Source organism: Actinomadura fulvescens, assembly GCF_039533225.1.
GTDB lineage: Bacteria > Actinomycetota > Actinomycetes > Streptosporangiales > Streptosporangiaceae > Spirillospora > Spirillospora fulvescens.
The window spans coordinates 1-53,837 of record NZ_BAAATD010000017.1 but is presented as its reverse complement, the minus strand read 5'-3'; the positions used below and the strand labels follow the sequence as shown (position 1 = coordinate 53,837).

The 53,837-nt window shown below is 72.1% G+C and carries 56 protein-coding genes, 1 rRNA gene and 1 pseudogene (1 of these 58 running past the window's edge); 16 read left to right on the top strand and 42 right to left on the bottom strand.

Annotated features, from left to right (window positions below):
• The 5 genes in view from ABD333_RS41320 to ABD333_RS41300 are tightly spaced (at most 31 nt apart) and all read right to left on the bottom strand, a layout consistent with a single transcriptional unit that may run on beyond the window.
• Positions 1–683 carry the 5' portion of an asparaginase gene (locus tag ABD333_RS41320; RefSeq protein ID WP_344548099.1) on the bottom strand. The gene continues 265 nt to the left of window position 1, outside the view, so only the first 683 of its 948 coding nucleotides appear in the window; the start codon lies at positions 681–683; its stop codon lies beyond the left edge, outside the window.
• Positions 601–1,470, bottom strand: coding sequence for an amino acid ABC transporter permease (locus tag ABD333_RS41315; RefSeq protein WP_344548098.1), 870 nt, complete (start codon positions 1,468–1,470; stop codon positions 601–603). The genes ABD333_RS41320 and ABD333_RS41315 overlap by 83 nt, the downstream gene beginning before the upstream one ends.
• The gene (locus tag ABD333_RS41310) at positions 1,467–2,111 is read right to left on the bottom strand and encodes an amino acid ABC transporter permease (protein WP_344548096.1); all 645 of its coding nucleotides are present in this window, start codon (positions 2,109–2,111) and stop codon (positions 1,467–1,469) included. The genes ABD333_RS41315 and ABD333_RS41310 overlap by 4 nt, the downstream gene beginning before the upstream one ends.
• Before the next feature lie 9 nt (positions 2,112–2,120).
• Positions 2,121–3,071, bottom strand: coding sequence for a glutamate ABC transporter substrate-binding protein (locus tag ABD333_RS41305; protein ID WP_344548095.1), 951 nt, complete (start codon positions 3,069–3,071; stop codon positions 2,121–2,123).
• A gap of 31 nt (positions 3,072–3,102) precedes the next feature.
• A complete protein-coding gene (locus tag ABD333_RS41300; RefSeq protein ID WP_344548094.1) occupies positions 3,103–3,831 on the bottom strand; it encodes an amino acid ABC transporter ATP-binding protein in 729 nt (242 codons plus the stop codon).
• Positions 3,832–3,947: 116 nt separating this feature from the next.
• On the opposite strand from ABD333_RS41300, the gene ABD333_RS41295 reads away from it, so the two are divergent.
• A complete protein-coding gene (locus tag ABD333_RS41295) occupies positions 3,948–5,108 on the top strand; it encodes an ROK family protein (protein WP_344548093.1) in 1,161 nt (386 codons plus the stop codon).
• Between the two features lie 3 nt (positions 5,109–5,111).
• Here the strand turns inward: ABD333_RS41295 and ABD333_RS41290 are convergent, their stop codons facing one another.
• The 5 genes from ABD333_RS41290 to ABD333_RS41270 are packed head-to-tail and all read right to left on the bottom strand — an operon-like array spanning position 5,112 to position 10,572.
• Positions 5,112–6,131, bottom strand: a complete 1,020-nt coding sequence (locus ABD333_RS41290; protein ID WP_344548092.1) for an ABC transporter ATP-binding protein — start codon at positions 6,129–6,131, stop codon at positions 5,112–5,114.
• Positions 6,106–7,122 (bottom strand): ABC transporter ATP-binding protein, encoded by a 1,017-nt coding sequence (locus ABD333_RS41285; protein WP_344548091.1) that lies wholly within the window; start codon positions 7,120–7,122, stop codon positions 6,106–6,108. Before ABD333_RS41285 ends, ABD333_RS41290 begins: the two co-directional genes overlap by 26 nt.
• Positions 7,123–7,124: 2 nt before the next feature.
• Positions 7,125–8,045 carry an ABC transporter permease gene (locus ABD333_RS41280; RefSeq protein ID WP_344548090.1) on the bottom strand — a complete coding sequence of 307 codons (921 nt, stop codon included), beginning with the start codon at positions 8,043–8,045 and terminating at the stop codon, positions 7,125–7,127.
• Complete coding sequence (locus ABD333_RS41275) at positions 8,038–8,964, bottom strand: ABC transporter permease (protein ID WP_344548089.1); 927 nt, start codon at positions 8,962–8,964, stop codon at positions 8,038–8,040. Before ABD333_RS41275 ends, ABD333_RS41280 begins: the two co-directional genes overlap by 8 nt.
• Before the next feature lie 6 nt (positions 8,965–8,970).
• A complete protein-coding gene (locus ABD333_RS41270; RefSeq protein ID WP_344548088.1) occupies positions 8,971–10,572 on the bottom strand; it encodes a peptide ABC transporter substrate-binding protein in 1,602 nt (533 codons plus the stop codon).
• Between the two features lie 182 nt (positions 10,573–10,754).
• Here ABD333_RS41270 and ABD333_RS41265 point away from each other — a divergent pair, with 182 nt between their 5' ends.
• Entirely contained in the window at positions 10,755–12,080 is a 1,326-nt protein-coding gene (locus tag ABD333_RS41265; protein ID WP_344548087.1) for a M20/M25/M40 family metallo-hydrolase, read from the top strand.
• Between the two features lie 9 nt (positions 12,081–12,089).
• Here the strand turns inward: ABD333_RS41265 and ABD333_RS41260 are convergent, their stop codons facing one another.
• From ABD333_RS41260 to ABD333_RS41240, 5 genes are all read right to left on the bottom strand, one after another.
• Positions 12,090–12,293, bottom strand: coding sequence for a DUF5988 family protein (locus ABD333_RS41260; protein ID WP_344548086.1), 204 nt, complete (start codon positions 12,291–12,293; stop codon positions 12,090–12,092).
• 27 nt (positions 12,294–12,320) lie between these two features.
• Positions 12,321–12,842, bottom strand: coding sequence for a hypothetical protein (locus ABD333_RS41255; protein ID WP_344548085.1), 522 nt, complete (start codon positions 12,840–12,842; stop codon positions 12,321–12,323).
• Positions 12,843–12,911: 69 nt separating this feature from the next.
• Positions 12,912–15,452 carry an ABC transporter permease gene (locus ABD333_RS41250; protein ID WP_344548084.1) on the bottom strand — a complete coding sequence of 847 codons (2,541 nt, stop codon included), beginning with the start codon at positions 15,450–15,452 and terminating at the stop codon, positions 12,912–12,914.
• An 11-nt stretch (positions 15,453–15,463) separates the two neighbouring features.
• Entirely contained in the window at positions 15,464–16,231 is a 768-nt protein-coding gene (locus ABD333_RS41245) for an ABC transporter ATP-binding protein (protein ID WP_344548083.1), read from the bottom strand.
• An 81-nt stretch (positions 16,232–16,312) separates the two neighbouring features.
• Entirely contained in the window at positions 16,313–18,208 is a 1,896-nt protein-coding gene (locus tag ABD333_RS41240; RefSeq protein ID WP_344548082.1) for a S41 family peptidase, read from the bottom strand.
• A 179-nt stretch (positions 18,209–18,387) separates the two neighbouring features.
• Between ABD333_RS41240 and ABD333_RS41235 the strand changes: the two genes are divergently transcribed.
• Positions 18,388–19,248, top strand: coding sequence for a hypothetical protein (locus ABD333_RS41235; protein WP_344548081.1), 861 nt, complete (start codon positions 18,388–18,390; stop codon positions 19,246–19,248).
• Positions 19,249–19,501: 253 nt separating this feature from the next.
• Positions 19,502–20,533 (top strand): MBL fold metallo-hydrolase, encoded by a 1,032-nt coding sequence (locus ABD333_RS41230; RefSeq protein WP_344548080.1) that lies wholly within the window; start codon positions 19,502–19,504, stop codon positions 20,531–20,533.
• On the opposite strand, the gene ABD333_RS41225 is transcribed toward ABD333_RS41230, so the two are convergent.
• On the bottom strand, positions 20,521–21,114 hold the full coding sequence (locus tag ABD333_RS41225) for a TIGR03086 family metal-binding protein (protein WP_344548079.1): 594 nt from the start codon (positions 21,112–21,114) through the stop codon (positions 20,521–20,523). The two genes, ABD333_RS41230 and ABD333_RS41225, sit on opposite strands and share 13 nt — an antisense overlap.
• Positions 21,115–21,252: 138 nt before the next feature.
• On the opposite strand from ABD333_RS41225, the gene ABD333_RS41220 reads away from it, so the two are divergent.
• From ABD333_RS41220 to ABD333_RS41210, 3 genes are all read left to right on the top strand, one after another.
• Positions 21,253–22,116, top strand: a complete 864-nt coding sequence (locus ABD333_RS41220) for a tetratricopeptide repeat protein (RefSeq protein ID WP_344548077.1) — start codon at positions 21,253–21,255, stop codon at positions 22,114–22,116.
• Positions 22,117–22,198: 82 nt separating this feature from the next.
• On the top strand, positions 22,199–23,296 hold the full coding sequence (locus ABD333_RS41215) for an isoaspartyl peptidase/L-asparaginase family protein (protein WP_344548076.1): 1,098 nt from the start codon (positions 22,199–22,201) through the stop codon (positions 23,294–23,296).
• 56 nt (positions 23,297–23,352) lie between these two features.
• Positions 23,353–23,991, top strand: a complete 639-nt coding sequence (locus ABD333_RS41210) for a pyridoxamine 5'-phosphate oxidase family protein (RefSeq protein WP_344548075.1) — start codon at positions 23,353–23,355, stop codon at positions 23,989–23,991.
• A gap of 128 nt (positions 23,992–24,119) precedes the next feature.
• On the opposite strand, the gene ABD333_RS41205 is transcribed toward ABD333_RS41210, so the two are convergent.
• Positions 24,120–24,317, bottom strand: coding sequence for a DUF5302 domain-containing protein (locus ABD333_RS41205; RefSeq protein ID WP_344548074.1), 198 nt, complete (start codon positions 24,315–24,317; stop codon positions 24,120–24,122).
• 34 nt (positions 24,318–24,351) lie between these two features.
• The gene (locus tag ABD333_RS41200; RefSeq protein WP_344548073.1) at positions 24,352–25,821 is read right to left on the bottom strand and encodes an aminotransferase class I/II-fold pyridoxal phosphate-dependent enzyme; all 1,470 of its coding nucleotides are present in this window, start codon (positions 25,819–25,821) and stop codon (positions 24,352–24,354) included.
• 160 nt (positions 25,822–25,981) lie between these two features.
• Between ABD333_RS41200 and ABD333_RS41195 the strand changes: the two genes are divergently transcribed.
• Both ABD333_RS41195 and ABD333_RS41190 read left to right on the top strand, forming a co-directional pair.
• On the top strand, positions 25,982–26,386 hold the full coding sequence (locus ABD333_RS41195; RefSeq protein ID WP_344548072.1) for a DUF2795 domain-containing protein: 405 nt from the start codon (positions 25,982–25,984) through the stop codon (positions 26,384–26,386).
• Positions 26,387–26,467: 81 nt separating this feature from the next.
• Complete coding sequence (locus ABD333_RS41190; RefSeq protein ID WP_344548071.1) at positions 26,468–26,950, top strand: hypothetical protein; 483 nt, start codon at positions 26,468–26,470, stop codon at positions 26,948–26,950.
• Here ABD333_RS41190 and ABD333_RS41185 read toward each other — a convergent pair.
• From ABD333_RS41185 to ABD333_RS41120, 14 genes are all read right to left on the bottom strand, one after another.
• Positions 26,930–28,459, bottom strand: a complete 1,530-nt coding sequence (locus ABD333_RS41185; protein WP_344548070.1) for an FAD-dependent monooxygenase — start codon at positions 28,457–28,459, stop codon at positions 26,930–26,932. The two genes, ABD333_RS41190 and ABD333_RS41185, sit on opposite strands and share 21 nt — an antisense overlap.
• Positions 28,460–28,549: 90 nt before the next feature.
• Positions 28,550–30,166, bottom strand: coding sequence for an acyl--CoA ligase family protein (locus ABD333_RS41180; RefSeq protein WP_344548069.1), 1,617 nt, complete (start codon positions 30,164–30,166; stop codon positions 28,550–28,552).
• A 61-nt stretch (positions 30,167–30,227) separates the two neighbouring features.
• Positions 30,228–31,604, bottom strand: a complete 1,377-nt coding sequence (locus tag ABD333_RS41175; protein ID WP_344548068.1) for an MFS transporter — start codon at positions 31,602–31,604, stop codon at positions 30,228–30,230.
• A 148-nt stretch (positions 31,605–31,752) separates the two neighbouring features.
• On the bottom strand, positions 31,753–32,478 hold the full coding sequence (locus ABD333_RS41170) for a dienelactone hydrolase family protein (protein WP_344548067.1): 726 nt from the start codon (positions 32,476–32,478) through the stop codon (positions 31,753–31,755).
• A complete protein-coding gene (locus ABD333_RS41165; RefSeq protein ID WP_344548066.1) occupies positions 32,478–34,112 on the bottom strand; it encodes a thiamine pyrophosphate-binding protein in 1,635 nt (544 codons plus the stop codon). The genes ABD333_RS41170 and ABD333_RS41165 overlap by 1 nt, the downstream gene beginning before the upstream one ends.
• Positions 34,105–34,887 carry an SDR family oxidoreductase gene (locus tag ABD333_RS41160; RefSeq protein ID WP_344548065.1) on the bottom strand — a complete coding sequence of 261 codons (783 nt, stop codon included), beginning with the start codon at positions 34,885–34,887 and terminating at the stop codon, positions 34,105–34,107. The genes ABD333_RS41165 and ABD333_RS41160 overlap by 8 nt, the downstream gene beginning before the upstream one ends.
• A gap of 11 nt (positions 34,888–34,898) precedes the next feature.
• Positions 34,899–35,636, bottom strand: a complete 738-nt coding sequence (locus tag ABD333_RS41155; RefSeq protein ID WP_344548064.1) for an SDR family oxidoreductase — start codon at positions 35,634–35,636, stop codon at positions 34,899–34,901.
• Positions 35,633–36,364: an alpha/beta fold hydrolase gene (locus tag ABD333_RS41150; protein WP_344548063.1), complete on the bottom strand. Its 732-nt coding sequence runs from the start codon at positions 36,362–36,364 to the stop codon at positions 35,633–35,635. The genes ABD333_RS41155 and ABD333_RS41150 overlap by 4 nt, the downstream gene beginning before the upstream one ends.
• A complete protein-coding gene (locus ABD333_RS41145; protein WP_344548062.1) occupies positions 36,361–37,149 on the bottom strand; it encodes an aspartate dehydrogenase domain-containing protein in 789 nt (262 codons plus the stop codon). Before ABD333_RS41145 ends, ABD333_RS41150 begins: the two co-directional genes overlap by 4 nt.
• On the bottom strand, positions 37,137–38,063 hold the full coding sequence (locus tag ABD333_RS41140; protein WP_344548061.1) for a VOC family protein: 927 nt from the start codon (positions 38,061–38,063) through the stop codon (positions 37,137–37,139). Before ABD333_RS41140 ends, ABD333_RS41145 begins: the two co-directional genes overlap by 13 nt.
• A complete protein-coding gene (locus tag ABD333_RS41135; protein ID WP_344548060.1) occupies positions 38,060–39,118 on the bottom strand; it encodes a Rieske 2Fe-2S domain-containing protein in 1,059 nt (352 codons plus the stop codon). Before ABD333_RS41135 ends, ABD333_RS41140 begins: the two co-directional genes overlap by 4 nt.
• Positions 39,119–39,124: 6 nt before the next feature.
• Positions 39,125–39,346 (bottom strand): recombinase-like helix-turn-helix domain-containing protein, encoded by a 222-nt coding sequence (locus ABD333_RS41130; RefSeq protein WP_344548059.1) that lies wholly within the window; start codon positions 39,344–39,346, stop codon positions 39,125–39,127.
• A 10-nt stretch (positions 39,347–39,356) separates the two neighbouring features.
• A complete protein-coding gene (locus ABD333_RS41125; protein WP_344548058.1) occupies positions 39,357–40,286 on the bottom strand; it encodes a PDR/VanB family oxidoreductase in 930 nt (309 codons plus the stop codon).
• Positions 40,287–40,292: 6 nt separating this feature from the next.
• A complete protein-coding gene (locus ABD333_RS41120) occupies positions 40,293–40,790 on the bottom strand; it encodes a cupin domain-containing protein (RefSeq protein WP_344548057.1) in 498 nt (165 codons plus the stop codon).
• Positions 40,791–40,902: 112 nt separating this feature from the next.
• Between ABD333_RS41120 and ABD333_RS41115 the strand changes: the two genes are divergently transcribed.
• Entirely contained in the window at positions 40,903–41,493 is a 591-nt protein-coding gene (locus tag ABD333_RS41115) for a MarR family winged helix-turn-helix transcriptional regulator (protein WP_344548056.1), read from the top strand.
• 1 nt (position 41,494) lies between these two features.
• On the opposite strand, the gene ABD333_RS41110 is transcribed toward ABD333_RS41115, so the two are convergent.
• Genes ABD333_RS41110 through ABD333_RS41100 form a run of 3 tightly spaced genes read right to left on the bottom strand, consistent with a single transcriptional unit; the run spans position 41,495 to position 44,741 of the window.
• Positions 41,495–42,970, bottom strand: coding sequence for an aldehyde dehydrogenase (locus ABD333_RS41110; RefSeq protein ID WP_344548055.1), 1,476 nt, complete (start codon positions 42,968–42,970; stop codon positions 41,495–41,497).
• Between the two features lie 34 nt (positions 42,971–43,004).
• On the bottom strand, positions 43,005–43,751 hold the full coding sequence (locus ABD333_RS41105) for a GntR family transcriptional regulator (RefSeq protein WP_344548054.1): 747 nt from the start codon (positions 43,749–43,751) through the stop codon (positions 43,005–43,007).
• A 54-nt stretch (positions 43,752–43,805) separates the two neighbouring features.
• Positions 43,806–44,741: an aldo/keto reductase gene (locus tag ABD333_RS41100; RefSeq protein WP_344548053.1), complete on the bottom strand. Its 936-nt coding sequence runs from the start codon at positions 44,739–44,741 to the stop codon at positions 43,806–43,808.
• Positions 44,742–44,824: 83 nt separating this feature from the next.
• Between ABD333_RS41100 and ABD333_RS41095 the strand changes: the two genes are divergently transcribed.
• A complete protein-coding gene (locus tag ABD333_RS41095; protein ID WP_344548052.1) occupies positions 44,825–45,991 on the top strand; it encodes a pyridoxal phosphate-dependent aminotransferase in 1,167 nt (388 codons plus the stop codon).
• A 54-nt stretch (positions 45,992–46,045) separates the two neighbouring features.
• Here ABD333_RS41095 and murA read toward each other — a convergent pair whose 3' ends face one another.
• Positions 46,046–47,353: a UDP-N-acetylglucosamine 1-carboxyvinyltransferase gene (murA, locus tag ABD333_RS41090; RefSeq protein WP_344548051.1), complete on the bottom strand. Its 1,308-nt coding sequence runs from the start codon at positions 47,351–47,353 to the stop codon at positions 46,046–46,048.
• 79 nt (positions 47,354–47,432) lie between these two features.
• Here murA and ABD333_RS41085 point away from each other — a divergent pair, with 79 nt between their 5' ends.
• On the top strand, positions 47,433–48,077 hold the full coding sequence (locus ABD333_RS41085; RefSeq protein ID WP_344548050.1) for a GOLPH3/VPS74 family protein: 645 nt from the start codon (positions 47,433–47,435) through the stop codon (positions 48,075–48,077).
• Here ABD333_RS41085 and ABD333_RS41080 read toward each other — a convergent pair.
• The 3 genes from ABD333_RS41080 to ABD333_RS41070 all read right to left on the bottom strand — a co-directional run bounded on the left by ABD333_RS41080 (position 48,074) and on the right by ABD333_RS41070 (position 50,489).
• The gene (locus ABD333_RS41080) at positions 48,074–48,460 is read right to left on the bottom strand and encodes an ATP-binding protein (protein WP_344548049.1); all 387 of its coding nucleotides are present in this window, start codon (positions 48,458–48,460) and stop codon (positions 48,074–48,076) included. The genes ABD333_RS41085 and ABD333_RS41080 overlap by 4 nt on opposite strands.
• A gap of 81 nt (positions 48,461–48,541) precedes the next feature.
• Entirely contained in the window at positions 48,542–49,363 is an 822-nt protein-coding gene (locus ABD333_RS41075; protein WP_344548048.1) for a class I SAM-dependent methyltransferase, read from the bottom strand.
• A gap of 19 nt (positions 49,364–49,382) precedes the next feature.
• Positions 49,383–50,489 (bottom strand): winged helix DNA-binding domain-containing protein, encoded by a 1,107-nt coding sequence (locus tag ABD333_RS41070; protein WP_344548047.1) that lies wholly within the window; start codon positions 50,487–50,489, stop codon positions 49,383–49,385.
• Positions 50,490–50,643: 154 nt separating this feature from the next.
• On the opposite strand from ABD333_RS41070, the gene ABD333_RS41065 reads away from it, so the two are divergent.
• Entirely contained in the window at positions 50,644–51,426 is a 783-nt protein-coding gene (locus ABD333_RS41065; protein WP_344548046.1) for an endonuclease/exonuclease/phosphatase family protein, read from the top strand.
• Between the two features lie 60 nt (positions 51,427–51,486).
• On the opposite strand, the pseudogene ABD333_RS41060 reads toward ABD333_RS41065, so the two are convergent.
• A pseudogene (locus ABD333_RS41060) lies at positions 51,487–51,684 on the bottom strand (oxidoreductase); the annotation flags it as partial.
• Here ABD333_RS41060 and ABD333_RS41055 point away from each other — a divergent pair.
• Both ABD333_RS41055 and ABD333_RS41050 read left to right on the top strand, forming a co-directional pair.
• On the top strand, positions 51,616–51,936 hold the full coding sequence (locus ABD333_RS41055; protein ID WP_344548045.1) for a hypothetical protein: 321 nt from the start codon (positions 51,616–51,618) through the stop codon (positions 51,934–51,936). The pseudogene ABD333_RS41060 and the gene ABD333_RS41055 overlap by 69 nt on opposite strands.
• A 98-nt stretch (positions 51,937–52,034) precedes the next feature.
• Positions 52,035–52,544 (top strand): hemerythrin domain-containing protein, encoded by a 510-nt coding sequence (locus ABD333_RS41050; RefSeq protein ID WP_344548044.1) that lies wholly within the window; start codon positions 52,035–52,037, stop codon positions 52,542–52,544.
• Here the strand turns inward: ABD333_RS41050 and ABD333_RS41045 are convergent.
• Positions 52,512–53,294, bottom strand: coding sequence for a helix-turn-helix transcriptional regulator (locus ABD333_RS41045; RefSeq protein WP_344548208.1), 783 nt, complete (start codon positions 53,292–53,294; stop codon positions 52,512–52,514). The genes ABD333_RS41050 and ABD333_RS41045 overlap by 33 nt on opposite strands.
• Between ABD333_RS41045 and ABD333_RS41040 the strand changes: the two genes are divergently transcribed.
• Positions 53,207–53,716, top strand: coding sequence for a saccharopine dehydrogenase family protein (locus ABD333_RS41040; RefSeq protein WP_344548043.1), 510 nt, complete (start codon positions 53,207–53,209; stop codon positions 53,714–53,716). The genes ABD333_RS41045 and ABD333_RS41040 overlap by 88 nt on opposite strands.
• Before the next feature lie 43 nt (positions 53,717–53,759).
• Here ABD333_RS41040 and rrf read toward each other — a convergent pair.
• Positions 53,760–53,837, bottom strand: a 5S ribosomal RNA gene (gene rrf / locus ABD333_RS41035); the annotation flags it as partial.

Below are 53,837 nucleotides of genomic sequence, written 5' to 3'. Positions count from 1 at the left end.
TGGCCTGTGCCGCCGACGTACTCGGGGTGCTCGCGCATCGCGTCGGCCACCGCGCGGGACGGGCCGTGCTTGGCGAGGACGAGGGACCGCGCGGCGCGGGCCAGCCCGGTCAGCGTGAGCCCGAAGAGCGGGGCGCCGCAGCCGTCCACGGCCACGGGCGCGGGCCGTTCGCCCGCGGCGTCGGCCATCGTGGTGCGGACGCCCTGCTGGAACGGGTGGTTCGGATCGAGGTAGGTCTCCACCGGCCAGTCGTTGGCGACGCAGGCGGCGAGCATGGCGGCGTGCTTGCCCGAGCAGTTCATGCGCTCGCGCGACTCGTCCGGCTCACCGCCCCGGATGAGCGCCGCTCGCGTGCGCCCGTCCTCGGGCGGGGTCGCCGGGCACTGGAGCGCCTCGAAGCCGAGCCCGGCGTCGGCGAGGATCGCGGCGACGGTCTTCACGTGGAAGTCCTCGCCGGTGTGGCTGCCCGCCGCGATCGCGAGCCGTTCGCCGGTGAGCGGCGCGCCCGCCGTCAGGCACGCGAGCGCCTGGAACGGCTTGGTCGTGGAACGCGGCAGCACGGTGGCGTGCACGTCGCCGCGCGCGTACGCGAGAGCGCCGTCAGGCGCCAGCCCCGAGACGCTGCCGTAGTGCACGCTCTCCACGAAGCCGTTGCGCACGACCTCGGCGAGAACCTCGTACATTCCGTTCCTCCAAAGTGCGCGCGACCTTGGACAAAGTCGCGTTGATGACCAGGTAGACCAGCGCGATGACCAGGTAGGTCTGGATGAGCAGGTGGTTGTAGTTGGCCAGCACCTTGCCGCTGTAGAGCAGCTCGGCGTAGCTGACGACGAAGCCGAGCGAGGTGTCCTTGACCAGGCCCACGGACTGGCTGATGAGCGACGGCAGCACCCGCCGCGCCGCCTGGGGCAGCACGATCATCCGCATGGCCCGGCCGCGGGTGAGCCCGAGCGCGAGCCCGGCCTCCAGCTGGCCGCGTTCGACCGACTGGATGCCCGCCCGGAATACCTCGGCGAACGCGGCGGCGTTGGACACCGACAACGGCACGACGAGCTTCCAGAACAGCGGCATGTCGAGGCCGTACTTCGGCAGCGCGAACAGCACCACGTACACCAGCAGCAGCGCCGGGATGGTCCGTACGAGCTCGACGTACGCGGCGGACGGCAGGCGGATCCACCGGCTGGGCGACAGGCGGCCGAGCGCGAGCACGATGCCCGCCGCCATCGACAGCGCGATCGCCACGACCGCCGCGAGCGCCGTCGCCTTCAGCCCGTCCAGCAGGTAGCGCCACATCGGCCAGGTGCCGTACGGGCGCCAGCGTTCGGCCGCGAGCTGCCCGTTGTCGGCGAACTGCCGCAGCGCCAGCCCGAGCAGCGCGAGCACGGCCAGGACCGCGAGCACGGTCGCGATCCGGATCCGGCGGCGGGCGCGCGGGCCGGGCTCGTCGAACAACACCCTCGCGACGCTCATCGCAGGATCGCCAGCTTCCGTTCCAGGGCGCCGGTGGTCAGCCCGGCGCACGCCGACAACGCCATGTAGAGCAGGCCCGCCGTCACGAAGATCCAGATCGGCTGCGCCTCGGCCAGGTTGACCCGGTTGGCCGCGGCGGTCAGCTCGACCACGCCGACCGCCGCCGCCAGCGCGGTGTTCATGATCGTCATGATCGCGATGTTGCCGAGCGGCTGGATCACCGTGCGCAGCGCCTGCGGCAGGATCACCATGCGCAGCGACTGGGTGAAGGTGAGGCCGAGCGCGCGGGCCGCCTCCCCCTGGCCCACCGGCACGGCGTTGATCCCCGACCGCACCGCCTCGGCCATGTACGCGCCCTGGTAGAGCGAGATCACGATCGCGGCGGTGGTGAAGAGGCCCGCCATCACCCCGATCTCGGGCAGGCCGAAGACGGCCAGCACGAGCCACACCAGGAGCGGGATGTTCTGCAAGGTCTCCACGTAGGCGGTGCCCGCGGCGCGCAGCACCGCCACCGGGCTGACGCGCATCGCGGCCACGATGACACCGGCCACGAGCGCGCCCGCCAGTGACAGCAGGGTGAGCTCCACGGTGACCAGCAGCCCGTCGCCGAACTCGCCGAGATGCCGGGTGATGACGTCCATCCAGTGCCCCTACTCGGAGCCGGGCGCCGAGCCGATGGCGGGCGGCTGCGGCGCCTCGCCCTGCACGACCGTGCCGATGGAGTTCTTCCAGACCTTCGCCCACAGGCCCGACGCCTGGATGCTCTTCAGCCACTCGTTGACGAACTGCTTCATCTGCGCGTCGCCGTGCTTGAGGCCGATGCCGTACGGGTCGCTGGTGAACGGCTTGCCCTGGATCTGGATGGACGGGTCCTGCTTCGCGCTCGCCAGCAGCACCGCCTCGTCCTGCACGTAGGCCTGACCCCGCCCCTGCTTGAGCGCCTGCACGCACTCGGGGTCACTGCCGAACGTGACGATCTTGGCGTCCGGCGCGGCCTTCTTGATGGCCGGGATCGCCGGGGTGTTGGCGCCCGCGATGACGGTCTTGCCCTTCAGGTCCTCGGGCCTGGTGATGCCGGTCTCGCCCTTCTTGGTGGCGATGACCAGGCCGGAGCTGTAGTACGGCCCGGCGAAGGCGACCTGCTTCGCGCGTTCCGGGGTGATGCTGTAGGTCTGGAAGACGACGTCGACGGTGCCGTTGGACAGCAGCGCCTCGCGCGTCTCGGACGCCGAGTTGACGATCTTCACCTCGGGCTTGCCGATGATGTACTTGGCCAGCAGCCGGCCGAAGTCGGCGTCCAGGCCCTCGACCTTCTTGGTCGCCGGGTTCTGCTGGGACAGCAGCGGCGCGTCCAGCGAGCCGCCGACGATCAGCTGCCCGCGCTTCTTGATCTTGTCCATCGTGGAGCCGGCCGGGATGTTCGCGGCGACCGGGGCGGAGGCCGTGAGGTCGGCCTTGTCGCCGCCGCCGGGGGCGCCGGGCACCGCGGAGGAGGAGGAGGAGGAGTCGTCGTCGCTCGAACAGGCGGCCAGGCCCGCCAGCGACAGCGCGGCGAGCGCGGTGACCGCCGTACGCCGCAGACCCGGGAGGGTGCGCACCATGATCATCAACCTTTCTCGGAACAGCCGTGGATCAGTGGCTGAGAACCTTGGCCAGGAAGTCCCGGGCCCGGTCGGTGGCGGGTGAGTCGAAGAAGGCCTCGGGCGCGCCGGTCTCGACGATCTCGCCGTCGGCCATGAACACGACCCGGTCGGCGACCTTGCGGGCGAACCCCATCTCGTGGGTGACGACCACCATGGTCATGCCGTCGCGGGCGAGTGCGGTCATGACGTCCAGCACCTCGCCGACCATCTCGGGATCGAGTGCCGAGGTCGGCTCGTCGAAGAGCATCGCCTTGGGCCGCATGGCGAGGGCCCGGGCGATCGCCGCGCGCTGCTGCTGTCCGCCGGACAGCTGCGCGGGGAGCTTGGCGGCGTGCCCGCCGATGCCGACGCGGTCGAGGAGCTCCCGCGCGGTGCGTTCGGCCTCCGCGCGGCCCACGCCGCGCACCTTCATCGGCGCGAGCGTCAGATTGTCCAGCACGGTCTTGTGCTGGAAGAGGTTGAACGACTGGAAGACCATGCCGACGTCGGCGCGCAGCCGGGCCAGCTCGCGGCCCTCGGCCGGAAGTGGCCGCCCGTCGATGCGGACCTGCCCCGACGTCGGGCTCTCCAGCCGGTTGAGGCAGCGGCAGAGGGTCGACTTGCCGGACCCGGACGGGCCGATCACGACCACGACCTCGCCCTTCGCCACGTCGAGGTCGACGTCGCGCAGCGCGTAGGTGTCGCCGAACCTCTTGTTCAGACCACGAACCTCGATCATTCGGTCTCCATCGCCCTAACTTTCTTCGATATCGAAGGTAGTGAGGACCATAGAGCCCAAAATCGGATCAGGTCAACACATTGCTGGGCAAAGTCGGTTCGTGCTATTCATCTGGGATGCGAACCAGAGACGACGGACCGGCCGCGCTCGTGCGGCTCGTGGCCTCCGGCCACGCCGAGTCACGAGCCGACCTCGCCCGGTTGTCCGGGCTGGCGCCGTCCAGCGTCTCGCTGCGGGTCGAGCAGCTCATCGACGCGGGCCTGTTCGCCGAGGAGGGCGCGGGCGCGTCACGCGGCGGCCGGCGCCCCCGGCGGCTGCGGCTCGGGCGCGAGGCGGGCGTCTTCCTCGCGGCCGACCTCGGCGCGCACCACGCGCGCCTGGCGATCGTCGACCTCGCCGGCACGCCGCTGGCGCTCTCGGAGCTGGCGTGCGAGATCGCGGTCGGCCCGGAGGGCACGCTCGACTCGGTGATCGGCCACCTGCGCCTGCTGGCACGCGACCAGGGGCTGGCCGGCCTGCCGGTGCGCGGCATCGGCGTGGGCCTGCCCGGGCCCGTCGACCCGGCCACCGGCCAGGTCGTGTCGCCGTCGCGCATGCCCGGCTGGAACGACTTCCCCGCGCGCGACTACCTGACCGAACGCGCGGGCCTGCCCGCCCTCGTGGAGAACGACGCCAACCTCATGGCGGTCGGCGAGCACCGGCACTCCTGGCCCGGGCTCGACAACCTCATGGTGCTCAAGCTCGGCAGCGGCATCGGCTGCGGCGTCATCGCCGAGGGGCGCCTGCACCGGGGCCGGGGCGCGGCGGGCGACATCAGCCACGTGCGCATCCTGTCCGAGGCGACCGTCGACTGCTCCTGCGGCCACCCCGACTGCCTGGAGGCGCACGCCAGCGGCGCGGCCCTGGCGGCGGCGCTGGCGGAGCAGGGCATCACGGTCGACCACCCCGCCGACATCGTCGACCTGGTGACCAACGGCGTCCCGCAGGCGACCAGCGCCGTGCGCAACGCCGGACGCCTCATCGGCGACGTGCTCACCGCGCTCGTCAACTTCTTCAACCCCGACGCGCTCGTCATCGGCGGCAGCATGTCCAACGCCGAGCCGCTCATCTCGACCATCCGCGGCGTCATCTACGAGCGCTGCCTGCCGCTGGCCACGCGCAACCTGGAGATCTCCACCTCCCGCACCGGGCGGGACGCGAGCATCCTCGGCGCCGGGCACCTGCTGCTCGACTCGCCGCTGTCGAACGAGTGGATCGAGGCGGCCGTCAAGCAGTAGTCCTCAGGCCCGGGCGGTCTCCTCGGCGAAGTGACAGGCGCTCGGATGGCCCGATCCGTCCCGTTCGACCAGGGCGGGTTCCTCCTCGGCGCACACGTCCCGGGCCTTCCAGCAGCGGGTCCGGAACCGGCAGCCGGACGGCGGGTCGATCGGCGACGGCGGCTCGCCCTCCAGCGTGAGCTGCTCGGTCCAGCCCTGCGCGTCGGGGTCCGGGACGGGCACCGCCGCCAGCAGGGCCTGAGTGTACGGGTGGGTCGGGTGCTCGTAGATCTGCGTCTGGTCGCCGGTCTCCACGACCTTGCCGAGGTACATCACGGCGACGCGGTCCGAGATGTGCCGGACGGCGGCCAGGTCGTGGGCGATGAACACGTACGACAGGCCGAGTTCGCGCTGGAGGTCGTCCAGCAGGTTCATGACCTGGGCCTGCACCGACACGTCGAGGGCCGAGACCGGCTCGTCGCACACGATGACGTCGGGGCGCAGCGCCAGGGCCCGGGCGATGCCGACGCGCTGGCGCTGGCCGCCGGAGAACTGGTGCGGGTAGCGGCTGACGTGGTCCGGATCGAGCCCGACCAGCTCCAGCAGCTCGTTGACGCGGGCCCGCCGTTCCTTCTTGGGCGCCACGTCCGGGTGGATGTCGAACGGCTCGCCCACGATGTCGCCGACCGTCATGCGGGGGTTGAGCGAGGAGTAGGGGTCCTGGAGCACCATCTGGATGCGGCGCCGCAACGTGCGCAGGTCACGGCGCGACAGCGAGAAGATGTCGCGGCCCTCGAACCGTACGCTGCCCGCCGTGGGCCTCTCCGCCGCCAGCAGGAGGCGGGCCAGGGTCGACTTGCCGCAGCCCGACTCCCCCACGATGCCCAGCGTCTCGCCGCGGCGCAGCTCCAGGTTCACGCCGTCCACGGCCTTGACGCGGCCGACCTCGCGCCTGAAGAGCACGCCCTGGTTCACCGGGTAGTGCTTCACCAGTCCCTCGACTTCGAGGATCGGCCGCTCAGCCTTCGTCGCCGGATCCGGCACCGTACACCTCCTCGGCGAAATGGCAGGCCGCCTCGTGCCCGCCGGTGCCGACCGCGACCAGCGGCGGCCGCTCCGCCGAGCAGATCGCCTCCGCGCGCGGGCAGCGCGGCTGGAACGGGCATCCCGGCGGCAGGGCCGCGGGATTCGGCGGCGCCCCCTTGATGGGGACGAGCCGCTCACCGGCGCGGTCGAGCCGCGGCACCGACGCCAGCAGCCCGGCGGTATAGGGGTGGGCGGGACGCGCGTACAACTCGCGCGCCGGCGCCTGCTCGGCGACCGTGCCCGCGTACATGACCACGATCCGGTCCGCGACGCCCGCGACGACGCCGAGGTCGTGCGTGATGAGCACCAGGCCCATCCGCAGCTCGTCCTGCAGGTCGGCGAGCAGCCGCATGATCTGCGCCTGCACGGTCACGTCGAGCGCGGTGGTCGGCTCGTCGGCGATGAGCACGTCGGGCTCCAGCGCCAGCGCCATGGCGATCATGATGCGCTGCCGCATGCCGCCGGAGAACTGGTGCGGATGGTCACCGAGGCGCCGGCGCGCCGACGGGATCCGCACCCGCTCCATCAGCTCGGCGGTCTTCTCCCTAGCCTCCTTGCGCCGCATCCCGCGGTGCACCTGGTACATCTCGCAGATCTGGTCGCCGACCGTGAAGACCGGGTTCAGCGCGCTCAGCGCGTCCTGGAAGATCATGGAGATGCGGTCGCCGCGGTAGGTCCGGCGGCGGCGTTCGGGCAGGCCGAGCAGTTCCTCGCCGCGCAGCCGCACCGCGCCCTTGGTGATCTCGGCGGGCGGGGTGTCGAGGATGCCCATCACCGCCTGCGCGGCCACGCTCTTGCCCGAGCCCGACTCGCCCAGGATGGCGACCGTCTCGCCCTCCGCGAGCGTGTAGGACAGCCCGTTCACCGCCAGGACGTCCTGGCCGCGGACCTTGAAGCGGACGTGGAGGTCGTCCACCTCCAGCAGCGGCGCGTCCTTCGTCATGCTCATGGTCACCGCAGTTTCGGGTCGAGGGCGTCGCGGACGGCGTCGCCGAGCATCAGGAAGCTCAGCACGGTCGCCGACAGGAACAGCGCCGGGAACACCAGCAGATGCGGATGGTCGACGAAGTAGGACTGCGCCTGGTTGAGCTGCAGGCCCCACGACACCTCCGGGTACTGCAGCCCGACGCCGAGGAAGTCCAGCGTCGCCTCCCCCGCGATCACGTTGCCCACGTTCAGCGTCGCCACCACGATGACGGGGGCGATCGCGTTCGGCAGGATGTGCCGGCGCATGATCCGCAGGTCGGACGCGCCGAGCAGGCGCGCCGCCTGCACGTAGTCGGCGTCCTTCACCGCGATCACCTGGCCGCGCATGATCCGGATCATGGTCGTCCAGCCGAGCAGCACCAGCACCAGCGTCATCGCGCCGATCCCGTGGTCGGGGAAGGCGACCAGGATGACCGTCGCGCCCAGCACGAACGGCAGCCCGAAGAAGACGTCGGTGATCCGCGCGATCAGCCCGTCCCACACGCCGCCGTAGTAGCCCCCGAGCATGCCGAAGACCACCGCGATGAGCAGGGCGAACACCGTGACCGACACCCCGATGAGCAGGGTCGGCCAGGCGCCGTGCACGACGTGCGCGTAGTAGTCGCAGCCCGCCAGGTCGGTGCCGAAACGGTGGTCGCCGCCCGGAGACAGCTTGGACAGGTTGGGGTCGCAGTCCTCGTTCTCGCCGACGCCGGTGAACAGGCTCGGCACGACCGCGAGCGCGCTGACCACGACCAGGATCGTCACGGAGATCCAGAAGATCCAGCGGCGCCGCAGGTCACGCCAGGCGTCCCCCCACAGCGAGGCCGACTGCCCGGAGACCAGCCCGCCCGCCTCCGCGACGGCCGCCGTCGTCGCCGGTTCGGCCGTCGTCGGCTCAGTCATGGCGGATCCTCGGGTCGAGCACGCCGTAGAGCAGGTCGACGGCGAGGTTCACCACCAGGAAGACCAGCACCAGGAGCGTGGACGCCCCCACCACCACCGGCCCCTCCTTCAGCTGGATCGACTGGAACACCTGCTGGCCGATGCCCGGCAGGTTGAAGATGCCCTCGGTGACCACGGCCCCGCCCATCAGCGTGCCGAAGTCCACGCCGAGATAGGTGACCACCGGGATGAGCGAGTTGCGCAGCGTGTGCCTGCCCACGACGCGCACCTTGCTCAGCCCCTTGGCGTAGGCGGTGCGCACGTAGTCGGCCCGCAGGTTCTCCGCGATGCTCGTACGGGTCAGCCGCGCCACGTACGACAGGCCCAGCGATCCGAGCACCATGCCGGGCAGCAGGTAGCTCATGGGCCAGCCGTCCTCGGTGCCGGCGGTCGGGAACAGCCCCAGATTCAGGCCGAGCACGATCTGGGCGGTGTAGCCGAGGACGAACACCGGGACCGCGATGACGAGCGTCGTGCCGCCGAGGACCAGGGTGTCGGCGAGGCTGCCGCGCCGCAGCCCCGCCCACACCCCGAGCCCGATACCGATCACCAGCTCGAACAGCCAGGCCGTGAGCGCGAGCTGCGCCGTCACCGTCCAGCGCCCGCTGAGCACGTCGGACACGGCCTGGCCGTCGAACGTCTCGCCCAGGTCGCCCTGGAAGAGGCCGCCGAGGTACTTCACGTACTGCAGGAGCAGCGGGTCGTTCAGGTTGTAGTGCTCACGCAGGGCGTTGACCACCGACGGGGGCAGCGGCTTCTCCCCCGCCAGCGCCTGGATCGGGTCGCCCGGCAGCGCGAACACCATGGCGTAGATCAGGAACGTCGTGCCCAGGAAGACCGGGATCGCCTGGAGCAGCCGCCGTGCGATGAAGCGCCACATGCCCGGCTACTTCACCGTCACTTCGTGGGCCAGCAGACCGTTGGCGTACGGCGTGATGGTGACGTTGTCGATCTTGTCCGACTTGCCGCCGAAGCCCTTCCAGATCCACAGCGGCACGAGCGGCGCCTCACGGATCGCGACGTCCTCGGCCTGGTTGTAGAACCTGACCGCCTCGTCGTCGGTGGACGCGCCGTTGCCCTTGGCGATGAGGCCGTCGAACTCCTTGCTCACCCAGGCCATGCGGTTCTTGGCGGAGTGCCACTGCGGCTCCAGGTAGTTCTGGGCGCTCGGGTAGTCGGCCTCCCAGTTCTGCCGGTACGGCCCCTTCTCCTTCCTGTCGGTCAGCATCGACAGGTAGTCGGAGACGGGGATCTTGCGGAACTGGATGTCGGTGATGCCGAGGTTCTGCTTGAGCGAGTTGGCGACGATCTGCATCCACTGCTCGTAACTCGGCTGCGCGTTGGAGAAGTACAGCTCCAGCGTGCCCTTGAACCCGCCGGCCTTGTCGTACAGCTCCCTGGCCTTCGTCGGGTTGTAGGAGCACAGGTCACCGCAGGCGCCGGCCCGATGCCCCTTGATCATCGGCGGCAGCAGCGAGTCGGCGACGACGTACTCACCGTTGTAGACGGCCTTGTTGATGCCGTTGCGGTCGATGGCCATCGAGATCGCCCTGCGCAGGTCGGCGTTGCCGAACCGCTTGTCGAACAGCGGGAAGCCGAGGTAGTCGAACGTGCCCGTGTCGCGCGGCAGCACGTTCTTGCCGAGCAGCCGCTTGGCCTCGGGCACCTTCGCCGCCGGGATCGACTGCATGAGGTCGATGCGCTTGGCCCGCAGGTCGGTGTAGGTGGTGTCCTGGCCGGCGTAGCTGCGCCAGGTGAAGCCCTTGTTCTTGGGTTTGCGCGTCCCGGTGTAGCCGGGGAAGACCTTGAGCTTGATCTGCTTGTTGCGTTCCCAGGCGCCGTCCATCATGTACGGCCCGTTGCCGATCGGCTTGTCGTCGAAGCCCTTGATGTCGCTGTAGGCGGCCTTGGGCAGCGGAGCGAAGGCCGGGTGCGTGAGGAGCAGCTTGAACTGGCTGAACGGCGCGTCCAGCGTCACTTCGAGCGTGGACTCGTCGACGACCTTCAGACCCGACAGCCTGTCGGTCTTGGGCTTGGCCTTCTCGTCCTCGGGGTTGAGGTCGGCGTAGCCCTTGATCTGCGAGAAGTAGTCGTTGCCCTCGAAGGCGTTCGGGCCGTACGCCGCGTGGTTCCAGGCGTCGGCGAAGCTCGCGGCGGTGACCGGCTCGTCGTTGTGGAACTTCTGGCCCGGCCGGATCTTGATCGTCCAGACCTTCTGGTCCGGCGACTCGACCGAGGCGGCGGCCGCGTTGACCACGTTCCCCGTCTTGTCGAGTTCGACGAGGTTCTCGAAGAGCTCGCTGGTGACGTCCCACGAGTAGCTGCTGGTGGTGTTGCCGGGGATCAGATGGTCGGGCTCGGGGTGACCCGCGACGAACGTGCCGTCGCCCGACTCGCCGCCGCCGCCTCCGCAGCCGGCCGCCGCGGCGCCCACCGAAAGCGCCAGCGCGACGGCCCCGGCGCTCCTGCTCAGGCCTCGTCCGAACATGATCCTCCCTTGCCGACACAGAGCAGCGACCCCGAATGCACGGAAGCGTGGACCCCGCGCGCGGCCCTTCGGTACGGCCCTGCGAATTTGTCATCTGATCGAGACCATCACCCAGAACGGATCTTTATTGGCTATGGTCAACGGCCAGGCAAATCGCAAGGTCCCTTCGAAAGGCGGCACGGGTGACCGAACCGCAGGTAGTGCGCGAACGGCGGACCGCGGCCGACGAGGTCGCGGCGATCTGCGCCGATCTCCTCCGAATCGACACCACCAACGAGGGCGAGGGCCGCGGCCGCGGCGAGCGTCCCGCGGCCGAGCACGTCGCGGCGCTGCTCGCCGAGGTGGGCGCCGAGCCGTCCGTCGTCGAGTCCGCGCCGGGCCGCGCCAGCGTGCTCGCCCGCGTGCCCGGCACCGACCCGGCGGCGCCCGCGTTCCTGATCCACGGGCATCTGGACGTCGTCCCCGCCGATCCGGCCGAGTGGAGCGTCCACCCGTTCTCCGGCGAGGTCCGCGACGGCTGCGTGTGGGGCCGCGGCGCCGTCGACATGAAGGGCACGCTCGCGATGACCCTCGCGGTCGTCCGCCAGCGCCTGCGCGAGGACCGGCGGACGCGCGGCGACCTCGTGCTGGCCTTCCTCGCCGACGAGGAGTGCACCGGCGACTACGGCTCGCGCCACGTCGTCGAGCACCACCGCGACCTCTTCACCGGCTGCACGGAGGCGATCAGCGAGTCCGGCGGCTTCAGCGTGGCCGCCGGCGGCAAACGCGTCTATCCCATCGCCACCGGAGAGCGCGGCACCACCTGGATGCGGCTCACCGTCCAGGGCACGGCCGGGCACGGCTCCAAGCCGAACCGCGACAACGCGGTCGCCGAGCTGTGCCACGCCGTCTCCCGCCTCGCCGCCCACGAGTGGCCGGTCCGCCTGACCCCGGGCGTCCGTGCCCTGCTCGACGGCCTGGCGGACGCGCTCGGCACCACCATCGACCACGACCGGCTCGACGATGAGGCACGGCGGCTCGGCCGGGTCGGCACCCTCTTCGAGGGAACGATCCGCAACTCCGCCAACCCGACGCGCCTCGACGCCGGATACAAGGTCAACGTCATCCCGGGCACGGCGACCGCCCAGGTGGACGGGCGCTACCTGCCCGGCACGGGCGAGGAGTTCCTCGCCACGATCGACCGTCTCCTCGGGCCGAAGGTGACGCGCGAGTTCATCAACTACGAGGAGGCGCCCGCCGCCGATCCCGCGGGCCCGACGTTCGCGGCGCTGGCCGGGTCGCTCAGGGCCGAGGACCCGCAGGCCCATCCCGTCCCGTATGTGATGTCCGGCGGCACCGACGCGAAGTCGTTCCACCGAATCGGCATCAAGAGCTTCGGGTTCGCGCCGCTGCTCCTCACCCCTGACCTGGACTATTTCGGCATGTTCCACGGGGTGGACGAACGGGTGCCGGTCGAGGGCCTGCGCTTCGGCACCCGTGTCCTCGACCGGTTCCTCGACACCCGCTGATCGGAAGGGTCACTCGGCGACGGCCGTGCGCTCGGTCCACTCGAAGACCGGGAGCCGTCCCTCCTCGGTGTCGTGATGGCGCGGCGTCACCTTGAAGTGCTCGTAGCCGCCGCGGAACGGGAGCTTCACCTCCACACCGGGGGGAGTGATCCTTACGATGCGCTCCGGCAGGTCCGCCGGGCCGCCTTCCAGGAAAGCCTTCGGTGTGTCCATGCCCGGATGGTCACACAGCCCGGAGGCTCAGCCAATCTCCGCCAGAGAGGTATCAGTGGCACCCGTGAGCCCGAGCCGGTTGAGGAGCTCCTCGAAGATGGCCTCGGCGCTGGGCTCGACGGGTCCCTGGAGCACCTCCAGGATCGGGTCCGGCGGGACCGGGTGGGCCGCGGCCTCGGCCCATCTGGCGGCGCCGGCGGCGGCCTCCTCGGCGCTGAAGGCGGGCGATTCGAAGGCCGGGCAGCCGGGGGCGTGCGCGGTGCCGAGGACGGCCTGCCAGTAGCCGTACGGCCTGCTGAACCCTTCGACGGCCGCGCAGCCGCCGTCGAAGAACGAGGCGAGCATGGCGGCCGTGTGGGTCTCGGCGGCGATCTCGACCAGAAGCGAGACCGAGTCACCGAGTCCGGCGTCACAGCCGAGCGAGCAGACTTGCCAGTTGTCGTCGCGCGCCTGGTTTCCCGCCACGAAACCGACGTAGGGCCGCAGAGCGTAGAGCTCGGGCAACGGCCGGTCGTCTCTGGCGACGAGAAGGTGTCTCCGGTAACTCATACCCGATCCCCTCGACGGTGCTCTTGTTTGAACAGCGCCGAAGAGGGGCGGTTTTGTCACACCGGGATGTCATTCGGTTGTCACTGCACGCAGAACATCGATCCGGGCGGCGCGGCGACCGGGCAGGATCGCGGACACGACGCCCACCACACCGGCCGCCACGACCAGGCCGATCAGGGTGCCGACGGGCAGGGCGAACTCGGTGATGCCCTCCTCGTCCAGCGCGCTGACCAGCGTCCAGCCGAAGAAGACGCCCACCGCGAGACCCAGCACGGCGCCGAGCACCGAGATGATGACCGCCTCCCACCGGATCATGGCGCGCAGCTGGCCGCGGGTCATGCCCACGGCGCGCAGCAGGCCGAGCTCGCGCACCCGTTCCAGGACCGACAGGGCGAGGGTGTTGATGATGCCGATGAACGCGATGACCACCGCGAGCGCCAGCAGCACGTAGAACAGGATCAGGATCTGGTTGATCTGGTTCTCCTGCTCCTGCTTGAACTCGGCCTGGTCGCGCACCTGGACGCTGGGGAACCGCTCGATCACCCGGTCGATGGCGGCCCGCGACTCGGCGGGCGCGACGCCCTGCCTGGCCTTGACGAAGCCGAACACGTCCAGCTGGTCCTGGTAATGCCGCTGGTAGTCGCGCAGGGCGAGCATGTACTCGCCGTTGAGCTCGTTGTCCTCGTAGACCGCCCGCAGCGGGATCCGGTCGACGCCGCCCACCGGGAACTGCATCGTGACGGTGTCGCCGACCTTCCAGCCCTTCTGCTCGGCCACGTCCTCCCGCACGGCCAGACCGCCCTGGGCCAGGTCGGCGAGGCTGCCGGACGTGGTCTCGGTGCGGACGGTGCGGCCGTAGGAGACCGGGTCGATGCCGGTCAGGCTCTTCCCCTGGCCGTCGATCTTGAACGAGCCGCTCCGGAGGCCGGTGGCCGCCTCGATCTGGGGCTGCTGGGACAGCTGCCGGACGACCTCCGGGCTGAACCCGGTGAAGCCGCCGGACGGGCCGGTGAGGATGTAGTCCGCGGCGACCGCCCGGTCGAGGATCTTGGCGCTGGAGGCCTTGAGGGACGCGGCGAAGATGGTCACCAGGCTCACCAGCGCCAGGCCGATCATCAGCGCGGCGGCGGTGGAGGCGGTCCGGCGCGGGATCCGCATCGCGTTCTCGCGCGCCAGCTTGCCCGGCTGCCCCGCCCAGTGCGCGAAGGGCCAGCCCAGCACGCGCGACATCGGCCGGGCGACCAGCGGGCTCAGCACCGCGACGCCCAGGAAGATCACGACCGCGCCGGTGGCGACGGTGACCAGCCGGTTGCCCGCCTCGTCGGCGAAGAGCCCCACCAGCAGCGCCGCGAGGCCGGCGACGCTGAGCAGCGCGCCGGTGATGATCCGCAGCGGGCCGACCCGGGCCGGGGCGGCCATGGTCGCCTCCTGCACCGCGGCGACCGGCGCCACCCGGGTGGCGCGCAGCGCGGGCGCCAGCGAGGCGAGCACCGTGACGCCGACCCCGACGACCAGCCCGACCACGATCGTGCGCGGCCTGATCTCCAGCGAGGTGGCCGGCAGGTCGGCGCCGAGCGCCTCGAACAGGCCCTGCAGCCCGATCGCGATCACGATGCCCGCGCCGAGCCCGATCACCGACGCCACCAGCCCGACGAGGGTCGCCTCGGCCAGCACCGAGCGCATGAGCTGGCGCCGGGACCCGCCCAGGCAGCGCAGCAGCGCCAGCTCGCGGGTGCGCTGCGCCAGGATGATCGAGAACGTGTTGACGATGATGAACGAGCCGACGAACAGCGCCACGAACGCGAACGACAGCAGCGCGATGTTGATGATGTTGGTGAACTGCCCGACGGCCTTGGCGTTCTCCTCGGCGTACTGCTCGCCGGTCAGCGCCTCGTAGCCGCCGCCGACCCGGGCCTGGATGCGGTCGCGCAGCGTCTCGGGGGACACGCCGTCCGCCGCCACGACGTCGATCTCGTCGTACACGCCGCGCCGGTTGAGCACCTCCTGCGCGGTGCGCAGGTCGAACGCCGCCAGCGTCGCGCCGGCCAGGTTGTCGGCCTCGCCGAAGCCCACGATGGCGGTGACGGTGAACTCGCGGGCGGGCCCCTGGAAGATCAGCTTCACCCTGCTGCCGACCGTGAAGCCCTGCTTGCCGGCGGTGCGCGCGTCCACGGCGACCTGGCCGGGCTCCTTCGGCAGGGTGCCGCTCCGCACCGAGATGCCCTCGCTGAGCTCGGGCGTGGTGTAGACCGAGACGCCCAGCGTGGGGGCGCCCCCGGTGGTGACGGGCTTGCCGTTCTTGCCGATGAACTGGGCGTACCCGGTCACGCTGCCCTCGGCGGCCCGCACGCCCTCCACCTGGGCGATCTGGTCGCGCGTCGCGGCGGGCAGGGGCTGGCGCTGCTCGGCGCTCTCCTGGCCGCCGAACGACTCCTTGCCGCGCACCGCGACGTCGATGCCCTTGGTGGTCTCGGTGAACAGCTCGTTGAACGTCTTGTTGATGGTGTCGGTGAGGACGTAGGTCCCGGCCACGAAGCCGACGCCGAGGACGATGGACAGCGCGGTGAGGGCCAGCCGGAGCTTGTGCGCGAGCAGGCCTTTGAGCGTCACCCGCCACATGGTCAGTCTCCGAGCCGCTTGAGGAACTCCAGCACCTTCTCGGCGGTGGGTTCCGCCATCTCGTCGACGATGTGCCCGTCGCTCAGGAACACCGCCCGGTCGGCGTACCCGGCCGCAGTCGGATCGTGCGTCACCATCACGATCGTCTGCCCGAACTCGTCCACCGACCGCCGCATGAAGCCCAGCAGCTCGCCGCTCGTCCGAGAGTCGAGGTTGCCGGTCGGCTCGTCCGCGAACACGATCGTCGGCCGTGACAGCAGCGCCCGCGCGACCGCGACCCGCTGCTGCTCTCCCCCGGACAGCTCCGCCGGCCGGTGCTTCAGCCGCTTGGCGATCCCGAACTCGCCCGTCACCCGCTCGAACCACGACCGTTCGGCGCGGTCACCGGCGATCGCCAGGGGGAGCTCGACGTTCTCGGCGGCGGTCAGCGTCGGGACCAGGTTGAACGCCTGGAAGACGAACCCGACCTCCTTGCGCCGCAACATCGTGAGCCGCCGGTCGCTGAGCTTGGTCAGCTCGGTGTCGCCGATCCACACCTCGCCGTCGCTGACCCGGTCGAGGCCCGCCATGCAGTGCAGCAACGTGGACTTGCCCGACCCGCTCGGGCCCATCACCGCGGTGAACCGTCCCGACGGGAACTCGATGCTCACCCCGTCCAGCGCCCGGACGGCGGTCTCCCCGTGGCCGTAGACCTTGCTGATGCCCACCGCGCGCGAGGCCACCTCACGCGTCGCGACAGCTCCTTCGGTGTCGCCGGTCTCCTCAGCCATCGTCCTCCGCTCCTTACCCGCCCACTTGCGACTGTCCGCCGGAACGGGTGAGGAGACAAGGCCCTATCGCCCGCCGCTCGGTCAGAGCGTGGTGCGCGGCTCCAGCCCCGCCGCCGTCCGGACGAACGTACGGACGGCGACGAGGTGCCGGCCGTCGTAGCCCTCGATCCGGACCGTGCGCGGCGTCCCGGCGCCGGGCACGGGGACGGGCGCCGGGTTGCCGCCCAGGTCGACGGTGACCCGCGGCCTGCCGTCCACGATGACGTCGGCCCGGTCGACGCCGAGCACGGCGAACGTCACGGTCAGCTCCCCGCCCGCCTCCGACAGCCCGGCGTCGAGCCTGCGCGGCACGCCCTTGCCGAGCAACGTCGCCGCCGCGGCCATCAGGTCGGCGTCGCCGTCGGTGACGTCCTTGCGGGTGATGACGTGGCGTTCGTCGGGGACCACGCCGTAGTCCTCCAGCGGCGTGCCCGCGTTCGGCCCGACCCTCAGCAGGCGGCGGATCACGAAGGAGAGGTCGGCGCCGTTCGGGAGCGGGCGGAACGGGAAGTCGTCGGCCGCGGGCAGCGAGCCGAGCAGGTGGGCCGTCCTCCAGACGTTGCCGCCGCCCGCGCCGGTGTTGCCATCGACTCCGAGCACCGGGCCGATGCCGTTGTCCTGGAACCCGGCGGCGAAGATGTCCGCGGCCGAGTAGCAGCGGGCGTCGGTCAGCAGGACGACCGGGCCGAAGTACGACTGCGGTACCTCGGCGAGCAGTTCCGCGGGGGTGAACGCGATGGCCGCCGAGTAGGGCGCGCCCGTTTCGAGCGCCTGCTCCATCGAGGGCAGCCATGGACCCATGATGTCGTTGGCCCGGCAGATGCGCAGGTTGAGCATGGTCGCCGCGAACTGGGCGGGCTCGGGCTCCACGGCCCGTGCGGTGAGCGCCTGAAGGCACAGCTCGGACGCGACGATCGCCCCTCCGGGATTGCCGCGGATGTCGACCACGAGCCCGTCCGGCGGAAGCTCGCCGAGCAACCTGACGAACTCCCGCACGAACCCCTCGATCCCGCTCGCCGTGAGGCTGAACGAGCGGATGCGCAGGTGCCCGAACACGCGTCCTCCGGCGGTCACGCGGCGGGCCTCGAACACGGTCGCCAGTTCGGGCGTGACGGTGACGCCCTCCGGGCCGGGGTCGACCGGCTCGCCCGACTCTTCGGCGGCGAGGAACTCCGGCGCGAACAGCCGGGTGCGCGTCCGCGCGAGCCGCATGCCCTCGACGTCGTAGGCGAGCGGTGTGTCCAGCTGGCCGCCGCCCGCGTCCGCCTCGGGAACGATCGAGCTGACGTCCCAGGTCAGATCGATGAACCGAGCCTCGCCGTCGCGGTCGAGATACCGGACGGTCACCCAGTCCTCGTCCGGCGGCGGCCCGAAGCCGAGCGAGCGCACGGTGAACCGCTCCACCGCGCGGGCGTGCCGGGCCTCGGGGTTCGCGCCGGGGAAGCGCTCGGCATGCCGCTCGACGGCGCGCCCGACCGGCACGCCGTTCCAGTGCGTGATCTCCACGCCGAACCGGAACGTCTCGTGCGGGATCTCGGGCTCGTTCACGATCCGCCGCCCCACCACGTAGCGCCGCCGGCCGTCCGCCGTGAACTCCTTGAGCAGGAACGGCAGGCGGGCGACGGCGTCGCTGAAGGGCCGCGGGAGGACGTAGCGGGTGTGCAGATCGCGCAGCGAGTTGAAGATGTCGACCAGTTCGGCGTGGAAGCGCCACTCCGGCTCCAGCGGCCCCGGGCGGCCGAGCCGTGTCTGCATCAGGCGCAGTCGCCGGACCGGATCGATGCCGTAGCGCGCCGCCTTGAACGGCAGCAGCGCGTAGTTCTGCTCAAGGATCAGCAGTGCCTGCCGCACGATCAGCCGCCGGTCGTCGGCCGACAGCCGGCCGATCTCGCCGGCCTTGAGGAAATCCGGCAGCGTCATCGCGCTGGCCTCTGTCATGACCGCCCCCGTCCGTGGTTCCGGACCCTCACTGTGAACGAACCGTCCTCGCCTGACTACCTCTTGTCATGAGCTGGCCACAGCGATGCGTGGCCGGTTCGCGCCACTCGGTATCGGCGGGGGGCGAGCGGCTGCGCGCCGTGGTGCCGGCGGGCCGCGCGGCGGGTAGAGATCCCTGTGTGGATCTCTCCGACGCCGCCCGCGAGCTCTACGGGCTCGCACCGGCGGAGTTCACGGCCCGGCGCAACGACCTCGCGAAGGAGGCCAGGGCGTCCGGCGACGCCGCGCTGGCCAAGCGGATCGGCGCCCTGCGGCGCCCGACGTCGTCGGCGTGGGCGGTCGACCGGCTGTCCCGGTCGGCGCCCGGCGAGCTCGGCGACCTCCTCGACGTCGGCGCCGATCTGCGGGCCGCCTGGGCCTCCGGCGGCCACATCGGTGATCTGGAGCAGCGGCGCAGCGACCTGATCGCACGGCTCGTCCGGACCGCGCGGCGGCTGGCGGACGAAGGCGGCAACCCGCTGCGCGACACGGCCGTGCGCGAGGTCGAGGAGACCCTGCTGGCGGCCACGGTGGAGGAGGACGTGGCCGAGGAGGTGCGGGAGGGGCGCCTCGCCCAGCCACGGAGCCACAGCGGCTTCGACACCACCGGATTCGGCTTTCCTGTGGGGCCCGCACCCAGACGGCCCAAGAGCGCGAAGAAGGCGAAGGAGCCGAAGGGCTCCAGACGTCCCGCACCAGCCCCGGAGCCGGAGCCTGAGCCGGAGGTCAGCGAGCTCGACCGCAGGCGCGCCGAGAAGGCCAGGCGTCTGGCCCGTGAGGCCGAGAAGGCCCTGTCCCAGCGCAAGGAGGAGGTCGGCCGGGCCAGGCGCGAGCTGGAGGGGGTCACCGACGAGGTGACGCGGCTCCGGCGGGAGCTGGACGAGGCGGTCTCGCGCCAGGAGGCGGCCCAGCGCAGGCTCGACAAGGCCGAGCGGGCCCACGAACGGGCGGCGGGGGCGGCCGAGGAGGCCCGGCGCGAGGCGGCGGCCGCGCGGATCTAGGCTGTGTTTTCAAACTCCCGGCCCACGGCCCTCGCCTGGCGGCTCGGCCCTAACCGGGATCAGGCGAGCGCGGCATCGCTTCGCGATCTGCCCGGTGGAGCTCGCCTTCGGCATCGCCCCACCGGCCAGGTAACGCGCTCGTGCGGTGGTCAAGGCCACATCGAGACAGCCCCTTAGGCCCCTGAGACGAATCTCGACGCACGCATACAGTAGGTTCAACCCGAATGTCGTTCTAAAACGGGAGGGGCCCACGGTGGCGGAACCGGTCATGGAGCAGCCCGCGGACTGGACCGAGCCGGGCGCCCACCCGGTCGCCCCCGGTGTGCACCGCGTTCCGCTCGCTCTGCCCATCCCCTCGCTGCACGCCGTCAACGTGTACGTGATCGAGGACCCGGACGGGCCGGTCGTCGTCGACTCGGGCTGGGCGATGCCCGACAGCCGCAAGGCCCTCAAGGAGGCGCTGCGCCTGCTCGGCCACCGGCTGGACGACGTCGCGCAGTTCCTGGTCACCCACGCGCACTGGGACCACTACTCCCAGGCGCTGGCGCTGCGCGAGTCGTTCGGCACCCGGGTGCGGATCGGCCGGGGCGAGCAGGCCTCCCTCTCGGCGTTCGACGTCGGCAACGGGCTCCACCCCCGCCAGGTCGAGCTGCTGCGCCGCTGCGGCGCGCCCGAGCTGGCCGACCAGGTCGCCGCCTTCGGCGTCAACGCGCAGGAGCGGCGGGTGCCGCACACGATGCCGGACGCCTGGCTCGACGACGGCGAGCGCGTCACGCTGGCCCGGCGCGGCCTGGACGTCTTCGCGACGCCCGGGCACACGCGCGGCCACATCGTGCTCCGCGACGCCGGCGCCGGCCTGCTGTTCGCCGGAGACCACGTCCTGCCGCACATCACGCCCTCGATCGGCCTGGAGACCGAGCCCGAGCCCAAGCCGCTGCGCAGCTACCTGGAGTCGCTGCGGATCGTGCGCGACATGCCCGACACCCTCCTGCTGCCCGCGCACGGACCGGTCACCCCCAGCGTGCACACCCGCGTCGACGAGCTGGTCGAGCACCATGAGGCCCGTCTCGACGCCGCCGCCCGCCAGGTGCGCGAGGGGCACACCACCGCGTTCGAGGTGGCACGTTCCATGCCGTGGACGCGGCGCCGCAAGAAGCTCGACGAGCTGGACGTCTTCAGCCAGATGCTGGCGGTGCTCGAAATCGACGCCCATCTCGACGTGCTGGTCGACCAGGGAGTGCTGACGGCGGCCGACACCGGCGGAGTGCGCGCCTACAGCGTCTGAGCCGGGTCACGGCCCAGGAACGCCACGAGCCGGTCGCTCGGGGAGGCTCCCGGCGGCACGGCGACCGGCGGCGCGAACAGCCCGTGCCGGACGTCGTCGGCGACGACCATCGGGCAGATGCCGAGCAACCGCATGGCGAGGTCCGGCGGGATCGGACGATCCTTGCCGCACGCGCGCGAGACGTCCCAGCCGTGCACGGCGAGCTCCATCGCACCCGTGCTCGCCATCGCCCCCGCCCGCATCGGGCAGCCCGCGACGGTGACGATGTGCCCTGAGCCGTCGCCGGTCCACGCGGCGAGCAATCGGTGGGCACGTTCCTGGAACGAGGCCACCACATCGGTCTCGTCGGGCTCCGCATCGGGGAACAACCGCACGGCGCCGCGGTCGATGCCCTCGTACAACGCGTCGAGCGAGTCGTTCACGTGCAGGAACAACATGCGCAGGTTCCAGCCGCGGCAGGGTGTCGGGCGCGCGAGCGCCGCGCCCGTCACCTCCTCCACGGCCTCCAGGGCGAAGCCGATCGCGCCCTCCAGCAACCCGGCGCTGTAGCTCTGCAGCGCCGCTGCCTCGGCCGCGTTCATCGGCCGCGCCGCACGGTCGTCTTCATCGGGGCCTCCCTTCGCCAATAGAGACCCGGGACGGCACGAAAAGTCATCGGCAGCGAGCCGGTGAATACCGGGTGGTTCTATCCTCGGGCCTGTGCGGCGGCGAGGGAGACGATGGTGAGAGCGTTTGACGGCCGGCTGGTCCGCAAGGCCCAGGATGCCTGGGACGACGAGGACTGGCCGCGCGCCGCGCGGTTGCTGGAGGAGCTTCTCGCCCGTGACCCCGACGGTGAGCAGGCGCCCGCGCGGTGGTACGACGCGGCGCTGGCATACAAGTTCATGCGCGACTGGCCCAGGGCCTACGAGCTGGGCAAGCAGGCCGCGGCCCGGGCACCGCGAGGCCGGCAGGATCCCGCGTTCTGGAATCTCGGCATCGCCGCCACTGTCCAGGGCGACTGGGCGACCGCGCGCGACGCCTGGGCCGGCTACGGCATCGACCTGCCGCCCGGCGACGGCGAGATCGAGGAGAACCTCGGGATGACCTGCGTACGGCTCGACCCCGAGGGCGAGGTCGAGATCGTGTGGGCGCTGCGGATCTGCCCGACGCGGGCCCGGGTGCTCAGCGTGCCGTTCAACACCGCCCGGCGGTACGGCGAGATCGTCGTGCACGACGGCGTGCCGAACGGCGAACGGGTCGTGGACGGCCACCGGTTCCCGGTCTTCGACGAGCTGCTGTGCTGGAAGGCGTCCGACCTGCCGACCCTCTCGGTCACCGTGTCCACGCCGGACACGGCGGGCATCGACGAGCTCGTCGTGCTGTTCGACTCGCGCGGTTTCGGTGCCGAGCCCAGCAGCAGCCTGCAGTTCCTGTGCAAGTGCTGTAGCGACGGCAGCGTCGAGCAGACGCGCAGCGTGCGGGCGGGCGGCCAGACCGTGTGGCTCGCGGCCCCGGAGGGCGAGGCCCGGCGGCTGCTCGACGACTGGGCCGGCGATGCCGGGTACGAGCGGAGCTGGGCGAACCTCCACCCCGTGTCATAGCGACGTTTTGGCAGGAATTGCGCGTGTCGCCGGTGTTCACCCAGGGGACGACGACCATGGTCATCTTCCCGAGGAGGTCCGAATGCCGACTCCCAAGCGTCCCTTCCTGATCACCGCCGGCCTCGCCGCGCTGGTCATCGGGCTGTCCGGCTCCCACGTCGCCGCGGGCGCCGCCACCGGGGCCCGGGCTCCCGCCCAGGCCCCCGCCCAGGCGCCACCGGCCTCGGCCGTCCGCGACGTCGTCCTCGCCGTGCACGGCGGCGCGGGCTCGATACCGCGCGGCAGCATCACGCCCGAGCAGGAGAAGGCGTACCGCGACGGGCTCACCCGCGCCCTGCGGACCGGCTACGCGCTGGTCAAGGACGGCAGACCCGTGCTCGACGCCGTCGAGAAGGCGGTCAACGTCCTGGAGGACGACCCGAACTTCAACGCCGGCAAGGGCGCGGTGTTCAACACCGACGCCGAGCACGAGCTCGACGCGTCCATCATGAACGGCAAGGACCTCAGGTCCGGCGCGGTCGCCGGGGTCCACCACACCAAGAACCCGATCACCCTCGCCCGGACGGTGATGGAGAAGTCGCCGCACGTCTTCATGGCGGGCAAGGGCGCCGACGACTTCGCTCTCCGCAACGGCGTCCCGTACACCACGCAGGACTACTTCTGGACGCAGCGGCGCTGGGACTCCCTCATGGCCGCCAAGGGCAACCCCCAGGCGCGGACCACCGGAGCACCCGGCAAGGACCGCGAGGTCGGCGGAACGGTCGGCGCGGTCGCGGTCGACCGCTCGCGCAACGTCGCCGCGGCGACCTCGACGGGCGGCCTGACCAACAAGCAGGTCGGCCGGGTGGGCGACTCCCCCGTCATCGGCGCCGGCACCTACGCCAGCAACCGGACCGTGGCGATCTCCTGTACCGGCACCGGCGAGGTCTTCATCCGGGGCGTCGCCGCGTACGACATCTCGGCCCTCATGGAGTACACCCGCGCGCCGGTGGACAAGGCCGCCGCCACGGTCATCACGCAGAAGATCCCCGCACTCGGCGCGACCGGCGGCGCCATCGCCCTGGACCCCCGCGGCAACCTCGCCGCGCCGCACAGCACCAAGGGGATCATCAACGGCTACGTCACCCGGAACGGCACGATCGTGACCCGGCTCTACGACGACGAGACCCCGGCAAGCTGACCGATATCGCCGAAATATAGGCTCGAACGCCCACCAACCCCACGAGAGGGACGGCGATGACGCACGCGGCGGAGTTCACCGAGGTCACGTCCGAAGCCGAACTGCGTGAGCTGCTCGGGGAGGTGATGCCGCGCGCGGCCGCCAAGGAGCGCACACGGCTCCACGAGCGCGACCGGGAGTGGCTCGCCGCGTCGCCGTTCTGCCTGATCGCCACCTCCGGCCCCGGCGGCCGCTGCGACGTCTCGCCGAAGGGCGATCCGGCGGGTTTCACCCATGTCATCGACGACACGACCCTCGCGATCCCCGACCGTCCCGGCAACCGGCGCGCGGACGGCTTCCGCAACCTGCTGGCCAACCCGCACGTCGGGCTGATCTTCCTGATCCCGGGGCGGGGCGAGACGCTGCGCGTCAACGGCCGGGCCCGCCTGGTCCGGGAGGCGCCCTTCTTCGACGAGCTGGTCGTCAAGGGGCACCGGCCCCGGCTGGCGCTCATCGTGGAGATCGAGGAGATCTTCTTCCACTGCGCCAAGGCGTTCCTGCGGTCGGGGCTCTGGAAGCCGGAGACCTGGGCCGCGGACGCCCTGCCCTCCCACGCCCGCCTGGTCAAGGACGTCCAGAAGGCGGCGGAGAGCCTGGAAGAGCTGGAGGCCTACTACTCCGAGGACAACTACGGCAAGAAGCTCTACGCGGGCTGAGGCCGCGCCTCACCGGCGACCGCGGACGAGCGGGCGACCGCGCACTCCCTGTCGGTGACAGGGAGTGCGCAGTCGCGTATGTCGACGGCCGGGGACCCGGCCGCTGTCCTTCCCTTGTCAGAAGCCGCTCAGCCGCTCTTGCGGCGGAACTGACGCTGATGGTCGGCGCGGCCGTGCACGCCCCGCACCTTCGATCCGCTCTTGCCCCCGCCGTTGGCGTGCTGGTCCGCCGCTCCGCGCTTGCGCTCCAGGGCCTCCCGGAACTTGCGCTTCACGTCATCCTCGGTGCCCTCGGTGTGCTCTTGATCCTCTGCCGAGTCGGCCATTGCGGACCTCCCGCTCTCGTAGTGCCAGCACCCCCTAGCCTCGCATGTCCTGGACGTGTCCGCCCAACCGGACCTGCCCCGATTCCTGCCGGACGCGCTCCCAGGCGTTCCGGACGTGCTGGTCACCGGTGGCGGGGCCGCCGATCGCCAGCCGCAGCAGGACGTGCCCGCGGGCCCTGGTGTGGGTGAGGTAGAGGTCCCCGGAGGCGTTCAGCCGTTCCATGACCGCCAGCGTCGCGGCGTCGGCCTCCGCGTCCGGCAGGCCCTTCCAGCGGGGCCGGAAGCACACCAGGCCGAACTTCGGCTCCTCGAACAGCTCGAAGTCCGGGTCGTCGCGAATCCAGCCGGCCAGATCCCGCGCGAGCCCGACCCCGGTGCGGATGTGCTCGCGCAGCCCCTCGGCCCCGTACCAGCGGATGACCGACCACAGCTTCAGCGCCCGGAACCGGCGGCCGAGGGGGATCTGCCAGTCCCGGTAGTCGATCACCTCGCCCGAGGTCGTGGCGGTGTTGCGCAGGTACTCCGGCAAGATCGACAGGGCGCCGGTCAGGGGCTCCCGGTCGGCCACCCAGAGGGCCGTGCAGTCGAAGTTGGTGAGCAGCCATTTGTGGGGATTGGTCGCGTACGAATCGGCATGGTCCTCGACGCCCGCGTTGATCCACCTGAACTCCGGGCAGACCGCCGCCGCGCCCGCGTACGCCGCGTCCACGTGCAGCCATACCCCGTGGGCCCGGCACACCGCGCCGATCTCCGGGACGGGGTCGACCGCCGTCGTGGACGTCGTGCCGACGGTCGCGCACACCAGGACGGGCACGGCGCCCGCCGCGGCGTCCTCGGTGAGCAGCGCGTCCAGGTGGGCGGGGTCCATCGCCAGCGTCCGCGGGTCGACGTCCACGACCCGCACGTTCGCGGCGCCGATCCCGGTGATCCGGGCCGCCTTCTCCAGCGACGAGTGCGTCTGCGAGCTGACGTAGATCGTGTGGCGCCGGTCGATGCCGTCGCGCGCGGCCGTGCCGCCGGCCGCACGCTGGAGCGCGGCCAGGATCACTACCAGGACGGCGCTGGAGGCCGAGTCCTGGATGACCCCGCCGCCCCGGAAGCGGGCGGGCAGGTCCATCAGCTCCGCGAGCCAGTCCAGCACGCGGGTCTCCAGCTCGGTGCAGGCCGGGCTGGTCGCCCACAGCATGCCCTGGATCCCGATCCCGGCCGACAGGAGGTCGCCCAGGATCGCCGGGCCGCTCACGTTCGACGGGAAGTAGGCGAAGAAGCCCGGATGCTGCCAGTGCGTGATCCCCGGCATGATCACCCGGTCGAGGTCGGCCAGCAGCGCGTCGAAGCCCTCGCCCCGTTCCGGCGGATGCTCGGGCACGCCCGCCGCCACCTCCCCCGGCCGCACCCGGGACAGGACCGGATAGGACTCGATCTTCTCGTGGTAGTCGGCGATCCAGTCGATGACCTGCTTGCCGTACCGGCGGAACTCCTCGGGTGTCATATGACCGCTCATTCTGGTCATTTTCACCGATCGGCCCGGTCCCTCACCAGGGCGCGCCCGTTTAGGCGGCGGGGACCGGGAACGATCCCCATGGGGGAACGGCGTGATGTGCCGGTCTCGAAAACCGACCCCGAGGCCGGCACATCCCCCTTTTCCGAGAAGGGAGAACGCCATGGCCGAGATGAGCGGCAAACACGGGCCCAGGCTGGACGACCAGCTGGAGCACGAGACGGAGGGGATGGTGCGGGGAGGCAGGCCCACGCACGTGGAGGAGTTCAAGGAACCCGAGCCGGTGTCCGACGACTCCGGCCGTGATCCGACCTCCGACAGCCCTCCGGCGGAGGGCACGCCGCCCGGCATGACGCCGGCGGACGTGGAGCGGCGCGCCGAGTTCGCACGTGTGATCGTCGGCGTCCGCTACCCGGCGTCGGCCAGCGAGATCGCCGAGCACGCCGCCGGACAGGGCGCGCCCGACGAGGACGTCGACGCGCTCCGGAACCTGCCGGACCGGCAGTACGAGAACCTTGCCGACGTGACCGGCGAGCTCGGCATCGGCCAGGAGAACCGCCGCTTCTGACCCGCGGCGGCGGAACGCCTTTCACGGGCCGGGGCCCGGTGCGACGCTGGACCAGGCACCCCCCGGCCCGTGGAGGCGATCATGGCGGAAACACCCATCGACAAGATCAGGAAAATGGTCGCCGGCGATCCGGCCAACGCGTCCATCAAGGCAGGGACGCTGCTGGTCACCCGCGGCCTGGGCGCGGTCGCCGTCGCGCTCGTCGGCGTGTTCCTTCTGCTGGACCAGCTCGGCGACAGCGGCCCGTGGCACGGCCTGTCCAGCGCCCAGAAGCTGGCGTTCGTGCTCGGGGCGGGGTTCATCTGGTCGGTCGTCGCGGCGGGCGACGCGCTGGCCCGCGGCATCGCCTCCAGGCGGCCGGCCGAGCTGGTCGCGCTGCCGCCCGGCCTGCTCGCCACCGTGCTCGAAGGCGAGGACAGCCCCGGCTGGCGCGTGGTCGGCGTCCGGGCCGCCGCCGCGGGCGGCGAACCCGAGTTCCTCATCGCCAAGGACACCGAGGTGCGCTGGCTCGCCGCCGGACGGCTCTCGTTCCGGCAGCCCGCCTCACCCCAGCAGGCTCCCTGAGCCGTGTGAGTGGTGGCCGGGCGAGTGATGGTGGTCGATCGGGGCGCCGCACCAGTGCGCGAGCGCCGTGCGGATGGCGGCGGCGCGCCGGTCGGGGGCCGTCTCGCCGGTCGCCCAGGCGACGTAGCCGTCAGGTCTGACCAGCGCCGTCGTGCGGGTGACGCCGTTCGCGACGTCGCAGTGCACCCGGTCGCTCCAGCACCGGGCCACCAGGTAGGTCACCGCCGGGTCGTTCGCCGCCACGACCAGGACGAACCGCCCCTCCCGGAGCGCCTCGTACAGCCTCGGCGGCTTGCCGCACAGCGGGACGTCGGGCGCCCGCCTGCCGATCAGGCGATGGGCGCCGGGCGGCGCCGGGTAGGACACCGCGATGCCGGAGACCGCGCGGGCCAGGCCCCGGGCCACCGGCCGCACCCGTGTCACCACGCCCGCGGCGACGTTGCGCGCGACCTGGAGGGCGGGCGGCTCGACGAGGGCCGCGCGCAGCACCGCGCCGCTGCCGCGGATCACCAGCCGCCCCACCGGATGCCGTTCCTCGTCGTAGGTGTCCAGCAGGCCGGGCCGCGCCCAGCCCTCCAGCTCGGCGGCGAGCTTCCAGCCGAGGTTGGCGGCGTCCTGCAGCCCCACGTTCATGCCCTGCCCGCCCGCCGGGGAGTGCACGTGCGCGGCGTCGCCGGCGAGGAACACCCGGCCGGACCGGTAGCGCGGCACCTGCCGCTCGTCGCTGTGGAACCGGGAGGTCCAGCGCTCGCCGTGGATGCCGTGGTCGGTGCCGAGGGCGCGGCGCACGACGTCGCGGAGCTCGTCCATGTCGACCGGCTCGGTGTCGGGCACCTGGTGGTGCCGGTTCCAGGCGATGACCCGGTACCAGCCGTCGCCGAACGGCGCGAGGAACGCGAAGGCGTCACCGGACGCGCCGACCGTCAGCACCTCGCGCGGCGCGGCGGCCAGCCGCACGTCGGCCAGCATCACCGAACGGATCACCGAGCCGCCGGGGAACGGCAGGTCCAGGGCCCGGCGCACCGTGCTGCCGGCCCCGTCGGTGCCGACGGCGTACGCGGCGCGGCGCGTGCCGGTCGTGCCGTCGCCGTACCGCACGTCCACCTCGACGCCGCCGGCGTCCTGCCGCAGGCCCGTCACCTCGGCGCCGCGCACGATCTCGGCGCCCGCGGCCAGCGCACGCTCCTCCAGCACCCGTTCGGTCTCGTACTGCGGCGTGATCAGCACGTACGGGAACCGGCTCGGCAACCGACCGAGGTCGAGCGCGGCCCGCCCGAACAGGGTGACGCGCCTGACCCGCTGCCCGGTGGCGACGAGTTCCTCGGCCACGCCGCGCGCGTCGAGCAGCTCCAGGGTGCGCGCGTGCACCGCGAACGCGCGGGTCAGGTTGAGCTCTCCCGCGCGCCGCTCCAGCACCGTGCAGGCGACGCCCGCGCTCGCCAGGTCTCCGGCGAGGAGCAGCCCGGTCGGGCCCGCCCCCACGATCAGCACGTTCCCGGTGGCAGGCATCCCGCCCCCTCCGATCTCGATCAGGGTCCGTAGCGGGCATTCCCCCGCTCGGCGGGCTATGCACATCCGCGCGGGATTCGGGCGTCCGACTCAGCCCTGGACGCGCCGGTCGTGCCCGGCCCACTCCTTCTCGCGGAGCTGGAACTTCTGGATCTTCCCGGTGGAGGTCTTGGGCAGCTCCGTCACGAACTCGATCCGGTCGGGTGCCTTGAAGCGCGCCAGCCGTCCCCGCACGTGCTCGACCAGCTCCTCCGCCGTGACCGACGCCCCCGGCCGCGTGATCACAAAGGCCTTGGGCCGCTCGCCCCACTTCTCGTCGGGCACCGCGACGACCGCGACCTCCAGCACGGCGGGATGGGAGTCGATCGCACGCTCGACCTCGACGGTGGAGATGTTCTCGCCGCCGGACACGATGATGTCCTTCGACCGGTCGCGCAGCTCCACGTAGCCGTCGGGAAAGCGGACGCCGAGGTCGCCGGAGTGGAACCAGCCGCCCCGGAACGCTCTGGCCGTGGCCTCCTCGTCGCGGTAGTAGCCCGCCATGACGTTGTTGCCGCGCATGACGATCTCGCCGAGCGTCTCCCCGTCCCACGGCACGTCGTTGTCGCCCGCGTCCACGACGCGCAGCCCGTCCGTCTGGAGCATCCCGACGCCCTGGCGGGCCAGCAGGCGGGCGCGCTCGGCGGCCTCCAGCCCGGCCCAGCCCGGCTGCGGCTCGCAGACCGAGTAGGGGCCGTAGGTCTCGGTGAGGCCGTAGACGTGCACGATCCGGGCGCCGAGGCCCTCCATCTGGCCGATGATCGTCGGGCTCGGCGGCGCCCCGGCCGTGGTCACCACCAGCGGCCGTTCGAGCGGGTGGGCCTGCGGGGCGTTCGCGATCGTCACCAGGACCGTGGGCGCCCCGTTCAGGTGGGTCACGCCCTCGTCGTCGATCAGCCGCCAGATGCGCTCGGCGTCGACCGCCCGCAGGCAGACCTGCGTGCCGCCGATGGCGGCGAGCGCCCACGGCGTGCACCAGCCGTTGCAGTGGAACATGGGCAGCGTCCACAGGTAGACGCTGTCGGGGGTGTGCCGCGAGTGCGTCACCTCGCCGAGCGCGTTGAGGTAGGCGCCGCGGTGCGTGTAGACGACGCCCTTGGGCCGCCCGGTCGTGCCGGACGTGTAGTTGATCGAGATGGCCGCGTTCTCGTCGGCGACCTCCCAGGGCAGCGGGTCGTCCGAGCCCTGGGCCACCAGGTCGGTGTAGCCGATGCCGCCGACGACCGGATCGGGCGCCGCGCCGGACGCCGGGTCGATGACGGTCACGATCTGCCGGACGGTGGCGAGACCGCCGACCAGCGGCGCCACCGCCCGATGCAGGCCGGAGTCGACGACCAGGACCTTCGCGCCGCTGTGGTCGAGGATGTAACGGACCTCCTCCGGCGCGAGCCGGGTGTTGATCGCGACGAGGACGGCCCCCGCCAGCGGAACGGCGAAGTGCGCGATGAGCATCTCCGGCACGTTGGGCGCGAGGTAGGCGACCCGGTCGCCCGGCTCCACGCCGAGGGCCCGCAGGCCCTGCGCCACCCGGTTGACCTGGGCGGCGAACGTCGCGTAGCTCTCGCCGCGTTCCCCGTAGGAGATCGCGGTCTTGCCTGGAAAGACCTCCGCCGATCGTTTGAGGAACGACAGCGGGGTGAGCGGGGTGTACGCCGGGCCGGTCTCCATCGGTCCTCCAGAAGTCGTTCGCGCCGAGATGAACGCTAGAACAACCGGCCCGGCGACGGAATCACTTCAGGTCAGGCGAGAGCTGTTCGAGCGTGCGACCGCGCGTCTCGACGGCGAACAGCGCGGCGACCGCCCCGGCGAGCGCGACCCCGCCGAGCATCGCGAAGATCGTGGCGCTGCTCGCGCCGCCCGACACCAGGTTGCCGACCACGATCGGGCCGAGGATGACGCCGGCGCGGTTGAAGACGCCGCCCATCGAGCAGCCCAGCGCGCGGCTGCGGGTCGGATACAGCTCCGGGGTGTAGAGGTAGAGGGTCACGTTCGTGGCGAAGACGAAGAACGCCGCGACCGAGGCCCAGACCGCCACCTGGCTCGCCGAGACCGCGCCGAGCGCGCCGAGCGTGACCAGCGCTGCGGCCGAGCCGGCCAGGCCGGTCGCGAGCGCCCAGCGGCGGCCGACCTTGTCGATCACCAGGGCGACGGTGAGGCAGCCGAGGAATCCGGCCGCGTTGGTCCACAGGTTGTAGTGGAGGGCCGTGTCGATCGAGACGTGGAAGACCTTGGTGTAGAGGGTCGGCAGCCAGGCCGTGATGCCGTAGTTGACGAAGTAGCCGAAGAACCACAGCGCCGAGACGACGACCGTGCGCCGCAGGTAGACGCCGGAGACCAGGTCGCGCAGGGTGCCGCGCGGTTCGACGGCCGCCGGGCCCGTGGCCGGGGCGGGCTCGGGCAGCGTCCCGGCGGTCCGCGAGACCTCGGTCTCGATCCTGGTCACCACCTGGTCGGCCTCGGCGAGCCGTCCCTTGGCCGCCAGCCAGCGCGGGGACTCGGGAACGCCGCGCTGCATGAACGCGATGGCCAGGGCGGGAACGGCGCCGATCACGAACAGGGCCCGCCAGCCCCAGTTGGGCACCACCCAGGCGGCCACCAGCGTCGCGGTGAACAGGCCCGCGGGGAAGACCAGCTCGTAGAGCAGGACGAAGCGGCCCCGGTGCTTGGCCTTGGCGATCTCGCTGACGTACGTCGCGGCGACCGGCACCTCGCCGCCGATGCCGAGCCCCTGCACGAACCGCAGGACGACCAGCCAGGCGAAGCTCGGCGCGAACGCGATGGCCAGGCTGGCCAGGCCGGTGATGACCACGCCGAGCGCGACCATGCGCACCCGGCCGACCCGGTCGGCCAGCCAGCCCGACACCAGCGCGCCCAGCAGCATGCCGACCGAGCCGGAGGTGATCGCGAGCGTGACCTGGCCGGTGCTGAGCCCCCACTCCTTGATCAGGACCGGCATCGCCGAGGCGACCAGCAGCTGGTCGAAGGCCTCGAAGAAGGTGACGACCCCGATGAGCGTCCGGACCTTGACATGCCAGCGTGAGGTGGGAAGCCGCTCCATCCGGGCGGCGATCGACGCCACGGTCGGCGTGCTCGAGGTGATGGTCATACGTTCTCCCATTCTGCCTGGTCACGGGGTAGGCCGTGGCCAAGTGCCCTGGTGGCGGGGGCGTTGCGGAGACACTAAGCGCTAAGAATCTTTGTGGTCAATGATTTGTAGGTAACTACTTGATTTCTTGCTGGCCGAATTATCTTGGCTACGAGATAGTTCGCAGGAAATCGCGAATCCGACGCCAGCTCTCGGCGCTGGCCTCCGGATCGAAGCCCGTCCGCCCGGGCCGGTAGAAGCCGTGTCCGGCCCCCGGGATCTCCACCAGTTCGGCGGGCGGGCCGGGGGCGGTGAGGGCCAGCCGGAGCCGCTCGGCCGCGTCCGCAGGGAGCCGTCGGTCCTCCTCTCCGGCGACGCCCAGCCAGGGCGCCTTGCGGTCGGCCAAGAGCAGTTCCAGCGGCGGCAGGCCGTCCCAGGGAGCGCGCTCCAACCCGGACGGGCTCACTGCCACCGCGCCCGCCACCCCGGCCTGGGCCGCGGCCCAGGTGGCCAAGTGCCCGCCCATGCTGAAGCCCACCACGGCGATCTTCGGGGCGCCGCGTTCCCGCAGGTAGGAGATGGCACCCTCGATGTCGGCGGTGAGGTCCTCGGCCCGCAGGCCCGCCATCTCGCGCCGCGCGACGGCGAGGTCGCCCGCGTCGAACGCCGGGCCGCCGTGCTCGTAGTAGAGGTACGGGGAGACCGCCAGCCAGCCGTCCCGGGCCAGCCGGCGGCAGGCGTCCTCGGCGTACTCGGTGACCCCGAAGACGTCGTGGAGGACGATCACGCCGCCGCGCGGCGGTCCCGGGGCCCACGGCTCCCGGACGAACAGCGGCGCCGCGGTCTGCAGCACGCGCCGCCCTCGGTTGGCGGGGCCGTGCGAGAGATGCCCCATCAGCCCTCCTCGGGCAGCGGGACGGGGGGCACGAACGGCACGGGCGTGGGCCCGACCGACGTCACGTCCACCTCCAGCAGATAGGGCTCATGAGCGGCGACGGCCTTGGCGAACGCCTCCGGGAAGGCTTCGGCGTCCTGGACGATCGCGTACGGCATCGCCATGGCGGCGGCCAGGGCCCCGAAGTCGGGAGTGAACAGGTCCACGCCCGAGCGACGTTCCATATGGGCGTCCTGCATGTTGCGCAGCACGCCGTAGCCGCCGTCGTTGAAGACCAGCAGCACCAGCCACGGACGCTCCTGGGCGAGCGTCGCCAGCTCCCCCAGGTGCACCGCGAGACCGCCGTCACCGGCGATCACGAGCGTGGGCACGTCCGGCCGGGCCGTCGCCGCGCCGATGCCCATGGCCAGGCCCTGCCCGATGCCGCCCCCGAGCGGGAAGACGTTGGTGGCGGGATCGAGGATCGGCAGCAGGCGGTTGCCCCACTGGCTCGACGGGATCGTGACGTCGCGGGCGATCGGCGACGCCGGGTCGAGGTGGTCGCGGATCGCGTCGTTGACGAGCGCGTACCGGCCGATGTCGGCCCGGAGCCGCTCCCGGACGGCACGCCGGGTCGCCGCGCCCCGTCCGCGCCAGCCGTCCTCGGCCCCGGCGCCGGCCGGCAGCACGGCCGCCAGATCGCCGAGCGTGCGGGACGCCTCTCCATGCAGCCCGATGGTCGCGGGATAGGCACGGCCCAGCGCGGCGGCGTCCACGTCGATCTGAATGTGGCGGGCGGGGAGCGCGAGCTTGTAATGCCGGGTCTCGTTGGACCGGAAGTGCGTGCCGACACTGATCAGCAGATCGGCGTCGCCGAGCAGCGGCTGCGCGGCGGGGGCGGCCGCGAAGTTGCCGATGACGAGCTCGTCGTCCTCGGGCACCGCGCCGCGTCCGGCGTTCGAGGTGAAGATCGGGGCGCCGAGCCGCCCGGCCAGGGCCCTGAGCTCCGCCCCGGCGCCGCGGCCGCCGCCCCCGGCCCAGATGACCGGCCGGCGGGCCTCCGCGATCAGCCGGGCCGCCTCCGCCAGTGCCTCACCGGAGACGACGGGAGCCTCGGAGGCGGCCGGTTCGACGGCGGCGAGGCCGGTCTGCGCCGCGTACTGCAGGTCGATCGGCCACTCGACGCTCGCCGGCCCCTGCGGAAGGGCGAGCGCCCGGCGCACGGCCTCGCGCAGCACCTCCCCCGCCACCTCGGCCGAGGTCACGGTCACCGCGTGCTTGGAGACGGCGGTCAGCATGCCCAGCTGGTCCTTGGTCTCGTGGATGACCCCGCGCCCCTGGCCGAGGAACCCGCTGTCGATGTTGCCGGTCACGTGCAGCACCCGGCTCCCGGCCGACAGCGCCTCGATCAGCGACCCGGCGGCGTTGCCCGACCCCGTGCCGGTGCTGGTGAGCGCGCAGCCCAGGCCGCCGGAGACGCGGGCGTGGGCGTCGGCGGCGTTGACCGCGGCGGCCTCGTGGCGCACGGCCACGAACCGCAGGTCGCGCGACACCGCCTCGACCAGCGGCAGGTTGTGCACGCTGACGACGCCGAAGACGGTGCCGACCCCGTGTTCGCGGAGGACCTGGACGAGCAGGTCGCCACCGTTAGACATATCTGGACACTCCTCCGCCGACGTCGATGGACGTTCCGGTGATGTAGGACGCGCGCGGCGACAGCAGCGCGACGATGGGATGGGCGACCTCGTCGGCGGTGCCGAGACGGCCGAGGGCGATGCCCCGGTCGGCGGCCAGCGCGCCGGTCCACTCCTCGTAGGTCTGGGCGGTGCCCGCCGCCTCGTGGCGGCGCCGCCACTGGCCGGTGTCGATGAGCCCGAGGCACACCGAGTTGACCCGGATCGGCGCGAGGTCCACCGAGAGGGTCTTGGTGAGGTTGAGCAGCGCCGCGCGTGCCGCCGAGGTGGCGCCGAGCCGCGGTTCGGGCTGGCGGGCCAGGACGGCGTTCACGTTGACGATGGCGGGCGCGTCCGACCGGCGCAGGTGCGGCTCGGCGGCCCGGACGGCGTTCAGCACGCTGAAGATCTTCAGCTCGAACTCCTCGCGCCACTGCGTCTCAGTGGTCTCGGCGACCGGCGCCATCAGCGACCGGCCCGCGTTGTTGACCACGCCGTCGAGCCCGCCGAGGTCCGCGGCCGCCCCGTCGATGAACTCCGCCACCGCCGCGCCGTCCAGCACGTCGCACGAACGCGCGTACACCCGTGCCTCCGCCGCCCTCGGCAGGGCGTCGAGCGCGGCCGAAAGCCGTCCCGCGTCGCGGGCAAAGGCCGCCACGTGCGCTCCGTCGGCCAGGAGCAGCGCCGCGGTGGCCAGGCCGACACCGGAGCTGGCGCCGGTGACGGCGTAGACCCGCCCGGCGAGTCCGAGGTCCATGGGATCGCTCCTTAGTTGAAGACGAAGCCGCCGTCGACCACGAGGGTCTGGCCGGTGATGTACGAGGCGGCGTCCGACAGCAGGAACAGCACCGCGCCGGTGAGGTCGCCCGGCTCCTGCGGCCGGGTGAGGGCGCGGTTCAGCCGGTAGAGCTCGTGCCGCTCCGCCGGGATTCGCCCGGCCGCCTCGCCCAGCGTCAGACCTGGGGCGACGGCGTTGACGGTGATGTCGTACGGCCCCGCGTCACGCGCCATCGCCCGTGTCATGCCGACGATGGCGCTCTTGGACGTCACGTAGTGCGCGAGGCGGGGCGAGCCGTAGAACGCCGCGTCCGAGGCCAGGTTGACGATCCGCCCGGGTCGTTCGAGCAACGGCCACAACGCCCGCGACACCAGCCAGGTGCCGCGCACGTTCACGGTCAGGACCGCGTCCCACTGGGCCGGGTCGATGTCGTAGAACGGCCTGCCGCCCACACCGTCGGCGAGCGCCGCGTTGTTGACCAGGCCGTAGACCGGGCCGAGGGGCGCGAGCGCGGCGGCCAGCGCCGCGACCGACCGTTCGTCGGCGACGTCGGTGTCGACGCGGTGCGCCTCGATGCCCTCGTCGATCAGATCCGCGACCGCCGCCTCGGCGCGTTCGGCGTCACGTTCGGCGACGACCACGCGGGCACCGGCGGCGCCGACGGCGCGGGCGATCTCCAGTCCGAGGCCGCGCCCGGCGCCCGTGACCACGACGATCCGGTCCTTCATCGGGTCACCTCCGCGAAGAAGTCCAGGACGATCCGGTTGAACTCGTCCGGGCGCTCCTGGTTGGCGACGTGGCCGGCGTTCCTGACCAGTTCGAGCCGCGCGTCCGGAAGGGCCGCCGCGATGGCCTCGCTCTCGGCCGGCCCGGTCACGGTGTCGCGGTCCCCCACGACGACCAGCACGGGCAGGCCGAGCGAACCGAGCACGTCGCTGTGATCAGTCTCGGCCATCGAGGCGGCCGCGTAGGCGTATCCGGGCAGCCTGATCGACCGCGCCATCGCGGTCACCACCCGGTCCACCAGCTCTGGGGGCGCCTCCGGGGACACCAGCCGCGGTCCGCGCCGCGCGGCGAACGCCTCGGGGCCGAGGCGTTCCAGCTCGGCGGCGCGCGCCCGCATGCCCTCGGCGCCCCGCGGCGTACGGCCGGAGCCGCGCGTCGAATCCGCCAGCACCAGCGAACGCACCAGGCCCGGGTGCTCGGCGGCCAGCCGGGTCGCGATCACGCCGCCCCACGAGACGCCGACGACGTGCGCGGGCTCGCCGATGAGCCGCGCCGCTGCCGCCGCGTACCCGGACATGCCGGGCGGCTCCGCCGGGTCCGGTGAGGACGCGTAACCGGGCGCGTCCCAGGCCGTCACCGGATGCCCGGCGGCCCTGAACGCCTCGACCTGCCCGTCGAACGAGGCGGCGCAGCCGCCGATGCCGTGCAGGAGGAGCACCGGGGCGCTCATCGGAAGCTCCCGGTGCGGGCCGCGAGATCACCGATCGCCTTGAGCACGGCGTACGGGACGACCTGGCTGGTCGTCGGGTTGTCCGGCGACGGCCGGTTGCGGATCTCGAAGCGGTAGTCGCCCGCGGCGCCCGAGGCGGTGATGACGTGCGAGGTCAGCGTGGCCGCCGGGTCGGCCATGACCACGGCCTCGACCCGGTCCCAGTCCCCCACGGCGAGCGCCACGGCGGCGGCCACGTTGGTGGACCTCGGGAACGCGGCGGCGATCTCGCGGGCCGGCCCGCGCCGTACTTCGACCGGGCCGTCCGCCGACCGCACCCGGCGCGCCTCCGCCTCGTCCATCCATGGCTGCACCAGGCCCGCGGGCTTCTTGGTGGTGACGATCCGGACCTTCTCCAACGGGCCCATCCGGGCCGCCGACCGCAGCATGTCCAGGCCGCCGATCGCGCCGGTGACCAGATGCACGCGGCCCTCGCCCGCGCCGTACAGCCGCGCCAGCAGCGCGTCGTCGGTCAGCGCGCCGACCGAGACGACGAGCAGGTCGGTGCCGGCGGCGACGACCCGAGGCCCGACGTCGGCGAGCACGCTCTGGCCCGCCGCCTCCACCACCAGGTCGGCGGCTTCGATGGCCCCCTCCAGGGAGAGCTGGGGCAGCCCCGGGGCGCCGGCCGGATCGACGACCCCGGCCAGGCGCACGCCCGCGACCTCACCCGCGTCCAGGGCGCGGGCGACGACGCCGCCGATGGCGCCGCAGCCGACGACGGCGACCGCGATCACTTCTCCCACCAGCGTCCGGCGTCGGGGATCCCGGCCATGTGGGAGCGCACGTCCTTGGACGGCGGCCCGGCGGTGCCCCAGAGATCGGACAGCTCGGGCACGCGGCGCCACACGCGGCACAGCCAGGCGTCCTCCTCGACCTGCTCCACCTCGGAGGTGTACTCGCAGACGAGCCCGGCCGGATCGGCGAAATAGGAGAAGGTGTTGTTGCCCGGCCCGTGCCGTCCCGGCCCCCACAGCGGGGTGACGCCCTGGTGCCGCAGCCGCCCGATGCCCCGCATGAAGTGGTCGATCGACGGCATCTCGTAGGCCACGTGGTTGACCGACGTCCACTCCGCCTGGTTGAACGCGATGACGTGGTGGTCGGTGTTGCAGCGCAGGAACGCCATCTGGTGCTCGGACCAGTCGGAGATCCGCATGCCCAGCACGGTCGTGTAGAACTCGCACGCCGCGTCGATGTCGACGGTGTTGAGCACGACATGCGCGAGCTTGCGCGGCGCCGCCTCGCGGCCGCAGGCGTCCCCCGGCACGACGGCCTCGACCTCGGCGGACAGCTCGACCAGGCGGTTCTCCGGGTCGGCGAAGCGCAGCCCGTAGCCGCCGCCCGCCTGGTCGAGCCGGTCGAGCCGGCCCGGCTCGGCGACCAGCGCGATCCCGGCCGCGGTCAGCCGCCGCGCGGCCTCGTCGACCTCACGCGGTGTGCCGACCGAGAAGGCGATCTTGCCGAGGGCGTTGCGCTCCGCCTCGCGCAGCTCCAGGATGTGGTGCTCCTGGCCGGTGCCGCGCAGCCACGCCGCACCGCCGTCGCTCTCGACGGTGTCCAGGCCCCACACGTGCTCGTAGAACTCGGCGGCCTGCCTGGCGTCCGGCGTGCGCAGCGCCACCGAACGCAGCGAACGCAGCCGTGCGGCGGGCTCGTTCATGCGTTCACCCGCCGGCCCGCCGCGGCCCGCTCCTCGCGCGCGGCGAGCTGTTTCTGCGCCTCACCACGGATGAGCCGCCGCAGCCGTACGAGGGCGAGGTCGTGCTGGTAGAGGTTCTCCCGGTCCCAGGCGTTCAGCGGCATGGCCTCCTCCATCACGCGGTCCTGCTCCAGGACGGCCCAGTGCCGCGCCTCCAGCCGGGCCTTGTAGAGGAACCGCCACGCGTCGCGCTCCCAGCCCTGCACCTTGCGGCAGCGCCAGAAGAACGCGGCGTGCTGGGTCTCGTTGATGGGCGTGGCCGTGCAGACGATGCGGAACGGGCCGCCGGGGCCCGCGGTGGCCGGGTAGGGGATCTCCAGCCGCACCCACTGCATCGCGGTGTCGATCCACTCCGACCAGTCGAAGTTGACCCCGGCCTGGTCGATCTTCTCGAAGACGAAGCCGGTGTCGGTGTCGCGGATCTGGAAGACCGCCTCCCGCTTGCCGCCCGCCATCGTGTGCGACTTGCGGTGCAGGAACGCGCCGTGCATCGGGTCCATGAGGTTGTCGAGCGAGTAGACCCAGGGGGCGTCCCACTCCACGTACGCCAGGAAGCTCTCCCATTCGCCGCCGATGCCCTCGGGCAGCACGAACGGGGCGGGCGCCCCGTCCTCGGGATCGCCGAACCACGCGAAGATCGCGTCGGCCTGCTCCACGGCCGGGAACGTGCGCAGCCGCTTCTTGCCTTCGAGCGCGCAGCCGGGGCTGCCGGGCACGGACACGACCACGCCCTCGGCGTCGAGCTGCACGCCGTGGTACTCGCACGCGATCCGGTCGCCCATGTGCACGCCGCGCGACAGCCGGGCGCCGCGGTGCGGGCAGCGGTCCTCCTGCACGTGGACGGTGCCGGCGGCGTCGCGCCACAGCAGCAGTTCCTCACCGGCCCGTTCCAGGCGGGTGAGCGCGCCGCGCCGCACCTCGTCCGAACGGCACAGCGCGTACCAGCGGTCGCGCAGTCCGAGCTTGACCAAGCCGTCGACCGTGTCGAGGGCGGTGTTTCCCGAAGGGTGCTTCATCAGGTGCTACTCCTTCTCCCCGAGCCGCGCGATCTCCGCGGTGAACGACTCGGCCGTCCAGTCGGCGCCGTCCGCGGGGCGCAGCCCGGTCTCGTTGAGGGCGGCGACCACGCCGGGCAGATCGTGGACGCCCGTGGCGAAGATGGCCTCCAGTTCGTCGGCGAGCGCCTCCTCGTAGCTGGTCAGCTCGTGCTTGCGGGCCTGTACGGGCTCCAGTCGCAGGGCCATGGGTTCTCTCTCAGAGGTCGAGGACGAGTTCGGGGGTGCGCGAGCGCGAGACGCAGAGCATCATCGAGCCGCCCTCGGCCCGCTCCGCGTCGGTGAGCAGGAAGTCACGGTGGTCGGGCTCGCCCGCCAGCACGCGCGTCTCGCACGTGCCGCAGATGCCCTCCTCGCACGACGAGGGCAGGTCGAGGCCGCCCCGCCGGAGCGTGTCGAGGACCGAGGCGCCCGGCTGGACGGTGAAGCGGCGGCCTCCTCCGCAGACCACGTCGAACGGCTCGTCGGCCGGCTCACCGGCGGCGGGCCGCTCGGGCGCGCGGAACCGCTCCACCCGCAGCCGTGCCGGGTCGTCCAGCTCCGCCTCCACCGCGGCCAGCAGCGGCTCGGGGCCGCAGACGTACACCAGCGCGCCCCCGGGCAGGTCGGCGAGCACCTTGCCCAGGTCGGGCGTGCCACCGCAGTCGTCGTCGGCGTGCACGATCGTGTCGCCCAGGCTTTCCAGGAGGTCCGCGAACGCCATGCTCGTGCGCGACCGGCCGCAGTAGAACAGCCGCCAGTCGGCGCCGCGGGCGTGCAGCGCCTCGGCCATCGCCTTGACGGGAGTGACGCCGATGCCGCCCGCGATCAGCATGTACGCCGGGGCCTCGGTGAGCGCGAAGTTGTTCTTCGGGCCGTCCACCTCGACGACCTCGCCGACCCGCAGCCGCTCGTGCACGTAGGCGCTGCCGCCGCGCGACGCGGCGTCGTGCTGCACCGCGACCGCGTACCGGGTGCGGTCCGCCGGATCGCCGCACAGCGAGTACTCGCGGGCCAGCCCGTTCGGCAGGTGGAGGGTGAGGTGGGCGCCGGGCTCCCAGCCGGGGAGCTCGTCCCCGGCGGGGTCGGCGAACTCCAGCTGGACGACGCCCTCCGCCAGCCAGGTGGAGCGGATCAGCCGCAGCCTCATGCCCGTTCAGTCCCGGGTGATGCCGTGCATCGCGGAGGTCGGCGGGTAGGTGGGAAGCTGCGGCTTCCGCGCGCCGATGATGACGCAGAAGAGGGCGTCCTTGTCGCCGATGTTGCGCAGGCTGCGCGGCACTCCTGCGGGCACGCGGATGAGGTCGCGGTAGCCGAGGTTGCGGGAGGCGGTCTTGGTCCCGTCCTCGACGTCGTGGACGGTCACCTCCAGCTCGCCCTCCAGGACGAAGAAGACCTCCTCGACGTCGTGGTGGGTGTGCTCGGGGCCGACGGCGCCGGCGGGGAGCCGCATGTTGGAGAACGTGAAGTGCTCCGAGGGCAGGATGCGCGTGTCGGTGGAGTGGTCGCCGGTGGCGCCGGAGCCGATGTAGCGGATCTGGGCGCGGCGGAACTCCTCGCCCGCCTTGGCCTGGAAGCCGAGGGTGTCCCAGTCCTCGTACCGGCTCTCCTTCGACGCGATACAGGAGTCGATCAACTGATCCAGCTCTGACATGGTCCGTCCTCACCCTTCCTAGCTGGGGAAATTATTTAAGCACCAAGATGAGTGCCTAGAGATGTTTTAGCACTTAGCTACTTACCGGGGCAATCCCCGACTAGGATCTGTCTTGGACCTGAGAGATGCGGGGCGGGTGGACATGGCGCGCAGGGCCGCGGACCGGCCGGACACGGTCGATCTGATCATCGAGCAGTGGCAGCGGGAGCGTCCCGACGTGGACGTCTCCGGGCTGGCGGTCTTCGGCCGCCTGCACCGCGGCTTCCTGCGCTACTCGATGCTGCTCGCCGAGGTCTTCGAGGAGCACGGCATCAACATGGCCGCGTTCGACGTGCTGGCCACCCTGCTGCGCAGCGGCCCCCCGTACCGCAAGACGGCCGGGGAGCTGGCCGGGATCTCGCTGGTCAGCACCGGCGGCGTCACGCTCCGCCTGGACCGGCTGGAGAAGGCCGGGCTGATCGTGCGCGAGCGCGACCCCGAGGACCGGCGCGTGGTCCACGCGCGCCTCACCGACGAGGGCCTGGCGCTCACCAACGCGGTGGTGACCGACCACTTCGCCAACGAGCGCCGCATGCTCGCCGGGCTCACCGAGGCCGAGCGCCGCCAGCTCGCCCGGCTGCTCGGCAAGCTGGAGCGCTCGCTCGAACGGGCGGAGGACGTCGCGGACCTGCCGGACGTCCCCGCCGGGCAGGCGTCCCGCTGACTCAGCCCGCCCAGGGCAGCGGCGAGTCGTCCAGCCCCCAGTAGACGCTCTTCTGCCGCATGTAACCGAGGATGCCCTCGCGTCCCTTCTCGCGGCCGAGACCGCTGTCCTTCATGCCGCCGAACGGCGTGGAGATGCTGAACTGCTTGTAGGTGTTGATCCAGACCGTGCCGGCCTCGATCCGGCGGGCCACCCGCCAGGCGGTCCGGTAGTCGCCGGTCCAGATGCCGCAGGCCAGGCCGTAGACGCTGGCGTTGGCCTGGGCGACCAGATCGTCCTCGTCGGCGAACGGCAGCGCGACCAGGACCGGGCCGAAGACCTCCTCCTGGCAGATGGGGGCGTCGTTGGGCACGCCGTCCAGGATCGTGGGCAGGTAGTAGGCGCCCCGCTCGTACGCCTCGCCCTCGGGCGCCCGGCCGCCGCACCGCACCCGCGCCCCCGCCTCGCGCGCCCGGTCGACCATCGCGGCGACCCTGTCGCGGTGCGCGTGGGCCGCCATCGGCGCGACCTGGGTGGCCGGATCGGTGCCGGGCCCGACCCGCAGCTTCCCGGCGCGCCGCACCAGCTCGGACACGAACTCCTCGTAGATCGAGTCGTGCACGAACACGCGCGAGCCCGCGACGCAGCTCTGCCCGGACGAGGAGAAGACGCCGAAGAGCAGCCCGGCGAGCGCCTGCTCACGGTCGGCGTCAGGGAACACGATGGTCGGCGACTTGCCGCCGAGCTCCAGCGACACCGGCATGATCTTCTGAGCCGCGACCGCGCCGATGGCGCGCCCGGTGGCGGTGCCGCCGGTGAACGAGACCTTGCCGACGCCGGGATGCCGCACGAGCGCGTCGCCGGTGACCGCGCCCGGGCCGGGCAGCACCGACAGCAGGCCGGGCGGCAGCCCGGCATCCATGATCAGACGGCCCAGCGCGAGCGACACCAGCGGCGTCCACTCGGCGGGCTTGAGGACGACCGCGTTGCCGCCCGCCAGCGCCGGGGCGATCTTCTGCGCGTCGCTGGCGATCGGGGAGTTCCACGGGGTGATGGCGCCGACGACGCCGATCGGCTCGTGCACGCTCATGGTCAGGTACGGGCCGCGCGGCGGGGTCAGCGCGCCCTCCATCGTCTCCAGCGCGGCGGCGACGTAGCGAAAGGTGCCCTGCGCGCTCGCCACCAGCGCCCGGGTCTCGTTGATCGATTTGCCGGTGTCGGCGGTCTGCAACGCGGCCAGGTCGCCGGCATGCTCGGCGATCAGGTCGGCGATGCGGACGAGATGGCGGGCCCGCTCGTGCGGAAGCAGGTCACGCCACCCCGGATCGGCCGCGGCCACCGCGCCGGCGCGCACCGCCTCGTCCACGTCGGCGGCCCCGGCTCCGCGCAGGACGGCCAGCACCTCGCCGGTGGCCGGGGAACGGGTCTCCAGGGGCTCCCCGGTGCCCTGCCGCCAACGGCCGCCCACCAGGATCTCGTCTGCGAATGCGCCGGTCACGGCCCACCTCCGCGGTCTCTGATAAATCTTAGACCTAAGATTTATCAGAGATGGCCCGGCGGCGGGACTCCAGGCCGAGATGGATCCGGTAACGGTCGGCGCGGTAGGTCGCCATCGCCACCTCCACGCACACGTCCCGGCTGAACGTGCGCTGCCGCATGAAGAAGACGGCGCTGCCCGGCTCGATGCCCAGGAGCCCGGCGTCCTCCGGGCCGACCGGACCCGCCTCGATGGTCTGCTCCCCCGCGTCCAGGAGGATCCCGTACTCGGTCTCCAGCACCCGGAACAGCGATGCCCCCTCGGGACGGCGCGACGGCAGGTCCGGCGCGGCCGACGCGAGGATGTGCGACCGTTCGACCGCCATCGGCTCCCCGTCGGCCAGCCGCAGCCGTTCGAGCACGTGCACGGGCGAGCCGGGATCGGCCTCGAACAGCCGCGCCAGACCCGCGTCCATGGCGACCGTGCGGTGGGCGAGGTCCACCGAGCCCGGCCGCAGCCCCCGCGCGAGCATGTCCTCGGTGAACGAGACCAGCTCCTTGGGCATCTGCACCTTGGGCCGGGCGACGAAGGTGCCCTTGCCGGGGATGCGCCGGAGCCTGTCCTCGGCGACCAGCTGGTCCACGGCCTGCCGGACGGTCATCCGCGACACCCCGAACCGCCTGCACAGCTCCCGTTCGGACGGTACGGGCGCGTCCACCGCGAGCCGCTCCTCCTCGATCATGCCGAGCAGGATCGCCCGGAGCTGGAGGTATTTCGGCAACGGAGCAGCGGGATCGATCACCCCTCATACATACCCGACCGCGATGGCGGCGCGGCGGCTGCACCGGCGTCCGGCTCAGGCCGAGGCGTCGTCCAGCAGGACGAGCTGCTCGGGCGCCAGCTCCACATCGTCCACCGCGAGCAGCGCGCCCAGCTGCCCGACCGTACGGGCACTGGCGATCGGCGCGACCACGGTGGGCCGGCTCATGAGCCAGGCCAGCGCTATGGTCGGGATCTCGGCGCCCTGCTCCCCCGCCACCCGGTCGAGGGCGGCGAGCACCTTCTGCCCGCGTTCGCTGCGCAGGTATTCGCCGGCCTTGCCGGCCCGCGCGCTGTCGACTTCCTGCCCGGGACGGTACTTGCCGGTGAGGAAGCCGGAGGCGAGCGCGTAGTACGGCAGCGCGCCGAGGCCGTGGGCCCGCACGGTGTCGGCGAGCTCGCCCTCGTAGGTGTCGCGGGAGACGAGGTTGTAGTGCGGCTGGAAGGCCTCGTACCGGACGATGCCCTCGGCCTCCGAGTGCGCCAGCGACTCGGCGAGCCGTTCGGCGGTGAAGTTGGAGGCGCCGATGTAGCGCACCTTGCCCTCGTTGACCAGCTGGTCCAGCGCGCCGAGCGTCTCGGCCACGGGCGTCTCGGGATCGTCGAAGTGCGCGTAGTAGAGGTCGATGTGGTCGGTACCCAGCCTGCGCAGCGACTCCTCGGCGGCGCGTTTGACGGTGTCGGATTTGAGCCCGCGCAGGCGCGGGTGCCCGCCCACCTTGGTGGCGATCACGACGTCGTCGCGGTTGCGGCGCGAGGTGAGCCATTCACCGATGACGGTCTCCGACTCCCCGCCGGAGTTGCCGTCCACCCAGGCCGAGTAGACGTCCGCCGTGTCGACGAAGGTACCGCCCGCCTCGGTGTAGGCGTCCAGTACGGCGAACGAGCCGTCCCGGTCGGCGGTCCAGCCGAAGACGTTGCCGCCCAGCGCGAACGGGCGTGCTTCCAGATCAGTGTTACCGATGCGTCCCATATAAGCCCGGAACCCAGCGGCCCCGAACCGCTATTCCGGCTTTTCTGATCTTTGACCGGGTCCCGGCCGGGCATGATCCGTTCATGACCGTTTCCAGACTCCGCGACATCCCGGGCATCGGCGTGGACAGGGTCGGCGACGCGGCCGACGCGGCGCACGACCCCGACCTGCTGCGGCTCGAGAACCTCGACACCGATCTGCGGCCCCCGGCGGTGGCGCTGGAGGCGACCCGCGCCGCCGTCGATGACGACGACGCCAACAGCTACCTGCCGTTCCAGGGCCACCGCGCGCTCTTGGAGGCCGCCGCCGCGCACGTCGGCCGCATCGCCGGGCACTCCTACGACCCCGCCACGGAGTGCGTCAGCGTGGTCGGCGGTCTCAACGGCGTCCTCAACGTGCTGCTGGCCACGATCGAGCCGGGGCAGGAGGTCGTGCTCTGCGATCCGATCTACGCCGGGCTGGTCAACCGGGTCCGGCTCGCGGGCGGGGTCACCCGGTTCGTCCCGTGCGACGCGTCCCCCGAAGGATGGTCGGTCGACCCGCGACGGCTGGCCGACGCCGTCGGACCGGACACCGGCGCGGTGCTCATGATGGGCCCGGCGATGCCCACCGGCCTCGTGCTCGGCCAGGAGCACTGGGAAGCGCTGGCGGCGGCGCTCGAACGCCATGACGCCTGGCTGATCTACGACGCGGCGATGGAGCGCATCCGCTTCGACGGTCGCCCGCCCGGCCATCCCGTCGCCGCCGTGCCGGCGCTGGCCGAGCGCACCATCACGGTGGGCGCCGCCTCCAAGGAGCTCCGCATGATCGGCTGGCGGGTCGGCTGGGTCACCGCGCCCGCGCCGATCATGGCCGACATCCGCCTGGTCGGCCTGACCAACGTCGTCTGCCAGGTCGGCATCGCGCAGGACGCGGTCGCCGCCGCGCTGGCGGCCCCGGACGCCGACGCCGACGTCGCGGCGCAGACCGCCGTCTGGCGCGAGCGCTGCGAGGTCGTCCTCGACCGGCTCGCCGATCTCCAGGTCGTCCGGCCGCACGGCGGCTGGTCGCTGCTCGTGGACACCCGGCCCCTCGGGCTCTCGCCCGAGGAGCTGTCCCGGCGCCTCTTCCTGCACGGCAAGGTCGCCGCCACGCCCATGAACGGCTGGGGCCCGAGCGGCGATCACTACCTCCGCCTCGTCTTCGCCAACGAGCCGGCGGAACGCCTGGCCGACCTGCGCGAACGCTTCGAACGGGCCCTGCGCGCCTGAACCCGGGGCGCCTGAGCCCTGCGTCCCTGAGCCCCGGGCGGACCGGCTCGCGGGTCAGACGGCGCGGCTGGAGAGGTTGAGGCCGAGCGCCCGGAACTGCTCGACCGGGCGGTGGTAGCCGCGCTCGATGTGGTGCACGCCGCGCAGCGTGGACGGGCCGTTGGCGACGGCGGCGGCCAGCACCGCGGAGAACCCCGCCCGGATGTCGGGCATCGTGACGTCGCCGCCGCGCAGCTTGGAGATGCCGCGCACCACCGCCGAGTGCTTGGCGCCGGTGTCGTGGTAGCGGCAGGCGGGACCGCCCAGGCAGGTGTCGTACACCTCGATCTCGGCGCCCATGCTCTGCAGCGCGGGCACATAGGCCAGCCGGTTCTCGTAGACCGTCTCGTGCAGCACCGACATGCCGTCGGCCTGGGTGAACAGCACCATGAGCGGCGTCTGCCAGTCCGTCGCGAACCCGGGGTGGGTGTCGGTCTGCACGGCGGCGGGACTCAGCAGGTTCGGCGCCGACGCCATGATCCAGTCGTCGGTGATCTCGAACCGCGCGCCCATCCGCGCCAGCGTGGTGATCGGCGTGACCAGCCGGTCCTGCGGGCAGCCGTGCACCCGCACCTCGCCGCCGGTGACCAGCCCGGCGACCAGGTAGGAGAACGCCTCGATGCGGTCGCCGGCGAGCCGGGTCTGGGCGCCGCTGAGCTTGGGCACGCCCTCGACGACGATCCGGCGGTCGGGGCTGAACTCGATGCCCGCGCCCATGCGCTGCAGGAACAGCGCCAGCTCGATGATCTCCGGCTCGGTGGCGGCGTTGCGGATGACCGTCCTGCCCTCGGCCAGCACCGCGGCCAGCAGCACGGTCTCCGTGGCGCCGACGCTGGGGTAGGGCAGGTTGATCCGGGTGCCGCGCAGCCGCTTGGCGCGGGCGTGGATGCCGTCCTCGGCGAGCTCCACCTCGGCGCCGAACGCGCGCAGCGCGTCCACGTGGAAGTCGACCGGGCGGCGGCCGATCGGGTCTCCGCCGACCAGGGGCACGAAGGCCTCGCCGGCCAGGTGCAGGAGCGGGCCGAGCATCAGGATCGGGATGCGGTTGAGCCCAGTGAACGCCTTGGCCACGCTCGGGTCGCCGACGGGTCCCGGCACGACCGTGATCTCACCGCCCGACCGTTCGACCGTCATGCCGACGTGCTCCAGCATCGCCGCGGTGATGCCGACCTCGCCGACGTCGGGGGCGTTGCGGATGGTGCTCGGCGCGCCGCCGAGCATCGCCGCCACCATATGCTTGCTGACCGCGTTCTTGGCGCCACGTACCGTGACGTCCCCGCGCAGCGGTCCAGAGGGTTCGATCTGCCACAACTTCTCGGTCACCTGTGCAGCCTATGTCCGGAACCCATCCCTTCCGTCGCACGTTTGACTTTCGTCGCCGACTTTTCGGACGGGAGTCCCCATGGAGTACGCCGTGCCCCTTGCCGACGAGTTCCTCTTGCTCGCCCTGCGGGACAACGACGGACGGCTCCCTTTCCGCTCGGCCGCCCTCCAGGCCGGCCTCGCCGGGGCCCTCCTGGCCGACCTGGCGCTGACCGGCCGGATCACCGTAGGCGGCGACCTCGTGACTGTCTGTGACGCGACTCCGCCGGACGACCCCGATCTCGCCGCGGCGCTCGGCCGGATCGCCGGTGAGGCCAAGCCCCGCAAGCCCGAGTGGTGGGTGAGCCGCCTGATCGACGACGACCTCGCCGCGCGACGGCTGGCCCGGCTGACCGAGCGCGGCACCGTCGACGCGACGACGTACCGCGTCTTCGGGGTGATCCCCGGCAGGCGCTACTCCGGACGGGACGCCGAGCTGGAGCCGGAGATCCGCGCACGGCTCGCCGCCGCGCTCGACACGGGCCGGGCCGACGAGCGCACCGCCGTCCTGCTGGCCCTGGCGCACGCCTCCGGCCTGATCGCCCGGCTGTCCGGCATCAGCGGCAGAGACCTGCGCGAACGGGTCGAACACGTCACCGCCCATCACTGGGCGGGCAAGGCGGTCGACCGCGTGGCCGGTGGGGCGGCCCTGGGCGCCATGGCCAACTCCGCCGTGGCGGGCTAACGGGGCCTGCGGGCCACCTCGGCCCAGACGGTCGTGCCGCGCTCGTCGCGCCGCACGCCCCAGTGCTCGGCGACGGCGGTCACGATCATCAGACCGCGGCCGCCCTCGTCCTCGGCCTCCGCGCGGCGCTCCCGGGGGCTGCCGCCGCCACCGTCGGTGACCTCGACCCGGACGCAGTCGTCGTTGGCGGCGACGAAGAGCCCGACGCGCTCGCCCGATCCATGGGTGACGGCGTTGGTGCCGAGCTCGCTCACCACGAGCCGGACGTCCTCGGCGTCGACGCCCGCCGTGTCCAGGGTGCCGTCCACGTACCGGCGCAGGAACTCGACCGACGAGGCCCGCCGATCCGCCGTGATCGAACCCAGCACCACCATCGGCCCCATGGAACCTCTCTACCCTGGTTACTGCCCGGACATGTCACATTACGATCGGTAACAAGCGAACTGTCGCAAGGCTGGTCCTGCTCAGAAGCGGTACCTGAGCACCCGTGACGACCGCGACAGCGTGCTGCTCCGGCCCGCGAGCCGCGTTCCGAGCCGGATGGCGGGCGGAAACAGGGCGACCTCGGGCACATGCGCCAGGCTGGTCTCCTCGACGAACCGGACCCGCGCGTTCCACGACTCGGGCTCGTACGGGTCGGCGAACGGCACCGAACGCGTCAGGGCCGCGGTCCTCTTCATGGCGGGCAGGTATCGCGCGAGCCCCGCGATCCTCGGGTGGTAGCCGTTGAACGCCAGCTCCCCCGTGCGGAAGTGCCGGGTCAGCCGGTCGACGAGGGCCTCGATCTCCTCCTGCGCGAGGAACGGCAGCAGGCCGTCCGCGACGACCATGGCCGGACGGTCACCGGGGACCTCGTCCAGCCACCACGGGTCGGTGAGGCACGCGCCGAGCTGCCGCGCCTGCGGGTGATCCGGCAGGACCTGCCGCCGGGCCTCCGCGACCGCCGGGAAGTCGACGTCGAACCAGGCCACGGTCGAGGGTGGGAGCACGCGAAAGATCCGGGCGTCCAGCCCGGCGCCCAGGTCGACGACGACCGCGTCCGGATGGGCGGTGACGAAGCCCCGCACCGCCTTGTCGAGATACCGGGCGCGGACGGCGACCTGCGTGACGAGCCCGCTGCCGAGCCTCAGCCGGCTGAAGTCGAAGTCGATCTTCCGGACCGTGTCCACGGCCGTCGGGTCGCCCAGGATGGGCCGGCGCGCTCGGCTGTCCAGGGCCCGGCCCGCCAGCGTCTCGTACAGCGTCGCCTGAACCGGGGTGAATCCGGTCTGGACCTTGGTCTTCATGTGACCAGTGATACCCCGGTCACTCTCCGTGAATACCCCAGTCGATGTCGTGGTCGGCGCCGGGTGCGTGGAAGCCGAGCAGCGCTGCGCCCTCACGTTCGAGCTCCGCGCGCTGGGCCGGTGGGAGGCCGGCGAAGGGTCTGATGGTAAGTGCGGCATGGGTCCGTTTCCTGTCGGTGTCGATGCTCCAGCTGCCCTGGACGAAGCCGTCGGAAAGGAAGACCGGGTACTCCACGTTGGTGGGCCACACGGCCCGGGCGGCCTCGTCACTGTAGATACGGGTGCGGTCCTTGTGCCCGATGAACACGTTGTCGTATTCGGGCAGGAAGCGGGCCGGGGCGGGGACGTCCTCGCCGGGGCGCGGCGCGTCCGGCAGGTCGAACAGCTCGACCCCGTTCTCGTCACGGAAGGTGACGAGCTCGTGGCGGTGGCGCTCGACCACCTCGCTGAGCCGCGTGAGCCCGCTCCACGCCTGCGCGTCGCGTACCGAGGCGGGCCCGAACGCGGCGAGATAGCGCATCACCAGGTCGTCGGGCGCCGCCTGCTCCGGCAGCTCGGCCCCCAGCCAGTGCTGGAGCGTGGTGTGCCTGGACAGCCCGCCCTGCTGCCACAGCCCGCGCGGCGGCACCTGCACCATGGCGAGCAGATGGCGGGCGACCATGCCCAGCGCCTGCGGCCGGCTCTCCGGCCAGTCGGCCAGGAGCTCCTTGCCGATCTCGCTGAACGTCCGGGGCTCCTCCTCGACCAGGACGCGGGCGCGCTCAGCGGCCTTCGCCAGGTCCACGCTCGCCAGCGGCTTGCCGAACGACGACTTGAGCACCCTCGTCAGCAGCACGTCGAACAGCGGCCGAAGCGCGAGCGCGTCACGCGCCGTGACCGTGTGAATCGTTCCGCGCAGCAGCCCGAGGCGGACGAACTCGCGGCGCTCGAAGCGTGCCGAGAAGTCCTCCGCGTCGAAGCCTTCGAGCCGCGACCACAACGCGGTGTAGTGGTTGTGCGGCACCTGCGTCTGGAGGCCGACGAGATGTTCGACGGCCTGCGCCGCGTCCATCCGGGCCCGGCGCAGCAGCAACTGCCGGTCGAGCGTGGCCCGGTTGAGCGCGCGGCGGCTGAGAACCTCACCCATGCGCCTACGGTACGTGGTCCGCCTCGCCCTTTCCGGTCATGGCCTGGACCGGCCGACCGCCTGTCTCAATTCACGATCGCGGTGACGACGGCGACCGGCGTTCGCCGACGTGAGCGTGCGAATGATCGGCACACTGCGTATGATCTCTGGCCGGATGAGGCTGCTGACGTTCAACACGCTCTTCCGCGGGTCCGCACGGTCGCGCCTGCGAGGTCTGGCCGAACGGCTCGAACGGGACGGCTACGACCTCGTCTGCCTCCAGGAATTCCTCTATCGCCACAACCTGCCGCTCGTACGCCGGATTTTCCCGCACCACGCCGCGAGCGGGGCCTTCACACTGCGTGGTGGGCTGGTGATGTTGTCGCGGTGGCCGATCGAGCGGTTCCGGTTCACGCCGTACGCCATGGCGGGACCGCCCAGGCCGGAGCTCCTGATGCGCAAGGGCGTACAGGCGGCCCGCGTCCGGGCGCCCGGCGGCGATCTTGCCGTCGTCAACACGCACCTGAGCTTCAACCGGGACGGCGACTGGTCGCCTGCCGGCCGCTACAGGCACGTCGTGGCAGGCCAGCTGCGGCGGCTCGGCGGCATCATCGCCGCGATCCCGGACGACGTTCCCGTGATCGCCGTCGGGGACTTCAACGTGCCCCGGGAGTCGCCGTTGCTGAAGGCGTTCGCGTCCAGAGCGGGCGTGCGCGACCTCCTGGAGAACGACACGCGGCCGACGGCGCGGCCGGAGCCGGGCGGCACCCCGTATCCGCCCATCGACCACGTCTTCGTACGCGGCGTCACGGGCACCGCCGACCTGGTGTTCCAAGATCAGGTACGGCTGCCCGACGGCCGCTGGGAGTACCTGTCCGATCACTACGGAATCGCCGCCGAGCTCCAGCCGCGCTACGCGAACGAAGGCGGACCGGCACTCCCGACGGCCCTGAAATGAGGTGTCACTGCCGCCGCGGACCCCGTCGTCCATGTTCAGCTTCGCCGTGACCGCGATGCGCGTCCCCACCTCGGCCCGTACGGCTGAGGCGACCTGGCGGCCGAAGCGCGCCCTGTTGTCCAGCGTTCCGTCGCGGCGCCGGTTGAGGCGCGGACTCAGAAACGAACTGATCAGATAGTTGGGCCCGAAGTGCAGCTCGACGGCGTCGAACCCGGCCTCGGCCGCGAGCGCGGCGGCACGGGCGTGCGCGGCGGTCACCCGGTCGATGTCGCCCTCGCCGGCCGCCGGGAGGGGCCGAGCGCGGGCCTGCGGTTGGAACGGGCGTCGGCGACAAAAGCGACAGCGCCCAGCGTTCGTCCTCGTCGGCGGCGCGCCCGATCCGGCGAGCTTGTCGAGCTCGGCCAGCCCGCCCTCCCAGACCGGCCGAAGCCGCCGTTCGAGCAGCGCGGTGACCAGCGCCTGCTTGGAACCGAAGTGGTAGTGGACGGCGGCCGGATTCATCCCCGTTGACCGCGCGGATCGACAGGCGCTCGTACCCCTGGTCGCGCAACAGCCGCTCGGCGGCGTCCAGAAGGCGGTGGCGGGCGGTCGGGCATAATCGGACGACGATGACCATTCCCTCCGGCCCGGACGGCCGCCTCGCGGCGTTCGGCACCCAGCTGATCGAAGTCCATCTGTGGCTCCGCGAGGAGCTCGCCCGCCTGCAGGACGATGTCGACGCCTTCCTCGACGGCACAGGCGGCCGCCCGCGCGAGCTGCGGGCACACTGCCTGACGTTCTGCTCCGCCTTGCAACGCCACCACACCGGCGAGGACGGCGGAGCCTTCCCGGAGCTCGCCGCGCGCTTCCCCGAGCTGCGGCCCGTGATCGAGCAGCTGGAGCAGGACCACCGGCTGGTGGACGAGATCCTCCGCAGGATCGAGGATCTCGTCGGCGGGCTGGACGAGCCCCTGGGCGACGGTGAGGCGGCGAAGGTCCGCGCGGAGCTCGACGGCCTCGCCGCGATCATGGAGTCCCACTTCACGTTCGAGGAGCGGCGCATCGTCAGCGCCCTCGACGAGCTGAAGGTTCCCGGCTGGGCGGAGTCACGTCCCGACTTCCTGCGCACCGGCCCCTGAGGGGACCGGGCCGTGCCTGTACCGCCCGGGCGCGGCACCGAACTCGCGCTTGAACGCCCTGGCGAACGCGAACTCCGACGTGTAGCCGGTGCGAGCGGCGACGGCGCGCAGCGGCAGGTCCGTGTCACACAGCAGGCGCGCGGCCATCGTCATCCGCCACCAGGTCAGATAGGCGAGCGGCGGCGATCCCACCAGGTCGGTGAACCGCCGGGCGAAGGCCGCCCTGGACAGCCCCGCGTGGCCGGCCGGCGACTGCACGGTCCAGAGCCGCTCGGACTGCTCGTGGATGCCGCGCAGGGCCGCCGCGACCGCCGGATCGCGAAGCGCCGCCGCCCAGCCCGTCGCCGTGTCGCCCGGCCGGTCGTCGTACCAGGCCCGGACGATGTACAGCAGGAGCAGGTCGAGTAGGGCGGGCAGCGCGGCGTCACCGCCGAGCGGGGTCTCGCGGTCCAGTTCCCGTCCGAGCAGCTCGATCGCGCCCTGGAGCGACGGGTGGCGGCCGACGCGCGCCGGCAGGTGCATGACCTCGGGAAGCTCGGCGAACAGCGGGTGAGCCCTGGCCTGGTCGAGGCTGTACGCGCCGCACAACATCCGCGCCCGCGGACCTCCTGATCGCGGACCTGCGCCACCCCGGCGTGGCGTCCCGAGGCACGGCCCGGTCAATGGCCGAGGTCGGCGCCGACGAGCCGCTGGAGTACGCCGATGGGGACTGGCATCCGGTGGAGGCGGGCGTCCCGTCGAAGATCGCAGTCCCCGGCGAGGAGGAGTACGTCGCAGTGCGGAGCTTCCCGCTGCCCGGCGTGGTCATGGCTCCCCGTCATATCCAGGCCGGCCACGTACGGAGCGCTCTCCGGGAGGAAGTGGTCGAGCTCTTCCTGTCGCTGAGCGCCGACGTGGTGGAAGGCGTGCCGGAGATCCCGGATGCGGACGCGCGAGCGTCGGAGAGGTGGTTGATGCTGGCCCAGGCCGCCGACGGACGAGGACGTCAGGTGCAAGGCTGGGTGACCGGTCTTGACCCCTACCGCCTCACCGCGGTGATCGCCGTCGAAGGTGCCCGGCGTCTGGCCGAGGGAGGCGCTCCGAGCGGTGCCCGGACTCCGGCGGAGGTCTTCGATCCGGCCGACTTCCTGAAATTCCTCGAACCCTTTGGTGTCACCTGGCAGATCAAATAAAGAAAGGCCCCGCCGTGGTGGCGGGGCCTTTCCCTTTGTTTGTGTCCGGCGGTGTCCTACTCTCCCACACAGTCTCCCGTGCAGTACCATCGGCGCTGAAGGGCTTAACTTCCGGGTTCGG

What these genes read in the sequence shown, in the direction of transcription:
- ABD333_RS41160 (WP_344548065.1), bottom strand. Translation starts at nt 34,887, where the DNA reads ATGGACCTCGGACTCGCCGGGCGGGTCTACGCCGTCACCGGCGCCAGC.
- ABD333_RS41075 (WP_344548048.1), bottom strand. Translation starts at nt 49,363, where the DNA reads ATGAAGACCAAGGTCCAGACCGGATTCACCCCGGTTCAGGCGACGCTG.
- ABD333_RS41315 (WP_344548098.1), bottom strand. Translation starts at nt 1,470, where the DNA reads ATGAGCGTCGCGAGGGTGTTGTTCGACGAGCCCGGCCCGCGCGCCCGC.
- ABD333_RS41200 (WP_344548073.1), bottom strand. Translation starts at nt 25,821, where the DNA reads ATGAGCGGTCATATGACACCCGAGGAGTTCCGCCGGTACGGCAAGCAG.
- ABD333_RS41215 (WP_344548076.1), top strand. Translation starts at nt 22,199, where the DNA reads ATGCCGACTCCCAAGCGTCCCTTCCTGATCACCGCCGGCCTCGCCGCG.
- ABD333_RS41120 (WP_344548057.1), bottom strand. Translation starts at nt 40,790, where the DNA reads ATGTCAGAGCTGGATCAGTTGATCGACTCCTGTATCGCGTCGAAGGAG.
- ABD333_RS41195 (WP_344548072.1), top strand. Translation starts at nt 25,982, where the DNA reads ATGGCCGAGATGAGCGGCAAACACGGGCCCAGGCTGGACGACCAGCTG.
- ABD333_RS41225 (WP_344548079.1), bottom strand. Translation starts at nt 21,114, where the DNA reads ATGAACGCGGCCGAGGCAGCGGCGCTGCAGAGCTACAGCGCCGGGTTG.
- ABD333_RS41240 (WP_344548082.1), bottom strand. Translation starts at nt 18,208, where the DNA reads ATGACAGAGGCCAGCGCGATGACGCTGCCGGATTTCCTCAAGGCCGGC.
- ABD333_RS41260 (WP_344548086.1), bottom strand. Translation starts at nt 12,293, where the DNA reads ATGGACACACCGAAGGCTTTCCTGGAAGGCGGCCCGGCGGACCTGCCG.
- ABD333_RS41310 (WP_344548096.1), bottom strand. Translation starts at nt 2,111, where the DNA reads ATGGACGTCATCACCCGGCATCTCGGCGAGTTCGGCGACGGGCTGCTG.
- ABD333_RS41165 (WP_344548066.1), bottom strand. Translation starts at nt 34,112, where the DNA reads ATGTCTAACGGTGGCGACCTGCTCGTCCAGGTCCTCCGCGAACACGGG.
- ABD333_RS41255 (WP_344548085.1), bottom strand. Translation starts at nt 12,842, where the DNA reads ATGAGTTACCGGAGACACCTTCTCGTCGCCAGAGACGACCGGCCGTTG.
- ABD333_RS41275 (WP_344548089.1), bottom strand. Translation starts at nt 8,964, where the DNA reads ATGTGGCGCTTCATCGCACGGCGGCTGCTCCAGGCGATCCCGGTCTTC.
- ABD333_RS41155 (WP_344548064.1), bottom strand. Translation starts at nt 35,636, where the DNA reads ATGAAGGACCGGATCGTCGTGGTCACGGGCGCCGGGCGCGGCCTCGGA.
- ABD333_RS41040 (WP_344548043.1), top strand. Translation starts at nt 53,207, where the DNA reads ATGGCCGAGGTCGGCGCCGACGAGCCGCTGGAGTACGCCGATGGGGAC.
- ABD333_RS41130 (WP_344548059.1), bottom strand. Translation starts at nt 39,346, where the DNA reads ATGGCCCTGCGACTGGAGCCCGTACAGGCCCGCAAGCACGAGCTGACC.
- ABD333_RS41135 (WP_344548060.1), bottom strand. Translation starts at nt 39,118, where the DNA reads ATGAAGCACCCTTCGGGAAACACCGCCCTCGACACGGTCGACGGCTTG.
- ABD333_RS41300 (WP_344548094.1), bottom strand. Translation starts at nt 3,831, where the DNA reads ATGATCGAGGTTCGTGGTCTGAACAAGAGGTTCGGCGACACCTACGCG.
- ABD333_RS41095 (WP_344548052.1), top strand. Translation starts at nt 44,825, where the DNA reads ATGACCGTTTCCAGACTCCGCGACATCCCGGGCATCGGCGTGGACAGG.
- ABD333_RS41210 (WP_344548075.1), top strand. Translation starts at nt 23,353, where the DNA reads ATGACGCACGCGGCGGAGTTCACCGAGGTCACGTCCGAAGCCGAACTG.
- ABD333_RS41065 (WP_344548046.1), top strand. Translation starts at nt 50,644, where the DNA reads ATGAGGCTGCTGACGTTCAACACGCTCTTCCGCGGGTCCGCACGGTCG.
- ABD333_RS41270 (WP_344548088.1), bottom strand. Translation starts at nt 10,572, where the DNA reads ATGTTCGGACGAGGCCTGAGCAGGAGCGCCGGGGCCGTCGCGCTGGCG.
- ABD333_RS41170 (WP_344548067.1), bottom strand. Translation starts at nt 32,478, where the DNA reads ATGGGGCATCTCTCGCACGGCCCCGCCAACCGAGGGCGGCGCGTGCTG.
- ABD333_RS41050 (WP_344548044.1), top strand. Translation starts at nt 52,035, where the DNA reads ATGACCATTCCCTCCGGCCCGGACGGCCGCCTCGCGGCGTTCGGCACC.
- ABD333_RS41185 (WP_344548070.1), bottom strand. Translation starts at nt 28,459, where the DNA reads ATGCCTGCCACCGGGAACGTGCTGATCGTGGGGGCGGGCCCGACCGGG.
- ABD333_RS41085 (WP_344548050.1), top strand. Translation starts at nt 47,433, where the DNA reads ATGGAGTACGCCGTGCCCCTTGCCGACGAGTTCCTCTTGCTCGCCCTG.
- ABD333_RS41190 (WP_344548071.1), top strand. Translation starts at nt 26,468, where the DNA reads ATGGCGGAAACACCCATCGACAAGATCAGGAAAATGGTCGCCGGCGAT.
- ABD333_RS41080 (WP_344548049.1), bottom strand. Translation starts at nt 48,460, where the DNA reads ATGGGGCCGATGGTGGTGCTGGGTTCGATCACGGCGGATCGGCGGGCC.
- ABD333_RS41180 (WP_344548069.1), bottom strand. Translation starts at nt 30,166, where the DNA reads ATGGAGACCGGCCCGGCGTACACCCCGCTCACCCCGCTGTCGTTCCTC.
- ABD333_RS41245 (WP_344548083.1), bottom strand. Translation starts at nt 16,231, where the DNA reads ATGGCTGAGGAGACCGGCGACACCGAAGGAGCTGTCGCGACGCGTGAG.
- ABD333_RS41295 (WP_344548093.1), top strand. Translation starts at nt 3,948, where the DNA reads ATGCGAACCAGAGACGACGGACCGGCCGCGCTCGTGCGGCTCGTGGCC.
- ABD333_RS41150 (WP_344548063.1), bottom strand. Translation starts at nt 36,364, where the DNA reads ATGAGCGCCCCGGTGCTCCTCCTGCACGGCATCGGCGGCTGCGCCGCC.
- ABD333_RS41280 (WP_344548090.1), bottom strand. Translation starts at nt 8,045, where the DNA reads ATGACTGAGCCGACGACGGCCGAACCGGCGACGACGGCGGCCGTCGCG.
- ABD333_RS41140 (WP_344548061.1), bottom strand. Translation starts at nt 38,063, where the DNA reads ATGAACGAGCCCGCCGCACGGCTGCGTTCGCTGCGTTCGGTGGCGCTG.
- ABD333_RS41220 (WP_344548077.1), top strand. Translation starts at nt 21,253, where the DNA reads ATGGTGAGAGCGTTTGACGGCCGGCTGGTCCGCAAGGCCCAGGATGCC.
- ABD333_RS41305 (WP_344548095.1), bottom strand. Translation starts at nt 3,071, where the DNA reads ATGGTGCGCACCCTCCCGGGTCTGCGGCGTACGGCGGTCACCGCGCTC.
- ABD333_RS41070 (WP_344548047.1), bottom strand. Translation starts at nt 50,489, where the DNA reads ATGGGTGAGGTTCTCAGCCGCCGCGCGCTCAACCGGGCCACGCTCGAC.
- ABD333_RS41100 (WP_344548053.1), bottom strand. Translation starts at nt 44,741, where the DNA reads ATGGGACGCATCGGTAACACTGATCTGGAAGCACGCCCGTTCGCGCTG.
- ABD333_RS41205 (WP_344548074.1), bottom strand. Translation starts at nt 24,317, where the DNA reads ATGGCCGACTCGGCAGAGGATCAAGAGCACACCGAGGGCACCGAGGAT.
- ABD333_RS41175 (WP_344548068.1), bottom strand. Translation starts at nt 31,604, where the DNA reads ATGACCATCACCTCGAGCACGCCGACCGTGGCGTCGATCGCCGCCCGG.
- ABD333_RS41285 (WP_344548091.1), bottom strand. Translation starts at nt 7,122, where the DNA reads ATGAGCATGACGAAGGACGCGCCGCTGCTGGAGGTGGACGACCTCCAC.
- ABD333_RS41125 (WP_344548058.1), bottom strand. Translation starts at nt 40,286, where the DNA reads ATGAGGCTGCGGCTGATCCGCTCCACCTGGCTGGCGGAGGGCGTCGTC.